Below are 55,678 nucleotides of genomic sequence, written 5' to 3'. Positions count from 1 at the left end.
CCCCGTCGCCACCGCCGCCTCGCACAACCCCGTGCTCTCCACGCTGGTGACCGCGGTGAAGAAGGCCGGCCTGGTCGACACGCTCAACAACGCGCAGAACATCACCGTGTTCGCGCCCACCGACGACGCCTTCGCCAAGATCCCGAAGGCCACCCTGGACAAGGTCCTGGGCGACAAGGCCGAGTTGACGAAGATCCTCACCTACCACGTCGTCGGCAAGCGCCTCGCGCCGAAGGACCTGACGAAGGGCTCCTACGAAACCCTGGAGAAGTCCCGGCTGACGACCGCCGGTTCGGGCGAGACGTACACGGTCGACGGCAGCGCGAAGGTCGTCTGCGGCAACGTCCGCACCGCCAACGCGACGGTCTACATCGTCGACACGGTCCTCATGCCGAAGAGCTGACACTCGGGGGCCTTTCGCCGGCGGGCGCCCGGTCCCCTCCGGCGGAGCCGGCCCGGCCCGGGCACCCCCGCGGCCGGCCGTCCCCGTACGTCGGACCGCCCGTACGCCGCCCCGCCCTGTGGGCCGGGCGCCGCGTGGGCCGGTCGGCCCCCGGTCGGGACCTGCGGCCCCTGTCGCCGCCCGGGGCCGCCGCCGCATGCTCGTGGTGGATCAGTCGTCGCACGGAGGTGGAGACCATGTCCCGCACAGTCACCGTCGGTCTCGACGGTTCGCCGGAAAGCCGGGCCGCCGCCGAATGGGCCGCGCGGGAGGCGGAGTTGCTGCGGCTGCCCGTCCGGCTCGTGCACGTGTGGGAGCCGGTGCCCGAGCCCGTCGCCCTGGCGCCCGTGGTGAGCGAGCGGGCGCACCGGCACTGGACGGAGCGGGTGCCCCGCGAGGCCGCCGCGGAACTGCGGCAGCGCCACCCGGACCTCGACATCACCACCGAGCAGTTGTCCGGCGTCCCCGCTCAGGTGCTCGCCGAGACCGCCGAGGCCGCGCAGTTGCTGGTCCTCGGCTCGCGCGCCCTGGGCGGGCTCGGCGGCTTCATGGTCGGCTCCGTCAGCCTGTCCGTCGTGGCGCACGCCCGGCAGCCGGTCGTCCTCGTCCGCTCCGGGGGCCAGGCCACCCAGGAGCACGAGGCGGGCGCCGCGGGCGCACCGTCCGCGACGGCCCCCTTCCGGCCCGTCGTACTGGGGCTGGACACCCGCCACCTGGACGACGCCCTGATCGAGTTCGCCTTCGAGGCCGCCCTGCGGCGCGGCACCTCGCTGCGCGTCGTGCACGGCTGGTACCCGCCCCCGTACTACGGCTACGCCATGCCCGCCGACGCGGAGCTGTACTCGGCGGTCGCGGAGGGCGAAGCCGCTGATCTGACCGAGGCGCTGCGCCCCTGGCGGCAGAAGTACCCGGACGTCGCGGTCGAGGAGCGGTGCGGCGCGGGCAGTCCCGCCGAACTGATCGTCGAGGCCGCCCGCGAGGCCTCCCTGGTCGTCGTGGGCCGGCGCGTGCGCCGCAACCCCTTCGGCGCCCATATCGGCCACGTCACCCACGCCGTACTGCACCACGCCACGGCCCCCGTCGCGGTCGTCGCCCACGACTGACCCCGTGCGGCCCCGGCACCCCGACTGCCGCCCCGCCGAGGGGAGTTCAGCGGCCGGGGCCGGGTGCCGGAGTCCGCGCGCCGTACCGTGCGGTGAGGCGGTCTCGCAGGTCGGCGGTCGTGCGCGTCAGGAGCGCGGACATCTCGGGCGCCGGCGGTTCCGGGGCCCGGATGCGGCGGGCGGCCGAGGGCAGCACGGCGAGGTCGGCCACCAGTCGCGCGTGCGCCCGGCCGAGGGTGTCGCGCGGCCCCGTGCGGCGGCCGTCCCGCATCACGGTGCGCAGCAGCGGCTCCGCACCGGGCGGACCCGGCTCGTCCTCAAGGGCGATGAGGTCCGCCCGGCCGGGCCGGCGGTGGACCTGCTTGCGCCCGGGGGCGGTGACCTTGGCCGAGGACAGCTTCATGACCGGACGCCCGTCGTACTCCACCAGCTTGTACGCGGAGTCGAGGTACGGGGCGTCCGCCGAGGTGCCCACGCGTGTGCCGACCGCGTAGACGTCGACGGGCGCACCGGACCGCACCAGGTCGTCCACGCCGTACTCGTCGAGACCGCCGCTGGCGACGATGTCCACCTCCGGCAGCTCCGCCTCGTCCAGCACCCGACGCGCGCGCCGGGACAGCGCCCCGAGGTCCCCGCTGTCCAGGCGTACGGCGCACCCCGGTCCGAGGCCGAGGTCCCGTAGGACGCGCGCCGCCGTCTCCACGCCCCGGACGGTGTCGTAGGTGTCCACGAGGAAGGTGACGGGACCGGGGTGGGCGCGGGCGAAGGCGCGGAAGGCGTTCTCCTCGTCGGGGAACGCCTCGATGTACGAGTGCGCCATCGTCCCGGAGGCGCGCAGCCCCCACCGCACCGCGGCGGCGACGTCGCTGGTCCCGGCGAACCCCGCGACGGCCCCCACCCGGGCGGCCTGGAGCCCCGCCGAGACCCCGTGGTCGCGGCGCAGCGAGAAGTCGATCACCGGCCGCCCCGCGGCGGCCAGCACGCACCGGGCCGCCTTCGAAGCGACGCCCGTCTGATGGCTGACCTGGTTGAGCAGGAACGTCTCCACCAGTTGCGCCTGCGCGATCGGCGCGGTGACCTCCAGTAGCGGCTCGCCCGCGAACACCACGCGCCCCTCGGGGACGGCGCGCACCTCTCCCGAGAACCGCAGGTCCCGCAGCGCGTCGAGGGCGTCCGGCGGCCGGCCGAGGGCGGTCGCGAAGTCTCGGACGTCCGCCGCGGTGACGTGGAAACCGGCGAGGAAGTCCAGCGCGGGCTCCAGCCCGGCGCTCACCAGGAAACCGCGCCCGGGCGGCAGATCCCGGACGAAGAGACTGAAGGTGGCCGGCCCCGCCATGCCCTCCCGCAGGTAGGACAGGGCCATGGTCACCTCGTACAGGTCGGTGGTGGTGACGTCCGACATCGCCCTCGCACTCTCATGCCGCGCTGCGAACGGCTCCGCCGCACGCGCCCGCGGAACGGACGGGGCCCGCTCATGGCCGGGCGGGAAAGAACCATCCACTTCTCGCGGATCCTGATCGCACGGTGCGCGGTGGTCGCCGCTGCTCCGCGTCCTCTTCGGTTCTTCCCGCCACCTCCAGCACAGCACGGGCGCCGGTGGGCCGCCAGGGCCCTTCGGCCCTGATGCCCGGCAGGGAGCCGGCGACCGCTCTCCACGACCCGGGCCGACGGCGACGGCCGGGGGCGACGGCGACGGCCGGGAGGGGCGGCAGCCGTGGGCGACGTCCCGGGCCGGGGGTGTCGGCCGCGCCGGACGGGGATACCTGCAGATCATGGAAGCAGTGACAGCGTTCTTCGAGGTGGACCGACGGCTGACCCGGCAGACGGCGTCCCGGGTCCCGCCCGGGGCCGCCAAGGTGTTGTCGGCCGTGGAGGAGTGCGCGGAGAGCTCGAAACTGTGGTGCGGCGCGGCCGCGCTCATGGCCGTGTCCGGCGGGTGGCGCGGCCGCCGGGCCGCCGTGACCGGTCTGACGGCGCTCGCCGTGGCGCAACTGGTGTCCAACGCCCTGTGCAAACGGCTCGCGGACCGGCCCCGCCCGCCCAAGGAGTGGATACCGCACGACGAGGTCGAGGACCGTCCCGACTCGTCGTCCTTCCCGTCCGGCCACACGGCGGCGGCGGTCGCCTTCACCGCCGCCGTCGCGCCCGCCGCGCCGCTGGCGGGCGCCCTGTGCGCGGTTCCGGCCGGCATGGTCGCCGTCGAACGCGTGCAGAGCGGCGCCCACTACCCCAGCGACGTGGCCGCGGGCGCCGTCATCGGCCTGGCCTGCGCCTGGCTGGTCCGCAGGGCTCCCCGGCTGCTGCGCAAGGCGTGGCTGTCGTAGGGAGCGCCGTCCTTTCGTCCGTACCGAGGCCCCGGCCGCCGTTTGAGAACGGCGGCCGGGGCTATCCGAGAGGGGAGCGGGCGACGGTGGAAGGGGCTGGCGGCTGATGACCGTGGCGACACAGCAGCGCGGTGGCGGAGGAGGCTCCAGCGGCCTCTACGACGTGCTGGAACTGATTCTCGACCGGGGGCTGGTGATCGACGCGTTCATCCGGGTCTCCCTCGTCGGCATCGAGATCCTGAAGATCGACATACGTATCGTGGTGGCGAGCGTCGACACGTATCTGCGCTTCGCCGAGGCGTGCAACCGGCTCGATCTGGAGGCGGGGCCGCGCAAGCCGGCCGGGCTGACCGAGCTTCCGGGCCGGATGAAGGAGTCGGGGGCGCACGGGGCGGCCAAGGGGGTCCTGTCCGGCGCCGCGGAGACCATCTCCGAGGCCTTCCACCAGGCCCGCGACGAAGCGCGGGAGAAGTAGGCCTCCGGCGGGCCGTCCGCGGGCCGGAGGTGTGCGAGGTCAGGCGCTGGGAGACGGGGAGGCCGTGGGCGCAGGGCCGCCGCCGGGGGCTCCGTCGCCGTCGTTCGTGGCGGCCGGGTCCACGGCCATCGTGATGTGGCCGACGACCCCGCGCGCGATGTGCCGGTGGTCGTAGGCGAGTTGGAGCAGGCCGCCCTGGGTGCCGGTGCCCGGGTAGATCGAGTCCTGGTCGAGGGTGACCCGGGTGACGGTGTTCGCCGCGTACGGGGCGATGCCCGTGGTGGCCTGTACGGCGCTCTCGGCGAAGTAGAACTGCCCGGTGTGGCAGGTGCGTCCGCCGGTGTAGCCGTCGGAGGTGCGGGAGCCGCCGGTGTGCACCTTGGTGTGGACGTGCACGGCGCGCCCGGTGTACCAGCCCGGGAAGACCGTCCGGAAGGTGACGAAGCCCTGGTGGTCGGTCATCTGGATGCCGCGCAGCCAGGTGAGGTCGTCCGTCGGGGTCTGGTGACCGCCCCCGCCCCCGCCCGGCGGCGGTCCGCTGGGTGTGCCGGACGGCGGCGGACCGGGCGGCGTACCGCCCCCGCCGCCTCCGTTGCCGGTCCGGGTGTAGCCGGAGTAGACGCCGGAGGCGTCGCAGTGCCAGATCTCGATGGCCGAGTCGCGCAGGGGCTCGCAGGTCGCGGCGTCCACCGCGCGCAGCACGAGGACCAGGGGGATGCCGGTGCGGTCCTCGACCACGTTCTTGCGGAAGAGTTCGTAGTCGATGTAGTAGGGGCCTTCGATCTGTTCGGTGGTCAGCCGCATGCAGGTGGTGGATGCCGCGGCGGCGGCCTTGACGGCGTCGAGGGCGCGGGCGCCGGTGGCGGGGTTCCGGTCGGCGGCGTGTGCGGCGGCGCCCGCCCCGGTGAGGGCCACGGCGCCGGCCGCCCCGCCGAGGGCGAGCATGCGGCGGCGGGACAGGAGCCGGGAGACGAGGGCGTTGTCGGGCTCTTCATGAGCGTCACTGGGCATGTGCACGACAGTAGGAACGCCGTCTGTGAGCCACGTGTGAATCACCCGCCCGGAACGCGCCAACCTCCGGCCGGTTGCGGTCTGGCCGGACTCCACGGGGTCGCCGTACGGCGGTGCTCCGCTCGTGTGCACGGCGGTGCTCCACCGGTCAGGTGCCGAACTCCTCCTCGGCGCGGGCCTCTTCGCCGCCGCCCCGGGCATGGCAGAGTGCCGTACATGCTGCAAGTGTGTCTCAACGGAGTGCGCCGGACCGACGAGAGCCCCTGGATTCCCGTCTCCGCCGAGGAGGCGGCGGCCGAGGCGCGCCGGGCGGTCCGCGCGGGGGCGCAGGACGTCCATCTGCACCCCAAGGACCACCGGGGACACGACAGCCTGGACGCGGCGGTGGTCCGGGACATGCTCCAGGCCGTCCGGGAAGCCGTCGGCCCCGCGGTCGCCGTCGGTGTGACGACGGGGGAGTGGACCGAGCCCGACGCCCGCCGTCGCGCCCGGCTCGTCGAGTCCTGGACGGTCCTGCCCGACCACGCCTCGGTCAACTGGCACGAGGACGGCGCCGATCTGATCGCCCGGACCCTCGCCGACCGCGGCATCGGCATCGAGGCCGGTCTCTTCTCCGGCACCGACGGCCCGCGCGCCCACCTCGCCTCCCCGTTCTCCGGCCGGGTCCTCAGGGTGCTGGCCGAGATCAGCGGCGCCCCCGCCGGCCCAGGCGGAGGAAGCCGCCCTCGGCCTGGTCCGCCGTCTGGCGGGCACGGCCGGGGCGCCCGTCCTGCTGCACGGCGAGGACGACACGGCCTGGCCCGTCCTCAGGACCGCCGCCCGGCTGGGCCTGGACACCCGGATCGGTCTGGAGGACACCCTCCGCCTCCCGGACGGCTCCCCCGCCGAGGGCAACGCCCCGCTCGTCGCGGCGGCCCGGGACATCCTCGCTCGCGGTGCGGACACGGCCGCTCCCTGACGGGCGGGGCCACGCCGCACGACGGCGCCCCTCACGGCAGCGGAGGCGACGCGTCGTCCGGCCCGCGCCCCCTCCCCGCGGTACGGGTCAGGGCGAGGACGGCCATGTCGTCCTGGTTCCGGCCCCCCGTCCAGCGCGCCACGTCACGCACCAGGGCGTCCACGAGCCGCCGGGGGTTCGGGTACACGCCGGGATCGAGACGGTCGCTCGGGTCGTAGAACGCTCCCTGCCCGTCGCGCGCCTCGGTCACCCCGTCGGTGACCAGCAGCAGCGAGGCGCCGGGGCTCAGCGGGAAGACGTCCGTGCTCGCCCCGCCGTCCGCCCCCGCTCCGGGCCACAGCCGCATCCCCAGCGGCAGCTCGTGGGTGCTCGGCTCCAGCGGCGAGACGGCCCGCCCGTCGACCAGGTACGGCGGCGGATGCCCGCGGTTGCACACCTGCGCCGTACGCCCGTCCGGGGGAATCTGGAGCAGTACGGCGGTGGTGAAGTCCTCGGACTCCCCGCCCGCGCCGCCCCGGGCGAGGACGTCGTCCAGCCGGTCCGCCAGCTCGCCGAGGGTGGGCACGTGGTCGGCCTCCACCCGGAACGCCCCGATCAGCACCGAGACCGTCGACACGGCCCCCAGCCCCTTGCCCCGCACGTCCCCGATGATCGCCCGCACCCCGAACGGGGTCGACTGTACCGCGTACAGATCGCCCCCGATCCGCGCCTCGGTCTCCGCGGCCACGTACCGGGCGGCCACCGCCACCGGCCCCGCGCGGCGCGGCGGGTCCGGGAGCACCGCCCGCTGCGCGATCTCGGCCACGTCGCGCACCTGCGCCAGCCGGCGCCCCTGGAGGGCCAGGATGCGGTTGACCCCGAGCGCCAGGAGGCCGGTGGTCAGCACATCGGCCAGGTCCACGACCAGCGCCGTCGTGGGACGCTCCAGATGCAGGTCCAGCAGGACCGAGATCACGCACGCCGCCACCGCGAAGGACAGGCTGGCGCGGAAGGACATCAGCGCGCCGGCGACCAGCGGGGCCGCGGTGAGCAGGGGCAGCCCCATGTACGGCTGGGACCCGAACAGATCGGCCACCACCCCGCCGACCAGGAGCAGCGCGGCGACCAGTCCGGGAAGGAGGCGGAAGCGCGGGCGCACGTCGCCTCGCGGCGCCCCTCCCGGGCCGACCGGTCCCCGTCGCCACCGCATCAGAAGCGGAACCGGCGGCCACGGCGCACGGTGGTACGCCGGAACCGGCGGCCACGGAACACGCAGCACCTCTGGTGCCGGCGGCCACGGCGCACGGTGCCTCCGCGGGAGGCGGGAGCGGTCGAGGCGGGACCGGTCGAGGCGGGAGGGGTCGAGGCGGGCGGGGCCGGAGCGGGGTGTGCCCGGGCCGGACCGCTCGTCGCCGCGCGCACCGCCGGCGCGCACGCCGGGACGCCGCACGGCAGCGGCGCGTGGACCCGGGCCGGCCGCCGGTACGACGGCCGCGCCGAACGCTCCGCAGTCATACCGACACCGTAGGACCTCGCCGACCTCCCGGCACGTCGTGACGGGCCGCCCGGCGAGCAGAGCCCGGGCGGGTAGAGCCCGGGCGGGCAGGGCCTACGGCTTGCGGGCGAGGCCGGCGGCGATCAGACGCTCCCAGACGGTGAGTTCCCGTTCCCCGTCGCCGATCCGCGGGCTGTCCACCACCTCGGGCCGCCACAGGGACGCGGGGACGATCCCGGGCTCCAGGATCTCCAGGCCGTCCAGCAGCGCCTCGATCTCCGCGTCGGTGCGCCACCGCCCCCGGCCGAAGGTCTGCTGGAGGACCCGCTCCGCCTCCTCCGTCTCCGGGTTGTTGCCGGACCGGAAGTGGCTGACGAAGAAGTGGCTGCCCGAGGGCACGCGCTCGCGCCAGTAGCGGACGATCGCGGCGGGGTCCTCCTCGTCGTTGACGTGGTGGAGGATCGCGCTGAAGACGACGGCGACGGGCTGCTCGAAGTCGATCAGCTCCAGGGTGTCCGGGTGGGTGAACACGCCCTCCGGGTCGCGGACGTCGACCGGGACGACCCGGGTCCGCTCGTTCTCCTCCAGCAACGCCCGCCCGTGCACCAGCACCTGGGGATCGATGTCGACGTACACCACCCGGGACTCCGGGTCGTGCCGCTGGGCGACCTGGTGGACGTTGTCGGCGGTCGGCAGACCGCTGCCCAGGTCGATGAACTGCCGTATCCCGGTGGTCGTCACGATCTCCCCGATCGCCCGGGTCAGAGCCGAGCGGTTGGCGAAGGCGATCGCCACGGAACCGGGGAGGTCGCGCTTGAACACATCGCCGATCTCCCGGTCCACGGCGTAGTTGTCCTTGCCGCCGAGCAGATAGTCGTAAACGCGGGCGATACTCGGCTTGTTGGGGTTGATGGAGGAACCGTGATCCGTCATGGGGCCCATCCTCCCCACCCCGCGGCCCGCTGACCACACCTTTGGACTTGTTGGTACGTCAGCGGTCCGTCATGTCCTGAGCTGCGGCTTCGGTGCCGGTCGGACGGGTTCCAAAGGGCCGCCGGAGCCGCTGAGTTGGGGCGGCGGTGCCGTCGAGCGGGCGGGTTCACGTGGCGGTGCCGTCGAGCGGGTTCAGACGGTGATGCCGTCGAGCAGCAGGGCGAGGCCGCCCAGGAACTCCCGGTCGGCGTCCACGGTGCGGGCGTCCCGGGCGGTGGCGGCCATCAGCGGGAACTCGGCGGCGGGCAGGGCGGCGAGGGCGGTCGTCCCGGGACCGGACAGGGGGCCCAGGTGCTCCAGCTGGATCGCCCCGATGACGTAGCCGAGCAGGGCGCGCAGGACGACGACCCGCCGCTCGCCCTCGACGCCGGCCTCGGTGAGAACCGCGAGCACGGTCTCCGACCAGCGCAGCACCCCGAGGGAGTGGTGCCGGTGGGTGACGGTGAGGGGGACGACCTCCGGATGGGCGCCCACGGTGGCGCGCAGCCGCCCCGCCAGGACCGTGACCCGCTCGCGCCAGGGCGCGCCCGGCTCCGGCGGCTCGGTGTCCACGGCGCCCAGCACGCGTTCCACGACCAGCCGTTCGAGCTCGTCGCGGTCCGCCACGTACCGGTAGAGCCCCATGGTGCTCATGCCCAGCTCCTTGGCGACGGCGCGCATCGAGAGCCCGGCGAGGCCGTCGCGGTCGATGACGGCGAGCGCGGCCGAGGCGAGCTGTTCGGGGGTGAGGGAACGCGGGCGTGGCATGACGGTTGACAGCGTACGGCATACGCCTACGCTAGTAGGCGTACGGCATACGCCTACGAAGGGATGCCCATGAGCACCTCCCGCGGTCGGCTGGAACCCGGCTCCACCGTCGAGACCCGCTCGCTCACCAGCGTCTTGGGCGAACGGGTCGCCGTGCCCGACCCCGAGCGGCTGGTCCACCTCCAGTTCCGCCGTTTCGCCGGGTGCCCGGTGTGCAATCTGCATCTGCGCTCGGTGGTACGGCGGCACGGGGAGATCGAGGCCGCCGGGGTGCGGGAGGTGGTGGTCTTCCACTCGCCCGCCGAGGAGCTGGCGCCGCACACCGCGGACCTCCCGTTCGCGGTCGTCGCCGATCCGGCCAAGCGGCTGTACGCGGAATTCGGCGTGGAGCGGTCGCCCCGCGCCCTGCTCAGCCCGCGGGTGTGGGGGCCGATCGCGTGGGCGGTCCTCAGCGGCGCGTGGCAGGTGGCGCGCGGGCGCGAGCGCCTGCCCTCCCGCAGCCCGCACGGCGGCCGGCTCGGCCTGCCCGCCGACTTCCTCGTCGCCCCCGACGGCCGCGTCCTGGCCGTCCGGTACGGCGAACACGCCTACGACCAGTGGCCGGTGGACGAACTGCTGGACCTGGCGGCGCGGTCGGCCGCCCGTACGGACGCGCAGACGGCCGCCCGTACGGCCGCCCGTACGGACGCGCGGGCGGCCGACCGGGTGGCCGCCCGGGCGGCCGACGGGGAACGCTAGCCGCCGACGGGGAACGCCACCGGCCGACGGCGAACGTGGGCCGTCGGCGAACGCCGGCCGCCGAGAGCGACCCGCCAGTGAGAACGAGCGCTCGAAGCGAACGCCGCCCCCGCCTCCGCCGCTCAGCGCTGGTTCTGGACGTCGCCCAGCGTCGAGGCGGTGACCGGGTCGCCGTGCGGGAAGTCGCCCGGCGGGATGCCCGGGTGGTGCCCGTCCGGCGGTGGGGCGGGCGCGCCGTCGGCGCCGAGCGTCAGCCGGGAGACGATGCGGTACCGGTCGCCGCGGTAGAGCGAGTGGACGTACTCCACCGGGCGCCCGCCCATGTCGGTGGTCAGCCGCTCGAACAGCAGGGCCGGGGACAGCTCCGGCACATCCAGCAGCTCCGCCTCGGCGCGGGTCACCACGGTGGGCTCGATCGCCTGGGTGGCTTCGCTCACGTGAATGCCGTGCCGGGTGCCCAAGTGCTCGTACAGATCGCCCTGTTCGAGTTCGCGGGCAGTGAGGCCGGGCACCAGGTCGGCCGGGATGTGCAGATGCTCGATGGCCATGGGGGCGGCGTCCACCAGCCGCAGCCGGGCGACGTAGACGATCTGCGCGGCGGGGGAGAGGCGCAGCCTGCGGCCCACCCGCGCGCCCGCCGGCACGGTGGTGAACTCCAGCAGCCGGCTCGCCCAGGTGCCCGCGGCCCGCGGCACGCTCAGCGAGTGGCTGCCCTGCACCAGCTCCTGGGTGATCTTCTCCGGGGCGACGAAGACCCCGCGGCCGTGTTCGCGCACGAGAACCCCGGCGGTGACCAGTTCGTCCACGGCGGCCCGCAACGTCGGCCGGGACACGCCGAGTTGCGCGCACAGCGTCCGCTCGGAGGGGATCGCGTCCCCCGGCCGGCGCTCCTCGGCCATCTCCAGCACGGCGTCGCGCACCCGCTCCCGTTTGAGGACGCCGCCCGGTCCGGCCGTGCCCGGCTCCCTGTCACCCATCCGCGTCGTCCCCTCTCGGTCCGTACAGGCCCGCACAGGTGACCAGTTGCCACCTTTGCGTGACCAACACCGTACTGGTCAGGACCAGTTCGTGTCTTCCGGTCGGGGGAGTGCGGAGCGCCACTTCCTCCTCGCGGCCGGAAATCCTTTGTGCGGTGGGGGGTTGACGGACTCATTGGTCCATGCCAGTTTCGTCCACCACCAGCAGGTCACCTGTCCACTCGCCAACTGGTCAGGTCACCGGTCGGTCCTGCCTGCTCCGCGCCCTGCCTGCTCCGCGCTCGTCTCGCTCCGCGCCCCTTCTGCTCCGCGCCCTTCCTGAGCTTCCCCGAGGTGACCCGTGAAGTTCCGCATGCTCACCGGTGCGTCCGTCCTCACCGCCGCCCTGATCCTGAGCGGCTGTTCCAGCGGCTCCGGCGACGCGGCCGACGGCGGGGGCGGCGGCTCGTCCGAGCTGACCGTCTGGCTGATGCGGGACAGCGTCTCCGCCGCCTTCCAGAAGGAGTTCACCGCCGCCTTCGCCGCCGCCCACCCCGACATCCACCTCAAGATCCAGATCCAGGAGTGGGACGGCATCGGCCAGAAGGTCACCGCCGCCCTCGCCAGCAACGACGCGCCCGACGTCATCGAGGTCGGCAACACCCAGGTGGCCCAGTACGCGCAGAGCGGCGGCCTGCTCGACCTCAGCGACAAGAAGGCCGACCTCGGCGGCGGGGCCTGGCTCAGGGGGCTGGCCGAACCCGGCGCCTGGGAGGGCAAGCAGTACGGCATCCCGTACTACGCCGCCAACCGCGTCGTGATCTACCGCAAGGACCTCTTCCAGCGGGCCGGCATCGACCCGGCCGCACTCAGGACCCGGGACCAGTGGATCGCCGCGACCCGGAAACTGAACAAGGGCGACCAGCAGGGCATCTACCTCACCGGCCAGACCTGGTACGCGCTGGCCGGGTTCGTCTGGGACGAGGGCGGCGACCTCGCCGTCGAGCAGAACGGCAAGTGGAAGGGCGCCCTCGACACGCCCGAGGCGCTGGCCGGGATGGAGTTCTACAAGGAACTCCAGGCGCTGGGCAAGGGACCGAAGGACGCCGACGAGGCCAACCCGCCCCAGGCCGAGGTGATGGCCAAGGGCAAGGTGGCGCAGATCATCGCCGTCCCCGGCGGCGCCAACGTCGTCACCGAGCAGAACCCCGCCCTCAAGGGCAAGCTCGGCTTCTTCCCCATCCCCGGCAAGACCGCCGACAAACCCGGCGCGGTCTTCACCGGCGGCTCCGACCTGGTGATCCCGGCCGCCTCCGGGCACCAGGACGCCGCCTACACCTTCGTCAAGGAACTCACCGGCGACACCTGGCAGAAGAAACTCGCCCTCGCCATGAGTTACGTGCCGAACAAGACCTCCCTCACCTCCGCGGTGGCCTCCGACCCCGGCGCCGCCGCCATGGCCGTCGGCGCGGCGCAGGGCCACGCCACGCCGAACACCCCCGGCTGGGCCGCCGTGGAGGCGGAGAACCCGATCAAGGACTACATGACGGCCGTCCTCACCGGCGGCGACCTGAAGCGGGAGGCGGCGAAGACCTCCGAGGCGATCACCCGGGCGATGAACAGCGCGTCCTGAGCCGGCGACGCCGGTCCACCGCCCCGCCCCGCAGGCCCGCAACGCCCCGGCGGGCCGCCCCGCCCCGCAGGCCGGCCCCGCCCCGGAGACCCGTCCCGCAGGCCCGCCCCCGTAGACCCGTCCCGCAGGCCCGTCCCGTAGGAATGGAGGAGCCGTGTCGGCCATCCGAGAACGCGCCGTCCCCCGCCCCGCCGGCCGCCGGCCCGGCCGCACCTCCCCGTCGTCGGCCACCGGCCGCGCCTCCGGCGACCGCGGCGGCCCCTGGCCCTACCTGCTGGTGGCGCCCGCCGTCCTCGGCATGCTCTATCTGCTGGTCTACCCGCTGGCCCGTGCCGTCCTGATCTCCTGCCAGGACTTCCGGCTGCGCCAACTCATCGCCGGGGACGCGAGGTTCGTCGGATTCGCCAACTACCGCACGCTCCTGACCGATCCACGGTTCTGGACGGTGGTGCGCCGCACGTTCGTCTTCATGGCGGTCAACGTCGTCCTCATCATGGTGATCGCCCTGCTGGTGGCGCTGATGACCCAGCGGCTCGGCCGGATCTGGCGCACCGCCGTCCTCAGCTCCCTCGTCCTGGCCTGGGCGATGCCGGTGGTCGCGGCCACCACCGTCTTCCAGTGGCTGTTCCACTCCGAGTTCGGCGTCGTCAACTGGGCGCTGACGTCCCTCGGGTTCGACTCCTTCGAGCGCTACCCGTGGTTCGCCCACGGCACCGCCGCCTTCGCGATCCTCGTGCTGCTGGTGGTGTGGCAGTCGGTGCCGTTCGCCGCCATCACCCTCTACTCCGCGCTCACCACGGTCCCCGCCGAACTCCACGAGTCCGCCCGCATCGACGGCGCCGGCGCCCTGCGCATCCTCGGCTCGGTCACCTTCCCGATGATCCGGCCGATCGTGATGCTCGTGCTGTGCCTTGAAGTGATCTGGACGTTCAAGGCGTTCACCCAGATCTGGCTGATGACCCAGGGCGGCCCCGGCGACGCCACCACCATCCTGCCGGTCTACGCCGTGCAGACCGCGCTCGCCGGCCAGCGTTACGACCTCGGCTCGGCGGCCTCGATGGTCACCGTGGTCCTGATGTCGGGCGTGCTGGTCCTCTACTTCCGCCAGATGTTCCGACAGGAGGACGAGCTGTGAGCGTCACCGCCTTGAACCGCACGGCAGGGCGACCGAGTTCGGTACGCCGGCTGCGCCGCCTCCCGCTGCACGCGGGCGCCGCCCTCACCGTGCTGGTCTGCCTGTTCCCCGTCTACTGGATGGCCGCCACCGCCTTCAAACCCTCCCGCGACATCCAGTCCGCCACCCCGCAGTTCGTGCCGCACACCTGGACCCTGGAACACTTCCGCACCGCCGTGCACACGGCCGGCTTCGCCCGCTTCTGGTGCAACAGCCTGCTGGTCACCGGCGGCGCGGTCCTGCTCTCCCTCGTCGTCGCCCTCGGCGCGGCGTTCGCCGTGGCCCGGATGCGGTGGCGGGGGCGGCGGCAGTTCGTCCTCGCCGTCTTCGTCGCCCAGATGGCGCCCTGGGAGTCGCTGATCATCCCGATCTACATCATCGCCCGCGACACCGACATGCTCGACCGGCTCCTCACCCTCACCCTGGTCTACTTCATGGTCACGCTGCCGTTCACCACCATCGTGCTGCGCGGCTTCATCGCCACCATCCCGCCGGAACTGGAGGAGGCGGCGCGGGTGGACGGCTGCACCCGGTTCGGGGCGTTCCGGCGGATCGCCCTGCCGCTGCTCGCACCCGGCCTGATGGCCACCTCGCTGTTCGGCTTCATCACCGCCTGGAACGAGTTCGCCTACGCCAACTTCCTCATCATCAAGAGCCAGGACAACCGGACCCTGCCGGTGTGGCTCTCCTCCTTCAAGAACACCTTCGGCACCGACTGGGGCGCCACCATGGCCGCCTCCACCCTCTTCGCGCTGCCCGCCCTGGCCGTCTTCCTGCTCCTCCAGCGCCACGTCACCTCGGGCCTCGCCGCCGGCGCCGTCAAGGGGTGACCGCCCGCACCACCCCCGAAGACGCCCAGCCGGACCCCGCGCCCGGGGACCCGAGAAACACCCCCGCGCCCGGGGACCCGAGAAACACCCCCACGCACCGCACCCGCCCGCGCCCCCACCCGGAAGGCCGCCGCCCGTGCCCTCACCCCGCCGTGAACAGACCCTCCTGCCCCGGCCCACCCGGTTCGCGCCCCGCTCCGGACACTTCACGCTCGACGCCGCCACCACCGTACGCGCCGCCCCCGAGGCCGAAGGCGCCGCCGACCTGCTGCGCACCCTCCTCACCCCGGCCACCGGCCTGCCCCTGGCCCCCTCGACGGCCGGCGCCGTCACCCTCGCCGTGGACCCGGGACTCCTCGGCCTCGGGCAGGAGGGCTACGGGCTCACCGTCTCGCCGCACTCCGTCCTGCTGCGCGCCGCCACCCCCACCGGACTGCTCCGCGGCGTCCAGACCCTGCGCCAGTTGCTGCCGCCCGAGGCGCTCGCCGAGCGGCCCGCCGCCGCCCGCCCCGAGCGCTGGGAACTGCCGTGCACCGAGATCACCGACGTGCCCCGCCACGACTGGCGCGGCCTGATGATCGACGTCGTCCGCCACTTCCACGACGCCGCCACCCTGCGCCGCCAGATCGACCTGCTCGCCCTGCACAAGCTCAACGTCCTGCACCTCCACCTCACCGACGACCAGGGCTGGCGGATGCCCGTCGCCGCCTACCCCCGGCTCACCACGGTCGGCGCGCACCGGGCCGAGTCGATGGTCGGCCCCGACGGCTCCACCCGCTTCGACGGCCGCCCCCACGGCGGCGCGTACACCCGCGCCGAACTCACCGGGCTCGTGGAGTACGCGGCCCGGCGCGGGGTGAGCGTCGTACCGGAGATCGGGATGCCCGGCCATGTCCGCGCCGCCCTCGCCGCCTACCCCCACCTCGGCAACCGGCCGGACCGCACCCTCGACGTGTGGACGCGCTGGGGCGTCTGCGACACCGTCCTCGGCGTCCACGACGAGGTCCTCGATTTCTGCCGCGCCGTCCTCGCCGAGGTGATGGAGGTCTTCCCGGCCCCGTACGTCCATCTCGGCGGGGACGAGTGCCCCACCACCGAGTGGGAGCGCAGCCCCGTCGCCCGCGCCCGGGCCGCCGCGGAAGGGCTGCCCGCCCCCGCCGCCCTGCACGGCTGGCTCCTCGGCAAGGCCGGCGCCTACCTCGCCGACCACGGCCGGCGCCCGGTCGGCTGGGCCGAGAACGGCAGCCGGCTGCCGCCCGGGTTCACGGTGATGAGCTGGCGCGAACCCGCCCACGCCGCCGAAGCGTTGCGCCGCGGCCACGACGTCGTCCTCACCCACCACCGCACCACGTATCTCGACTACGCGCAGGACCACGACCGGTGCGGGCCGACCGCGCAGCCCGGCCCCGTCGTCGATCTGCGCGCCGTGCACGGCGGCGACCCCGAACCGCACACCCGCGGCGCGGACGGCGCACGGGTCCTCGGCACCCAGGCGCAGATCTGGACCGAGTTCGCCCCCACCGCCGCCGACCTCGACCGCCTCGCCTACCCCCGGCTGTGCGCCCTGGCCGACCGGGCCTGGACCGGACCCACCACCTGGCCGGACTTCTCCGGCCGGCTCACCGCGCACACCCCCCGGCTGGACGCCCTCGGCGTCCGCCGCCACCCCACACCCAGCGCGCCGCGGACCGATGCGGCGCCGGCCGGTACAGCGCCCTCCGCATGACCCCCACCCGATCCCAGCACGGAGAGGACCGCACCGTGACCAGCGAGACGAGCAACGCGAACCGACCGGCGGGACACCGCCGCCGACTGCGCACCGCCGCCGCGGCGGCCGTCGTCACCGCCCTCGGCGCCACCGCCCTGGCCGCCCTCCCCGGCAGCGCCAGCGCCGCCGGCACCCTGGCGGTGCAGTACCGCACCAGCGCCACCGGCGCCACCGCCGACCAGAGCGAGCCCTGGTTCAAGGTGCGCAACACCGGCAGCGGTTCCCTGCCGCTGAGCGAGGTCAAGCTCCGCTACTACTTCAAGTCCGACTCGGCCGCGGCCACTTACCGCTTCGCCTGCTCCTGGGCGGTCAAGGGCTGCGCCAACATCACCGGCACCTTCGGCGCCCTCGCCAACCCCACGGCCACCGCCGACCGTTACCTGGAGATCGGCTTCACCTCCGGGGCGGGCTCCCTCGCCCCGGGCGCCGACACCGGGGACCTGCAGTTGCGCTTCTACCAGGCGAACTGGCAGACCCTGAGGCAGAGCGACGACTACTCCTTCAGCGCGAACCAGACCGCCTACGGCGACTGGAGCAAGGTCACCGCGACCCGCGCCGGCGCCCTGGTGTGGGGCGCCGCCCCCGACGGCAACACCCCCACCGACCCGCCGACCACCCCGCCCCCCACCTCCCCGCCGCCCGGCGGCTCCGGCACCCTCTGGGACGATTTCAGCTACAGCTCGTACACCGACCCGAAGGTCTCCGCCAACGGCTGGTCGGTCCGCTCCAACTCCGGTGGCCCCGGCGTCCCCGGCGCCACCTGGGACCCGTCCAACGTCACCTTCAGCAGCAGCGCGGGCAACACCGTGATGACGCTGGAGACCTCCACGAACGGCACGGCCTCGGGCACCGAGCAGACCGAAGTGCTCACCAAGGCCACCAAGTTCAAGAACGGCACCTACGCGGCCCGGGTGAAGTTCGACGACGCGCCCGTCTCCGGTCCCGACGGCGACCACCTGGTGCAGACGTTCTTCACCATCAACGACCTCAAGGCGCCGATGGCCGACGACTACTCGGAGTACGACTTCGAGTACCTGCCCAACGGCGGCTGGGGCGAGCCCTCGAACATCCTCTACACGACCTCCTGGGAGACCTACAACCCCGACCCGTGGCAGGCGGTCAACCAGCACACCGAGGGCCGCCAGAGCTACGACGGCTGGCACGACCTGCTGCTGACCATCGACGACAGCACCATCAAGTACTACGTCGACGGGCAGCTGTTCGGCACCCACGATGCCGCGTACCTGCCCGAGCGGCCGATGTCGGTCAACTTCAACCAGTGGCTGATCGACCTGAACGGCCAGACGTCCACCACGCCCCGCGCCTACCAGGAACAGGTCGACTACTTCCTGCACGTCAAGGACCAGGTGCTCACCCCGGCGCAGGTCAGCGCCAAGATCGCGGCGTACCGCTCGTCCGGCACCGCTTTCGAGGACACGGTGCCGTCGAGCTGAGCGCCGACGCCCGGATCACCGGGGCCGGTCGGCATCCGGCCCGGTGACCCGGGCGCGGCGGCCGGAGCGCAGGCCGCGGCCGCCACCGGGGGCCGCGGCCGTACCTCGGCGTCGTGGGCGTCGCTCGCGGTCGTGATCGTCGCCCGCGGTCGTGTCCGTGGCCCGGGGCCGTGGTCGTGGCTCGGGGGCGTGGCGGTCACTCGCGGTCGTGGCCGTCACTCCGGGTCGTGGCCGGCGCGCAGGCCGGCCACGGCGCAGACCAGCAGCGCGGCGACCAGCGCGGCCAGCGGCGCGGTCCAGGCGCCGGTGGCGGTGTGCAGGGCGGCGGCGAGGACGGGGCCGGTGGCGGCGAGCAGGAAGCCGCAGGTCTGCGCCATGGTGGACAGGGCGGCCACATGGTCGTGGTCGGTCCCCCGGTGGGCGTAGAGCACCCCGGGCAGGGCCTGTCCCGCGCCGAGCCCGACGCCGAGGACGGCGACCCACGCGAGCGCCGTGCCCGCCGGGGCGAGCAGCAGCCCGGTGAGGCCGGCGGCGCAGACCAGGGCGGCGCCCAGGATGTGCGGGCGCTGGTCGGCGCGGCGGGCGGCGAGCACGGGAGCGGCGAAGCCGCCGACCGCGACGCCGCAGATCAGCAGGGCCTGCCCGGTGCCGGCGGCGGCCCGGCCCAGACCGGCGGTCTGGACGAGGACCGACGGCAACCAGGCGAGCGTGGTGTAGAAGGCCAGGGTCTGGACGCCGAAGAAGGCGGTCAGGCTCCAGGCGAGCGCGGTGCGCGCCACATGCGGACGCCCGGACCGCCCGGACCGCCCGGCGCCGGGCGCCGCGACGGGCCGCCGGTGCCGGTGGCGCACCTGCGGGGCCGTCCCGGCGGCGAGCACGGCGGGGATCACGGCCAGTCCGACGGCCGGCCGCCAGCTTCCCGCGGCCTGCGCCACGGGGACGACCAGGGCGGCGACCAGCGCCGATCCGGCGCCCATCGCCAGCGCGTAGACGCCCATCATCGTGCCGGTCCGCTCGCGCGGGAACCGTCCCCGCACCAGGACCGGGATCAGCACGTTGACGACGGCGGTGGCCGCGCTGACCACGACCGTCCCCGCGAACAGGCCGGGCAGCCCGGCCATGCGCAGCACCGCCCCCGCCACCAGGACCAGGCTCGCCCACCACAGCCCGCGCTCCTCGCCGAGCCGCCGCCGCACCACGGCCGCGAGCGGAGCGAAGGCGCCCATGCACAGCGGCGGCAGCAGCCCGAGCAGGGAGACCGTGGCGGGGCTGAAGCCCGCGACCGGCGCGAGCGGCCCGATCTGCCCGAAGGCGACCCGCGTGTTCAGGCTCAGCAGCACGAACCCCACGACGAGCAGCGCGCCCCCGACGGCGGTGTGCGGCGCGGCGCCGGTGCGGGGGACGGCGGCGGGAGCGGTGGGCGGCGGGGACGCGGGCATGGCGGACCTCCGGTGCGGGCGCGGTGGGTAGGCTTGGCCCCACCGTGCACGCTCAAGTCCACTTGAGCGCAAGACCGAGCCCGACGGAGGACCGATGGCCGAGCGGCTGTACTCGATCAGCGAGGTCGCCCGCGCCTTCGGGGTCTCGGTGCCGACGCTGCGCTACTACGAGGAGTGCGGGCTGATCCGGCCCACCGCGCGGCGCGGCCGGGTGCGCCAGTACGACCGCGCGGCCCTGGAACGGCTCGCCTACGCGCAGCTGTGGCACGACGACGGCATGATGACGCTCGCCGACACCGCCGCCGTGCTGACCAGCGAGGACGCCGCCGAGCGCCATGGCCTGATCGAGGCCGAGCACGCCGCGATGCGGGAGCGCATCGACCGGCTCACCCGGGCCGCCGACGTGCTGCGGCACATGCTGGACTGCCCGTCGGACCACCCGCTGAGCTGCCCCGTCACCGGGGCTCACGTCCGGGCCCGCGTCGACGCCGCCCTCAGCGGCGAGGGCCCCGCGCCGGCCCTGCCGAGCGCCCCGGCGGAACCGTCCCTGCCGGACGCCTGAGCGCGCCCTGCGCCTCACCAAGGGATGGTCGCCCTGCGCCTCCCCAGGGGACGGTCCCTGCGCCTCACCGGGGGACGGGCAACCTGTGCCTACCAGGGGACGGTCGCCCCGTGGCGGTCCAGGAAGCGCAGGTCGCCGGACCCGCCCTTGTGCGCCGCCTCCAGGACGTCGGCGACGGCCGGGATGCTCTCCTCGGGGACCAGGGGTGCGTCGGGTCCGCCGAGCCTGGTCCGGTTGTGGCCGGGGTCGATGAGCAGCTTGGTGTGCCCGTCGCCGGCATGGCGGGTGGCGTAACTGCGCATCAGCTGGTTCAGCGCGGCCTTGCTCGCCTTGTACAGCTCGTAGCCGCCCTCGGTGTTGAGCGAGATGCTGCCCTGCTCGGAGGACATGACCGCGACGGTTCCGCCGGGCGCGACGAGGTCGTGGAGGGCTTCGAGGACGCGCAGCGGACTGAGCGCGTTGGTGATCATCACCTCGGTGAACATGGCCGTCGGGACCTCGTGGATCGGCAGGTCGCCCCGGTCGATGGCGGCGTTCACGAAAATCAGATCGAGCTGACGGCCCTTCAGTCGCTCACGCAGAGCGACGAGTTGTGCGAAGCTGGTCATCTCCAGGGTTTCGACGGTCAGATGTCCGTTCGAGGCGTCGGCGCGCGCCTGCAGCTCGCCGCCCGGCCGGCGCGTGGTGGCGACGACCTGCCAGCCGCGCCCGGCGAGTTCGCCGGCGAGGACGAGCCCTAACCCGCGGGAGGCCCCGATGAGGAGGGCGTGACGGCCGGAGAGGGGGGTCGGGTGGTCGGGCATGACGGACATGTTCACTCCTCGGTGGTCGAGACCTCAGACTAGACGCGGCGTTGCGTCTAGACAACAGGTGGAGCAGACCGCCCGGTAGGGTGTGCCGCATGTCCGCAGCCAGCCCCCAGCCCCGCAGGCCGCGCTCCGGCAACAGGCGCGACGAGGCCGCGCGTCTCGCCGTGCTGCACGCGGCGGACGACCTGCTCGCCGAGCACGGCTTCGGCGCGCTGACCGTCGAGGCGATCGCCCGCCGGGCCGGTGTCGCCAAGCAGACGATCTACCGCTGGTGGCCCTCGAAGGTCGAGATCCTGCTCGACACGCTCATCGAGGACAGCGGCAAACGCCTGCCCGTGCCGACGGGGCAGCCCACCGCCGAGACCATCCGCGGCTACCTCCGCGACTTCGCGCGCTTCCTCACGGACGACCCCGCCGGGAAGGTGCTGCTCGCCCTGCTCGCCGAGGCGCAGCACGATCCCGGCACGGCCGAGCGCTTCCACGAGCGCTATCTCGGTCCGCGCCGCGCCCAGGAACGCGACATGCTCAGGCGAGCGATCACCGCCGGCGAGATCGCACTCGATCTCGACCCCGACACCACGCTCGACGCGATCACCGGCCCGCTCGTCTACCGCGCCCTGACCGGTGCGCCCGTCTCACCCGCCCTGGTGGACGCCCTCGCGGACAACCTGCTGGACGCGCCGAGGAGTTGACCGCCGCTCGCGCTCCCCGGGATCGGCGTCGCACGCCCGGGCGGGACGTCGGCGTCCGCCGCCCGAGCGGCGGCCGGATGCGGAGGGCCGGTTGCGGAGGGCCGGAGGTGGAAGGCCGGGTGCGGAGGGCCGGTTGCGGAGGGCCGGAGGTGGAAGGCCGGGTGCGGAGGGCCGGTTGCGGAAGGCCGGAGGTGGAAGACCGGGTGCGGAAGGCGTAGGTGGAAGGCCGGGTGCGGAAAACCGGGTGCGGGTGAGCCGCCCGGCTTGGGAGCATGCCGGGATGGTTCACCGTCTCGACCCCCTGGTCATCCGGCACACCCACCGCGTCCCCGTACCCGACGGACCGGCAGGGGAAGGCGCCGTCGCGGCACGGCAGTTCGACGCCGCGCTGATGTCCGTGGGCTTCAAGCTCTCGGGGGAGCTGCTGGAGCATCTGTCGGGACTGGCCCGGGACACGGTCGTCGGCATCGCCGCACGCACCCTGCGCACCGTCCGTGAGCTGGTCGGCGACCACGTCCGGCACAACGTCTACTTCATCGACTTCCCGGCCGGCGTGCCGGACACCTTCGACTTCTGGATGCGGTGCGTCACCGAGGCGCTGGCCGACGACACCACGCGCGCGAACACACTCCGGCAGCTGAGCACCGGCGTGGTGGACCTGCTCACCCTCCCGGCCTACGGCGCCTACCAGCACACGTACGCGCGGATGCTCGCCCACCACGACGAACTGATCGCCGCGGCGGGCGACCGGCTGACGGTCCTGCACCGGGGCGGCTCCTCCGAGGACGAACTGACCTCGCTCTACCTGGCGTTGGCGGGCAGCCCCACGCCCCTGGGCGAGGAGGGGCTGGCCGATCTGCGGGAGCTGGCCGGGCACTGCGCCGACGGGCCGCAGCCCGCGGAGATCCCGGTGCGCGAGAACCGGGCCGTGCTCAACCTGGCCCGTGTCATGGCCGGTTCGGGACCGTTGCTGGACACCGTCACCGATGTGCTGCGACTGGCCTGCGCGTTCGCGGGCGGCGATGTGACGCTGCGGGCGCCGACGCGACTGCGGGCGCTGCCTCGCCCGGTGCGCCGTACGCTGCTCGCGGGCCTGGACGCGGTCGTCGCCGCGGCGCCCGCCAAGCTCGCCGACGTCCACGCGCACCGCGAGATGTGGAAGCGGCTCGGCGAGCGGCTGCACCCGCACGAGTACCCGCGGTGGCCGCACGCGGCCGACGTGTTCGCCGTCGCCCGCGGCGAGAAGGCCGCCCGCTCCCTGGACGGCCGGGTGGAGGAACTGCTCGCCGCGGGCGACCTCACCGGCGCGGTCGCCCTGCTGAAGTCCGCGCCCGGCAAGCTGTTCCGCTCCCTGGACCGGCTGCTGCGCGCCGCCCGCACACAGGAGGAGCGCGAGGCGGTCGTGGCCGCCGCCGAGCAGACCGTGCCCGACGTGTCCGGCCGGGTCGTGCTCTCGGTGCGCGAACACCTGCACAACCGGGCGCGGGAGACCGGGGAACGACGGGTGTTCGTCAACCGGCTCGGCCGCGCGTGGGTCACCGACGACACCCGCCCGCCGGTTCCCGCACCCGCACGCGACCGGCTGATCGGCGCCCTGGACGCGGAGCTGCGCCGCCGGCTGCCCGCCACGGACCACCTGCTGATCGACCCGGACGTCCTGGACGTGGCGCTGCCGCTCAGCGGAAAGGCGACCGCGGCCGGGCTCGGCGTGCTGCCGCGCGGCTCGGTGTCCCCGGTCGACGGCGAACTGCTGCGGTTCTTCGTCCACTGGAAGCAGACCGAACGCACCACCGACTACGACCTGTCGGCGCTGCTGCTGGACGCCGACTACGCCACCGACTCCTGGCTGTCCTACACCAACCTCCGCGAGGTGGAGGGCGAGCACTCCGGTGACATCACGGACGCGCCCGACGGGGCCTCGGAGTTCATCGACCTGCGGCTGGGCGCCGTACGCAGCGCCTGCATCGTCCCGCAGGTCGACATCTACGCCGGGGAGGGCTTCGAGGAGACCGAGGAGTCGTTCTTCGGGTTCATGCTGCGCGAGGCCGGGCAGCGGGGACGGCCGTTCGAGCCGCGCACCGTGCGCATGAAGTCGGAGCTGCGCGGCCCCGGCCGGGTGGCGCTCCCGCTGGCGTTCCTGCGCGGGTCCGACGGCCGCTGGCGCGCCAAGTGGCTGCACCTGTACCTGAAGGGCGCCCCGGCGGCCAACCGGGTCGAGGACAACCGGGTGACGGTCGCCACGCTGCTGCGCGGCATCGTGGAGCGCGAGCAGCTCACCGTCCGCCATCTGACCGAGCTGATGACCGGCGGCGCGACGATCGTCACCGTGTGGGACGGCCGGACGCTCCCGGCGGGCCCCGTCACCTACATCGGCCTGGAGCGGCCCGACGGGCTGCACCCGGCCTCGCGGATCATCACCCCCGAAAATCTGCGCGACCTGATCCCCGCCTGAGTGCTAGCGTGACCGTGGCGAGGCCATGAAGGGGCTTCCTTCTCCATCTTTCTCTGATTCCAGCCCCTTCGCTCTCCTCGCCGACGACTCGAGGCCTCCGGCCGCCCCGCCGCACGCGGGACGGCCGGAGGTTTTTCGTGTCGTACGCGGGGTCCGTGTCGTACGCGGGGTCCGTGCCGTGCGCGGGGCTCGTACCGCCGGACCTGTGGCGTACGCCGGGGGCGGTCCGGGGGTGCGCCGATCGGGTGGCAGTGCCGGAGCGGGCGGCGCCTACCGGGTATGCCGATAGGGGTGCCGCTGTCGGTGGGGCAGACGGCCGCGAAGGAACGAGAGCCTATGCGCGTCATCCCCGGAACCGGCCGGCGTCGCAGCCCCGTCCCGCCGTTGCGGGGCCGGGTCGCGGTCGTGACCGGCGCCGCGCGCGGCGTCGGCGAGGCCCTCGCCCGGCGGCTGTCCGAGGCCGGGATGCTCGTCGCGCTGGTCGGGCGCGAGGAGGAGACCCTGTGCCGCGCGGCCGAGTCCCTGCCCGGCCCGACCGTCTGCGTCGAGGCCGACGTCACCGACCCCGCCGCACTCGCACACGCCGCCCGCCGCATCGCCGCCGAGCTGGGACAGGCGAGCGTGGTCGTCGCCAACGCCGGCATCGCCGCCGCCGGCCCCTTCGCGCACACCCCGGCGGACCTGTGGCAGCGGGTCGTCGACGTCAACCTCACCGGCTCCGCCAACACCGCCCGCGCCTTCCTGCCCCAACTCGCCCGCACTCGGGGCTACTTCCTCCAGATCGCCTCGACCGCCGCGTTCGGCTCCGCCCCGATGATGAGCGCCTACTGCGCCTCCAAGGCCGGCGTCGAGTCCTTCGCCCAGGCCCTGCGGGGCGAGGTCGAACCCGACGGGATCGCCGTCGGCATCGCCTATCTGCACTGGACCGACACCGACATGGTCACCGGCATCGACGACCACCCCGTCCTGCGGGCCCTCAGGCACAACCAGCCCCGCTTCACCCGCGCCGTGCACAGCACCGCGCAGGTCGCCGACTGGCTGACCGCCGGGATCACCCACCGGGCCCACCAGATCTACGCACCCCCCTGGCTGCGCTGGTGCCAGCCCCTGCGCCCCGCCTTCCCGCCCCTCGTCACCCGTCTCGCCCGGCGGGAACTGCGCCGCCAGTCCTCGACGCGTCTGGTCGCCGACACCGGAGTCCTCGGCGCCGGCGGCCGCGCCGACCTCGACGCCCACCGGTCCGAGCAGCGCCCCTCTCCGCCCCGGCGCCCATAGCCGTACGAGACTCGTACGAGAGCCGTACGAGACCCGTGCGAACCGGCCGGCGCGGGCCGACGGGAGCGCGAGAGCCGACGGGCTGTCCTGTCTCCGCGCGGTGCTGCAGAAAATCGATGTCCCCCCGCCGGCCGCCTCGTTAGGGTCTCGGACCGATGATGCACGAGAACGAGATTCCGACCGACGCCGCGCTGGTGCGGCAGCTCATCACGCACCAATTCCCGCAGTGGGCGGACCTGCCCATCAGCTCGGTGGACTCCGCGGGCACCGAGAACGCGATCTACCGGCTGGGCGACGAACTCGCCGTCCGGTTGCCCCGGATGGAGGGCGCCGTCGGGCAAGTGGAGTTCGAGCAGGACTGGTTGCCACGGCTGGCCCCTGCCCTGCCCACTGCCGTGCCGGAACCGATCGCGGTGGGGCGACCGGGACACGGGTACCCCTTCCCGTGGGCGATCAGCCGCTGGATCGACGGCTCGCATCCCGCCACCAATCCGGACGATGCTTCCGACGGCCACCAACTCGCCAGGGATCTCGGTGAGTTCGTCACAGCGCTACGCAAGGCCGAGACCGCTGGAGCCCGCCCGGGCTACCGGAGCGTGCCGCTGCGCACCCGTGACGCCTCCGTACGGAAGTGGACCGCCGAGGCGGCGGACGACATCGACGCCCCCGCTCTCCTGTCCGCCTGGGAACAGGCCCTCGACCAGCCGGAGTGGGACGGACCGCCGAGGTGGACACACGGCGATCTCATCCCCGGCAACATCCTCGTCGACGACGGACGGCTCCGTGCGGTGATCGACTTCGGCACCGCGGGCGTGGGCGACCCCGCCTGCGATGCCATGGCCGCCTGGACGCTGCTCAGTGCGCGGACGCGGGAAACCTACCGCGTGGCAGGAGAATTCGACGACGCTGCCTGGGCACGCGGTCGAGGCTGGGCACTCACCTTCGTCAGCGGGATCGATTACTACCGCCACACCAACCCCGCCATGGCCGAGCTGGGGCGCCGCGCCGTCTCCGAGGTGCTCGCAGAACCGGCCGGCTGAACCGGTCGCTCCCGCCCCGGTGCGCGGGCTCACAGGCCGGAGCCGCCGGTGGCGTCGATCACCTTGCCGGTGACCCAGCGTGCGTCGTCCGAGGCGAGGAAGGCCACGATGTCGGCCACGTCCTCCGGCCGGCCGACGCGGCCCAGCGCGGCCAGGGAGGCGGCGTGGGCCTCGGCCTCCGGGTTGCCGCGCAGCCACCCCGCGTTGACGTCCGTGTCGATGATCCCGGGCGCGACCGAGTTGGCCGTGATGCCGCGGGCGCCCAGTTCCTTGGCGAGGTTGAGGGTGAAGTTGTCCAGGGCGCTCTTGGTGGCGCCGTAGGCGATGGCCTCGGGCATGGCGAAGTGGGCCGCGCCGCTGGAGATGTTGATGATCCGGCCGGCGTCGCGCAGCCGCTTCAGCCCCTCCCGCACGACGAAGAAGGGTGCGCGGACGTTCACGGCGAAGACCTCGTCGAACCCGTCCTCGGTCAGTGACGCCAGGTCCGCGCTGCGTCCTATGCCGGCGTTGTTGACGATGACGTCGACGGCCCGCTCGGGCGCGTGCCGTGGGATCTGGGCGTCGAAGGCCGACCACAGGGCGGCGGCGTCGCCATGACGGCCATCCGCAACCGGAGTGCTGAACGGGTTCGTGGCGGCGGTTGAGGCCGGGGCGCCGGGGCATGCGGGTCTCAGGACAGCGGACGGCCTGCCGGCCCGGCGAGGGCGGACGGCAGGGGAGAGGCGGGCGGGGATGAGCGAGCGGACCACGGCGGCGCCGGAGCGGCGGCACCGGCCGGTGGACGGCGACGGCGGCGCGGCCAGGACGCCGCCGCTGCGGCCCGGCGGCTACGACCCGGCCGCCTACGCCGCACACGTGGTGCGCGGCGCGGAAGCGGCCGGGGTGTCGCCCCTGCTCGTGATGACCGTGCTCCACAACGAGGCGTACAAACCCCACCACCCGCTGCTGGAACGCCTGTGGCAGTGGTGGAAGCCCGGGGCGTCCTTCGGGGTCGCCAACATGCACCGGGCGACGTTCGAGCGGGTGCGGCGCGCCCACGGTCTGACGCGGCCGTGGCAGGACCTGCGCGACGACCCGGCCTTCGCCGTCCACGCGGCGGCCCTGCACCTGAGCGACCTCGACCGGAGCCTGCCGCGGCGGCACGTGCGCCGCTACACCCGCGACGAACTCCTCGCCCTCGGCTACAACACCGGCGAGCGCAACATGCGGGCCTTCGCCCGCGGCGTCCCGCCGGGCCCCATGGCACGGTCGTACCTGCGCCGGTTCCGATCCTTCCGGAGCCGGGCCGCCGAGGCCCTGGCGCACGGCGGCGCACCGCACGGCGGCGCACCGCGCGACGCCGGACCGCGCGACGCCGGGGTCGGCTGAGCAGTCGCACTCGGCGGCGACGGAGGCGGAGGCGCGGGCGGGCCTGCGAGGGGTGTGGCGCCAGGTGTGATCAGGCGCGGCCCGGGCCGGGCGCGCCGTCCGTCGTCAGCGGGTGTGCGCGGGCGATGAGGAGGGCGACGTCGTCGTGCCCGGCCGGGTGCCGCAGCCGCTGGAGGAGCTGGTCGCAGGTCTCCTCCGCGGAGGCGTACGGCTCCGACAGCAGCCGCAGCAGTTCCTCCAGACGCTTGTCGATGGGGTCATGGCGGGTCTCGACCAGCCCGTCGGTGTACAGGACCAGCTGGTCACCCGGGCGCAGCGGAAGCGTGACGGCCTGGAACGGGGCGCCGCCGACCCCCAGCGGGATGCCGCTCGGCAGATCGAGGAGTTCGGGCGCCTGCCCGGCCCGGGCGAGCACCGGCGGCAGATGACCGGCGGAGGCCACCCGCAGCTGGGCGTGGTGGGGGTCGTAGACCGCGTACACGCAGGTGGCGATGTACGGGTCGAGACCCAGCGTGATCTTGTCCAGGTGGGTGAGGATGCGGGCCGGGCCGAGATCGAGGTCGGCGAGGGTGGAGGTGGCGGTGCGCAGCCGGCCCATCGTGGTCGCCGCCGGGATGCCGCTGCCCATGACGTCGCCCACCGCCAGGGCGGTCCGGTCCCCGTCCAGCGGGATCACGTCGTACCAGTCGCCGCCGACCTCGCTGAAGGCCTGGGCGGGCCGGTAGCGGGCGGCGACCTCCAGGCCAGGATGGCGGGGCGACGGATGCGGCAGCAGACTGCGCTGGAGGGTCTCGGCGGCGCTGCGGATGTGCTGGTGCAGGACGGCGTTGTCGATGCTCAGCGCGGCGCACGAGGCCAGCTCGCAGGCGAGGGTGAGGTCGTCCTCGTCGAAGGGCTGCGGGTTGCGGGCGCGGGCCAGGCCCATCACGCCGATGATGTGCCCGCGGGCGATGAGGGGCACCGCCATGTCGGTGTGCACCCCGGCCTCGGCGAGCAGCCGCGCCGCCTCGGAGTCGGCGGCGATGCGCTCGACGTCCCCCCTGTCCAGGCGGGTGATCAGCACCGGCCGCCGGGTGCGTACGCAGTGGGCCGCCGGATGGTCGGCGTGGTACGCGGTGAGGCGGCCCGGCGGGACGAGCGCCTGTTCGGCGTCGGTGGCGTAGGCGGTCTTCACCGCCAGGGCGCGGAACAGCGCCGGTTCCTCGCCCACGTCCGTGCGGCCGGTCTGCAGGACCGAGTCCAGCAGGTCCACCGCGACCATGTCGGCCAGGTCGGGCACGACGACGTCGGCCAGTTCCCGCGCGGTGCGCTCCACGTCCAGGGTGGTTCCGATGCCGGCCGAGCCGGTGGCCATCAGCCGCAGACGGCGCTGCGCCCGGTCGGCCTCCTTGGCCGCCCGGTACCGGTCGGTGACGTCCACCACCACGTTGGCGATGCCCAGCACATGGCCGTGATGGTCCTCCAGCCGGTAGAACGACACCGCCCACGCGTGCTCGTGCTCGGGGTCCGCGGCGGTACGGCCCACCACCTCCTGGTCCACGATCGGCGCGCCGGAGGCCAGGACCTGCCGCATGGCCCGCTCCAGATCCTTGAACGACGGGCCCGGCAGGATGTCGCCGAAGCGCCGGCCGATGTGGTCGGCCTCGGCGACGCCGTGCATCGCGGCCAGGGCCGGGTTGACGGCGAGGTAGCGCAGACCGGTGTCCAGCACGGACAGCCCCATCGGCGCCTGCGCGACCAGCCGGGTGGACAGGGCCACCTGCCGCTCCACCTCCTGGACCGTGGACCGGTCGGTGGCCAGGCCCAGGGCGTAGTGGTCGCCGAGGTTGTCGGTCAGCCGCATGTTGCGGAACTCCACCAGCCGGGTGCCGCCGTCCTTGTGCCGGACGGGGAACGCCCCGGCCCAGCAGCGGCCGGTCGCCATGACCTCGGAGAACAGCCTGATCGCGGCCTCCCGGTGCTCGGGGTGCAGGAGCAGCGGCGCGGCGTACCGGCCGACGGCCTCGGCGCGGGTGTAGCCGAACAGTTCCTCGGCCTGCGGGCTCCACATGTCGATGCGGCCGTCGGCCTCCACCAGCACCGCGGCGACGCCCAGCAGATCCAGCAGCCCGCTCGGGTCCGCCGCGCCGTCCTCCGGACGGTCCGGCCACTCGAAGCGCCGCTCTTCTCGGCTCATCGCACTCGTTCCTTCCGCCCGCCGACCTCACCGGCGCGAGTGCCCTGATCGATTGCCACACCACCTGGCTCACACCGGTGACGGTCACCATCGCACAGCGCGGCCGCCGAGTCCGCAAACGGCGCGGGCGGGGGAGGCGCCGGAAAGCACCGTGTCGGAGAGGGGCCCTTTTCGGTGCTGCATCAGCTGCATTATTGAACGTGCAACGTGCAAGAAGTCGGTGCCCTGGTGTCACACGCCGTGACAGGCCCCGGTCCCGAACCCCGCCATGGACACGGTGACGGCGGATGCGCCGCCGTCCTGCGAGACGCTGTCGTAGCGGACCTGCCCCGGGGACAGCCCGTCCCGGCCGGCCGGGGTGAAGGAGACGCCGCCCGACGACCACGCATCGTCCTCGGCCCGGCCGGAGAGCCGACAGGCGGTCCGGAGCCGAGCGTCACCGACCGCACCGCCGGTCCCGCGAACCGGCCCTCGAGACAGGGACGTTGGGCCCCCTCGGCAGTGCCCTTCGGCATCCGGCGCCGGGCGGTGCGGGGCGGGAGAGTGAGGGTGTCGAGGAAACGATCCTGGACATGCCAGAAGGGACCATGGCCATGGCCGTGCACGAGCACTCCCAGCGCAGCCCGATCCTCCGCTTCTCGTTCCGCGCCGACGGGACCGGCCCCGCGACCACCGCCGCCGCCTCGGAACTGGACGCGCACACCGTCTCGGCCCGTGTCTTGGCGGTCCTGCGGATTCTGACCGGGTTCGTCTTCCTGTGGGCGTTCCTGGACAAGGTGTTCGGTCTCGGGTATGCGACGGCGTCGGGGAAGGGCTGGATCGACGGCGGGTCGCCGACGAAGGGGTTCCTCAGCTCGGTGGCGGCGGGGCCGCTTCAGTCGACGTTCCACGCGTGGGCCGGCGCCGCGTGGGCGGACTGGCTGTTCATGCTCGGTCTGGCCGGGATCGGTGCGGCGGTGACGGCGGGTGTGGCGCTGCGGCCGGCTGCGGTGGCGGGGACGGCGATGATGGCGTTGATGTGGCTGGCGGAGTGGCCGCCGGCCAAGCATCTCGCGGACGGTTCGCCGAGCATGTCGTCCAACCCGTTCGCCGACTACCACGTGATCTACGCGGTGGCGCTGGTCGCGGTGGCGGCGGTCGGCGCGGGCGCCACCTGGGGCCTGGGCCGCTGGTGGGCACGCCTGCCCGTCGTCCGCGACCACACCTGGCTGCGCTGACCGACCCCGCCGGCCCCGGCCGGGACGGACCTCCGGGACCGTCCCGGCCCACCCGTGTTCCACGGGCGGGGAGTCCGCCCGGTCCCCGGTCAGGGAGTACGGCGCAGCCCGCGCACCACCCGCGCCAGATTCACGCCGTAGCCGACCCCGAACGCGTGCGGTGTGAGGAGGGCGTCGTTGTCCGGATCCCAGAACTCGCGGAGGATCTTCCCCGGAGTGGGCGGCCGGAAGTCGTACGGGAGCCCCAGGACGGTTCCCGTCCAGGTGCGGTCCCCGGACGGCTTGCGCAACTCCTTCACCAGCGCGGCGGTGACGACACCGGCGCCGACGAACCCCACGGTCTTCTGCAGTCGCCTGTTCATGACGGGACCGTACGCGCCGACGGGGCCCGAGTCCAAGACGGCGACGGCACGCCCCCGCCCGCGGCGAACGGGCAGCCGACCGACGGCACGTCGCCCGCCCGGAAGCCGAAGTCCCCTTAGTGCGTCAACGGACCGGACCGGTACGGCCCCCGCCGCGCTCCCGTACGTGGACGTGCCCGGCGAGGGGGTGGTCGGGCGGCGCGGCGGGCAGGAGCGTGGTCAGGGCGTACCGGCACTTCTCCGCGACGCGGCACGACGCCGTGTTGTCCACCTGATGCACGAGTTCGAGGCGCGTCAGTTCTCCGGAGGGGAAGGCGGTGAAGGCCCAGTCGGTGAGGGCCCCCAGGGCCCGGGGCGCCACTCCCCGGCCGCGCGCGTGCGCCGCCGTCCAGTAGCCGACCTCGGCGGAGCCGGCGCCCGGCGCGACGTACCTGAGGACCACGTGCCCCGCCAACCTGCCCGCACCGCCCGCGCCTTGGGACTCGATCACGGCGAACGCGTAACGGTCTCCCGCCTCCCAGCCGCGCTGCTGGTCCCGCACCCACCGGGCCGCGCCCGCCTCGTCGTCCACGGCCGCACTCGTCCATCGGCGCAGCGCGTCGTCCCGGTACAGCTCGACCAGCCCGGCGGCGTCCGCCGGCCGCCAGGGACGCAGGACGAGAGCGGGCGCGGACGCCGTGGCCCCCGCCTCCAGCCGTACAGCGATCTTCTCCATCGCCCGACCATACGCGCCAGCCCGACGGTGGTTGGACGCCGACGGCCCTACCCGCACCCGCAACCGGCCGCCTGCCGACGGCAGTTCACCGTGGATCTCGTCGCCGGGCATCCCTTGATCGGCGCGCTCCGGCTTCGTAGGCTCGCCCGATGGGACACGACGATCTGCCGACGCTCGAACTCGCCTTTCCCGGTCCGGAACGCGACCGCGGTGTCGCGGCGATCCAGAACGGCCAGAAGACCGCGCTCACCGGGCTGTTGGAGATCTACGAGCACGCCGGGGAGGCCGTGCCGACGGCCGGACAGCGGTTCGCGGTGCTCGATTCCGAGGGGAGCCCGGCCGTCACGATCGAACTCGTCGACGTACGGGTCGTCCCCATGAAGGACATCGACGACGACTTCGCCCGCGCCGAGGGACGCGGCTACCGCGACGCCGCGGCGTGGCAGGCGGCCCACGAGGAGTTCTTCCGGAGCGCGGGCGTGAGCGAGTTCCTGGGGCGCACGCCGGACGTCGGCGACGACACCCTCGTCGTCGCCCAGCGCTTCCGGGCGGTCGGGACCGACGCCCCCTGACCCTGCTCAACTCGCCTTCCCTCAAGGGGAGCAGGGCGGGGGCGTCACCGGAAATGGGTTGCTCCGGTCGTCACGTCACGGCTATGACTTCGTGACGTGACGACGAGCCCGAGCGAACCCGTGTCCCCCTGGACCCACGTCGAGGACTTCCTGCGCGACCGCGGCGCCGACCGCATGCCCCACCCCGGCGGCACCCTGCTGGCCCATCTCTCCCGCGTGGCACGGCAGTTGGCCGAGTGGGGCGCCGACCCCGACGTCCAGGCGGCCGGACTGTGCCACGCCGCCTACGGCACCGACGGGTTCGACGAGTCCCTGCTCGCGACGACCGAACGCGCCACGCTGGCCGCCCTCATCGGCGAGCGCGCCGAGGCACTGGTCCACCTCTACGGGAGCTGCGACCGGGACGCCGTGTACCCGCTGCTCGGCGGGGACCGGCCGGTGGTCTTCCGCGACCGCCTCACCGCCGGCGAGCACACCCCCTCCGACGCCGAGCTGCGCGCCTTCGTGGAGATCACCGCCGCCAACGAACTGGACGTCCTCGCGCACAACGAGGACCTGGCCGCGCGCCACGGCGCCGCCCTGTACGGCCTCTTCGCCCGCTCCCGCGACCTGCTCTCCGCCGACGCGTGGGCCGCCTGCACCCGGCAGCTCGGACCGTACGCCGGGGCGGAGGCCGCGCCGGGGCTGCGGGTCACGGGCATCGACCATCTGGTGCTGACCGTCGCGGACATCGAGCGGACCGTCGACTTCTACCGGCGCGTCCTCGGCATGGAACCGGTGACGTTCGGCGACGGCCGCCGCGCCCTGGCGTTCGGCCCCAGCAAGATCAACCTGCACGCCGCCGGCCGCGAACTCCTCCCGCACGCAGCCCGCCCCACCCCCGGCAGCGCCGACCTGTGCCTGGTCACCGACACCCCGCAGACACAGGTCCTGGCCCACCTCGCGGCCTGCGGCATCACCCCGGAGGAGGGCCCGGTGCCGCGCACCGGCGCCCGGGGCCCCTTCCTGAGCACCTATCTGCGCGACCCCGACGGCAACCTCGTGGAGATCAGCACCTACCCCGACACCGACGGCTGACCGGCGCGGTACGGCGGCCCGCGCCGCCGGTGCGCGCCGCCCGGCCGGCCGGCGGCGCTGAGCCCCGTACCGCAGCTCAGCGCCGGGCCAGCGCCAGCACGCTCAGGCCGAACATCAGGACGCCCAGCGGGACATGGACCGACGGCACGTGCGCGATGCCCAGCACGACCTGGACCGAGGCGAGGACGAGGAACCCCGACGCGTGCCACACGGGCCGGGACGGGCCGCCGCCCGGCTTCCACGCCAGCACCGCCGCGAGCACGTACAGCATCGACGCCCCGTACATCACCCGGGCCCCGACACTGTGCAGCGTCTCCCCGTACGACGCGGTCAGCAGCAGCCCCGCGGAGACCGCCTGGAAGAAGATGGTCAGGGTCTGCAGGGCGATCGCGATCCGCAGGAACGACAAGCGGCGTCGCGTGTTCGCGAGCCGGGTGTCCGCCGTCACCTGAGTGGCCATGTCACAGTCCCCTTTTCCGCCCTCGGGCAGTGTCGATAAGGTCTCACCGGTCCGACGAAACGGGCCCGCGAAAGGTAAGGCGGGGGGGCGGCCGTACACATGGGGACTGTCGGGACCGGCGTGGACGGGGTCGACGGCGAGCGACGCCAACTGATCAACGTCGCCTACCGGTTGCTCGGTTCGGTGACCGAGGCCGAGGACGCCGTGCAGGACGCCTACGCGCGCTGGTACGGGCTGTCGCACGCCCGGCGCGAGGAGATCGTGTCCCCCGGCGCCTGGCTGACCACGGTCACCGGCCGCATCTGCCTGGACCTGCTCGGCTCGGCGCGCGCCCGCCGGGAACGCTACGTCGGAGCCTGGCTGCCCGAGCCGCTGCCCGACCGCACCGAGTGGAACCACGCGGGCGCGGCCGCTCCCGGCGACCCCGCCGACCAGATCGTCCTGGACGAGTCGGTGTCCATGGCCTTCCTCGTCGTCCTGGACTCGATGACGCCCGCCGAGCGCGTGGCGTTCGTCCTGCACGACGTCTTCCGCTACCCGTTCGCCGAGATCGCCGGCGTCCTCGACCGGACGCCCGCCGCCTGCAAGCAGCTCGCCTCCTCGGCCCGGCGGCGGGTGACCGCCGCACCCGGCCCCGCCCCGGCGCCGGAGGCAGGCCGGGCCGACGTGGTGAGGCACGTCAAGGAGGCGTGGCAGACCCGGGACATCGCGGCCCTCGTCGGCCTCCTCGACCCGGCCGCCGTGATGACCGCCGACGGCGGCGGCCTGGTCGGCACCGTCCTGCGCCCGGTCGAGGGCGGCCCCCGCATCGCCCAGTACATGGCCGCCATCGCCGACCGGGCGCCGGGACTCGAACTCCTGGAGCGCACGGTCAACGGCACGCCGGGCCTGGTCGCCCTGCGGGACGGCGCCGTCGCCACCGTGGCCGCCTTCGACGTCCGCGACGACGTCGTCACCCGGATCTGGGTGATCCGCAACCCGGAGAAGCTGCGCCCGTGGGCGCCGGAGAACCCGGAGAACTGAGGGACGCGGCGGCCGGCCTGTGCCGAGGGCCGGTTCACCACCTTCCGCCGGGCGCGCCGGGGCGTGCCCCCGGTCACCGCTGGCCGTCGGGCCTCAGGCCGCCGGCGACTGCGCCGGCAGCACGTGGTCGCCGATCTTGTCGGTGCTCAGGCAGAGGGAGCAGACCACGGCGTCGTGGGTCCGGCAGGCCGTCAGGTCGGGGCGCTCGTACGGCTGGAGACACACGTGGCAGTCGAGGACGACCGCGCTCGGATTGCCGTCGGCGTCGAGCAGCGGCTCCGCGATGCCGTCGTCGGCGCGCCGCAGGTAGTACCTGCCCTTGGTGACGACCGCCATCAGCGGCGTGAGCACGAAGGCGAGGACGGCGGCGGCGACGGGGGAGTACGGCTGGAGCGTGTCGCCGAAGGCGTGGAAGTACGTGGCGATCGACAGACCCGAGGCGGCCACGAAGGAGACGACGCCGACCGGGTTGACGGCGTACAGCATGCCGCGCCGGAACTCCGGCTGGAGCGGGGAGAGTTTGAGCAGGTACTTGTTGACGCCGATGTCGGTGGCGACGGTGACGACCCAGGCGATCGCGCAGTTCGAGTAGAAGCCGAGGATGTCGTTGAGGAAGCTGAACATGTCGGCTTCCATCAGGGCCAGCGCGAAGCCCAGGTTGACCAGCACGAAGACCATACGGCCGGGGTAGTGCCCGGTGACGCGGGTGAAGGAGTTCGTCCAGGCCAGCGAACCGGAGTAGGCGTTCGTCACGTTGATCTTGATCTGGCTGATCACCACCAGCACCACGGCGAGCGGGACGACCAGCCAGGACGGCATCATCGCGTCGAACGCGCCGCGGAACTGCTGGATCGGCTCGGTCGCGGCGGCCGGGCCGACCTCCGCCAGGATGTAGACGGCGAGGAAGACGCCGATGGCCTGCTTCAGCGCGCCGAGCACCACCCAGCCGGGCCCCGCCATCAGCACGGCGGTCCACCAGGTGCGCCTGTTCGCGTCGGTCCTCGGCGGCATGAAGCGCAGATAGTCGATCTGCTCCCCGATCTGCGCGATCAGCGACAGGCACACACCCGCGCCGAGCAGCACCGAGGCCGCGCTGATCCCGTCGCCGTCCGTGCCCGCGTAGGCGAGGAAGCGGTCCACGCTGCCGGGGTCCTCGGCGATCAGGTACACCAGCGGGGCGATCATCAGCACGAGCCAGACGGGCGTGGTCCACACCTGGAGCCGGCTGAGCGCCTTCATGCCGTAGACCACCAGCGGGATCACCATGAAGGTGGAGACCAAGTAGCCGATCCACAGCGGCAGATGCAGGCCGAGTTTCAGGCCCTGCGCCATGATCGAGCCCTCCAGGGCGAAGAAGATGAAGGTGAAGCTGGCGAAGATGACGCTGGTCAGCACCGAACCGTAGTACCCGAAGCCGGAGCCGCGGGTGATCAGGTCCAGATCCAGGTTGTAGCGGGCGCCGTAGTACGCCAGCGGGATGCCGGTGACGAAGATGACCACGGCGGCCACCGCGATCGCCACCAGGGCGTTGCCGGTGCCGTGGGTCAGGCCGATGCCCGCGCCGATGGAGAAGTCGGCCATGTAGGCGATGCCGCCGAGGGCGGTGGTGGCCACGACCATGGGGGTCCAGCGGCGGTAACTGCGGGGCGCGAAACGGAGTGTGTAGTCCTCCAGCGTCTCCTTGACCGCCTGGTCGGCGGCGGTCCTCGCGGTGCCTGGCGTCGACAGTCGTGGCTTCGTGTCCATGGGCGGTCACGGTAGAAACCGCCTGTTTCCCCGGACGGCCCGCTGTCGTGACCGGCTCGTTTCCGGACCCTCACCTCGGCGGTCCGGAAGCACGAGCCGGTGCGTCCGCGCCACCGCCGCCCGCGCGCTCCGTCGGTGGGGGCGGAGCGATGGACGAGCCCTACCGCGGGGCGTCCAGACCGAGTTCGTGGTTCCTGATCGCCTCCCGGACGGCGCCGACGAAGCCGTTCCAGAAGTGGTCGGCGTAGGGGCTGTCGGCGCTCGGCACGCCGAACGTCGTCCTGCGCCCGGCCGCGCCGGAGAAGTCGCCGAACATCGCCTTGCGCAGCGCCGTGGACAGCTCCAGCTGCGCGCCGCCGCCGGTCCGGGTGCGGTTGACGATGTTGGCCGGGTCGTCGCCGTTGATGGGATCGTCGGCGCCCGCGAGCACCACGGTGACGTTCCACTCGGGCCTGGCCGCAGGGGAGGTCAGACCGTACTTGGTGAAGGCCGCCAGCAGATTGCGCCGGAGCCGTGCGTCCCCGCCGCCGATGTTGATCTTCTTCACGGCGGTGTCGTCGAACCCGTGCAGGGAGACGGCGTACAGGTTGGCGGTGCACACGGCGAGGGCGGCCGGGTCGTCGCAGTGGGTGGAAGTGACGTGCTGCGCCGCCGAGTTGGCCAGCGCTTCGAACATCCAGTAGTCGCGCTGCGGTTGGTCCGGCAGCGCCGCGCTCGCCGGATCGGTGCTGGTGTCGAAGGGCATGTAACCGGCGACGGCCAGGCACAGTTCGCTGGTGCCCGCCTCGATCCCGCCGCCGTGCGGCGCGATCACGGCCGTGCTGCCGACGGGGGTGCTGGTGCCGCGCGCGTTGTCCGTGAGCTGCGCCGGGGCGCCGATCCGGAACCGGCGCACCCAGTCGACGCCCTCCCGGTCCGCGGTGCGGGTGTACAACTCGGTGTTGGACGCGTACTGGTCGGCCGCCGCGGCCGGGGTCGCGCCGCCGCCCATCACGGCGTTGAGGGTGGGCACGCCGGCGGCGACGGCGGCGACGGAGGCGAGGACGGTACGTCTGCTGGTGGTGTTCACGGAGGCGATCCTGCAGCACGCCCCTTCCGACCCCCTCGTCGGGCCGCCTTTGTGCCGCTTGTGGGTGCGCTGCGGGGCCCAGTCCGGGAAGTCGCCCCGGTCGGAGCGCCGCACGAGTGTGGGGGCCTTTCCGCGCGGGTCACGACGCGTCTCCCCTCGTCGTGGCGGGTGCCGGGGCGGAGACGTCCGGGACGAGGCGGAGGCGGCCGGCGCCGGGTACGTGGGCCACGGCGTCGCCGGGCGACTGGAAGTGGAGCGCGAGTCGCGCGCCGGCCCGGTAGGCGTCCAGCCCCGCACGGCAGTACGCCACCATGCCGTCGGGAAGCGCGTCCAGGGGCGCCCATTCCATCGCGTCGCAGCGGTCCGGCTCCGCGATACGGGGCTCGCCGGTCCACCGCAGGACCTCGAAGAAGAAGCCCGTGCGGGAGGAGCCGCCGGGGGCGCGGTGGTGCACGGTGACGGCGGCGCGGACGTCGGCCGGGTCGACGACGACGCCGGTCTCCTCACCGGCCTCGCGGACCAGAGCGGTGACGACGTCCTCGTGCGGGCCGTCCAGGTGCCCGGAGGGCAGATGCCACAGCCCGGTCGCGTACACCGGACCGGCCCGGCGCGACAGCAGGACCAGCGGCCCGGCGCCGCTCTCCCGGCGCAGGATCAGGTGCACGTCCAGCGGCTCGGTGTGCCGCCCGCCGCTCACCGCGCGCCCCCGGGACGCCGGACGTGCGTCGCCCGCGTGTCCTTCGGCGGTGTGCTCGCCGTACGGTCCGCGGCTGCCGTTTCCCGCGCCCATTTCCGCGCTGCCTTCCGTGTGCCCCGGTCGGGCTCGTGGTGTGGTCCGGCTGTCGCCAACGTCGGCCCCCTCGTGACGTCGCTTGCGTGTCACCGGGTCCAACGACGCCGTCCGCACTTCGAACACATGTCTTTCGGCCGGTTCTGCGCCCCTGGTACAGAGCGGTTCTCCGCTGGTGTGCTGTGCACCGGCCCTTGTCGTACGGGGAGTTCCCGCCGTGGCGCGGTGGCCGAAACGCCGAGCACGTCGAGCGCGCCGATCACGCCGAGCACGTCGAGCGCGCCGACCAGGCCGACCCGGCCAACGCGGCCGACGGAGCCCGGTTGTTACCGCCGAGTTCGCCGCACCGGTCCCTTCGGTCCCTACGGGACGTCCCGGAGAGAACTGCCGTCCGCCCGGCGGGGCGGCTTCGGCTTGAGGGCGGGTGCGGGCGAGGGCAGTATGGATCACGCCATGGCCGTGCGGGTCGTGGCACACGCCTGGCCGTGCGGGCCGCGAAACACGTCACGGCCGCGCGGCAGGGACGGAGGAGCCGTGGCCGGCAGGATTCCCGACGCGCTGAGCGACCCGCTGCGCAACCGCGGCACCGCCTTCACCCTCGCCGAACGCGACCGGCTCGGTCTGACCGGCCGGCTCCCGGCGGCGGTGGAGACCCTCGACCAGCAGGCGGCCCGCGCCCACGCCCAGCTGGACCGGCAGCCGACAGACCTGGCCAAGTACATCTACCTGGACGCGCTGCACGACCGCAACGAGACGCTGTACTTCAAACTGCTCGTCGATCACCTGCCCGAACTGCTGCCCGTCGTCTACGACCCGACGGTCGGCGAGGCCATCCAGCAGTGGAGCCGCGACTACCGCCGCTCCCGGGCGGTCTACCTCTCCATCGACCGGCCGCAGGACGTGCGGGCCTCCTTCGCCTCGCTCGGCCTCGGCCCGGACGACGTCGATCTCGTCGTCGTGTCCGACGCGCAGCAGATCCTCGGGATCGGCGACTGGGGCGTCAACGGCACGGACATCTCCGTCGGCAAGCTCGCCGTCTACACGGCCGCCGCCGGCATCCACCCCGAGCGGGTGATCGCCGTCAACCTGGACGTCGGCACCGACAATCAGCTGCTGCTCAACGACCCGATGTACCTCGGCAACCGGCACGCCCGGGTGACCGGGACGGCCTACGACGACTTCGTCGCCCTGTACCTGTCGACCGTCGCCGAGCTGTTCCCGCACGCGTTGCTGCACTTCGAGGACTTCGGCCCCTCGAACGCCCGGCGCATCCTGGTCGGCGCCGCGCGGGAGTACCGGATCTTCAACGACGACCTCCAGGGGACCGGCGCCATCACGCTGGCCGCGGTCCTGTCCGCGCTGAAGGTCACCGGAGAGTCCTTCGCCGACCAGCGCCTCGTCGTCTTCGGGGCCGGTACGGCCGGCACCGGCATCGCCGACCAGCTCGCCGCCGCCATGGTCCGCGCCGGCCTCACCGCCGAGCAGGCGAGATCCCGGGTGTGGCTGGTCGACCGGGACGGCCTGGTCACGGACGACATGACGGACCTGCCCGAGCACCAGCGCCCCTACGCCCGCCCGGCCGGGGAGACGGACGACGACGGGCGGAACGGCGCCGACGGGCGGAACGGCGACGACGGGCGGAACGGCGACGACGGCCCGGCCGGTCTGCTCGCCGTCGTACGGCGGGTGAAGCCGACGATCCTGGTCGGCACCTCCACCGTGCACGGCGCGTTCACCCAGGAGGTCGTCGAGGCGTTGTGCGCCGGGGTGGAGCGGCCGGTCCTGCTGCCCCTGTCCAACCCGGACTCGCGCATGGAGGTGCGGCCGGACCAGGCGATCCCCTGGTCCGGGGGCAAGGCCCTGATGGCGGTCGGCGTCCCCGTCGACCCGGTCGTCCACGACGGCACGAAGTACACCATCGGCCAGGCCAACAACGCGCTGCTCTACCCGGGACTCGGCCTCGGCTGCGTCGTGGCCCGCGCCGAACGCGTCACCGACGGGATGCTGCTGGCCGCGGCGAACGCGGTCGCCGAGCAGACCGACGTCTCCGAGCCGGGTGCCGCGCTGCTGCCGCCGGTGCGCCATCTGCGGGCCTCCTCGGCCGCCGTCGCCGTGGCGGTCGCCCGGGCGGCCGCCGAGGACGGCGTCGCCACCCGCGTGCCGGACAACCTCGTACAGGCCGTGCAGGACGCGATGTGGCAGCCGGCGTACGACGGTCCGGCGGGCGGCGAGGGGTGACACGCGTGGTACGGCGCGGGCGGCGCACGACGGGCGGTTCGGCGCGTGCGGCGTACGACGGTGGGGGTGACCCGCCGGCCGGCTGCCGAGGCCGGCGTCCTCAGCCGTCGACGTCCTCGAAGAGGGCCAGCATCCGGCTCAGCACCCGCACACACGTGTCCACGTCCGACGGCGTGAGGTCGTCCGCGGCCTCGGCGAGCAGCTCGTGCTCCCGGGCGACGACGGCCTGGATCGCCGCGCGGCCGGCGTCGGTCAGCCGGATCAGCGAGGACCGCGCGTGCGCGGGGTTCGGCACGGCCTCCACCAGCCCGTCCGCCGCGGCGTCGTTGACCATCCGCTGGACGAACTGACGGCTGATCGACTGCGCCCGGCCCATCTGCGGGACCGTCATCGGCCCGTGCTCGCGCAGCAGGTCCAGCACCGCGCGCACCCCCACCGACAGGCCCTGCCGCGGTGCGTCCCGTTCGATCTGCCGCTGGACCCGCCGGTACAGCGGTCCCACCAGGGCGAAGACCTCCATCAGCCGCGGCCCCGCCTCGGCCGGGGACAGCGGGCGTGCACGCTCTTCATCACTCACACGCCGATGATATATGACAACTGAGTTGTCATTCCCAGTGCACTCATGACAACCTGGTTGTCATGAGTGAAGTCACCGACCTCCGCTTCTTCGAGTCCTCCGACGGCGCGCTCGCCTACCGCGACACCGGCGGCGCCGGCCTGCCCGTCGTGCTGCTGCACGCCGGCTTCGTCGACCACACCATGTGGGACGAGCAGATCCCGGTTCTCGCGGAGGAGTTCCGCGTCATCGCGCCCGACGCCCGCGGCCACGGGCGGTCCGCGAACGCGAGCCGCCCGTTCCGCCAGGACGACGACCTCGCCGAGCTGCTGCGCCACCTGGGCGTCGGCCCCGCCGCCCTCGTCGGCGTCTCCATGGGCGCGATGATCGCCATCGCGACCGCGCTGGAGCACCCGGAACTGGTCCGGGCCCTGGTCGTCTCCGGCGGCGGCGTGGACGAACGCGAGTTCACCGATCCGTGGGCCGTACAGGCGCAGAGGGCCGCGTTCCAGGCGCTGGCCGCCGGTGACATCGAGGCGTGGCACGAGGTGAGCGACCTCTGGGTGCACGGCCGCGAACGCCCGCGGGAGGCCGTACGCCCCGAGGTGTACGCCCGCCTGCGCGCGATGCGGCAGCGGACCATCGGCAAGCACGCGCCCGGTGAGCCCGACCACCACGTCCGCGTGCGGGACCTCGCCGCCCGGGCGGCCCGGATCACCGTCCCCGTACTCGCGCTGAACGGCGCGCAGGACGCACCCGAACTGCGCGCCATGGCCGACAGCATCGCCGACGCGGCGCCGCGCGGACGCACGGCCGTGATCGAGGACGCCGCGCACTTCCCCAACCTCGACCACCCCGAGGAGTACACCCGGACCGTCGCCGCGTTCCTCCACGAAGTGGACCGTCCCTGACGGCATTCGGGCGCCGTGGCCGTACCGGACCACGCGGGGCCGTGCGGTCCGCGGCCGCTACCAGCTCACCGGCAGCTCCAGCGGGAAGCGCCTGATCGTCTCGGTGTCCCAGCGCACCTCCTCGGGCGGGACCGCGAGCCGCAGCCCGGGGAAGCGCTCCAGGAGGCGGCCGACGGCCACTTCGAGTTCTGCCATGGCCAGGGGCACCGCGATACACCGGTGGCCTCCCCAACCGAACGTCATATGCGGGCTGTTGGGGCGGTCGAAGGCGAGGGCGTGCGGGTCCGGATAGTGCTCGGGGTCGCGGTTGGCCGTCAGGTACGACACATGGACGAAGTCGCCCGCGCGGATCAGCGCACCGCCCAGTTCCAGGTCCTCCAGCGCCACCCGGGGGATGCCGATCCCCTTGCGGAAGGGGATGTGGCGCAGCAATTCGTGCAGGACGCCGGTCAGGCTCTCCGGGTGGCGTCCGAGCCGGTCCCTCAACTCGGGGCGGGTCAGCAGCAGATAGGTGATGTCGCTGATCTGGCAGGTGGCCGTGTCCTGGCCGCTGAGCGCCAGCATCAGCGCCATGACCGCCAGTTCCCTGTCGTCGAGACACTCCTCGCCGTCGCGCGCCGCGGCCATCGCGCTGATGAGATCCGTGCCGGGTGCGTGGCGGCGCTCCTCGACCAGCCCGGCGAAGTAGGCCCGCAGGTCGGCCTTGGCGGTGGCGGCGGCCTGCCTGTTGTCGGCGCCCACGGTGAGCAGTTGGTGGACGGCCGCCTGGATGCGGGGCCACTGCTCCCGTTCGACGCCGAGGAGGTCCAGGATGGTGTGCTGGGGAAGCGGGTCGGACAGATGCCGCACCAGATCCGCGGGCGGCCCCTCCTTCTCCATCCCGTCCAGCAGCCGGTCCGCGAGCCGGACGATCCGGGGCCGCATGCCGTCCACCCGGCTCTGGGTGAAGGCCTGCGCGGCGAGGCGGCGGACGCGGGTGCTGTGCGGCGGGTCCATCACGTTGAGCGACTCGGTGGAGACGATGGGCTCGGGCGTCATCCGCGGATAGTCGCGGCCGATGATGCCGGCCCGGCTCAGCCGATGGTCGGTGGTCACCTGCTTGACGGCGTCGAAACCGGTGACCAGCCAGGCGTCGGCGTCCCCGTAGGGGAGCCGGATGCGGGTGGGGCCGCCGCGGGCCATGAGGTCGGCCAGGGCGGGATCGAACTCCAGCGCCTCGCTGTAGTCGAACGCGCAGACGACGCTGTCCTCGTCAGCGGTCATGGGCCCACTCCTCCCGGCGTCGGCGGGCGGCCCGGTGGACGAGGGTGCCGAGGCCGTGGTGGCCGGCCGGCGACGCCGGGACGTGAGCGGCGGGGAAGGGGGGTACCTGCGATCGCGTGTCAGCCATTGTCATATGCCTCCTGGCACGAGGGAAGCACGCCACGTCACCCGCACCGGCGATGCACGCCGCCACAGTGAGCCAGGTGGCCTACGCCCGGCCCGACCGGACCGGATCGACCCAACCGGCCCGACCCGGACCGACCCGGCCCAACCGGACCGGCCCGGACCGACCCGGTCGGCTCCGACCGTCCGCGTCGGAAGCCTCGGCGAGGCAGCCGGGCGGATACGGCGGATAGGGGGGACGGCGGATACGGGGGATACGGCGGATACGCCGGACGCCCACGCGGGAACCGGCCACCGGCAACGCCCACGCCCCGTCCCCGCCCCCGTCCCCCGATGCCGTCCGTCCCGGACGCCTGGCAGAATGCCCGGATGGGCGACTGGGCGGACTTCTTCGTGGCACCCGACGACCTGTCAGCCGCCGAGGTGAAGGGCTTCAGCCCGCGCAGGGTGTTCCCGACCGTTCCCGTCGGCGACTACGATCCCGCGGACGCCGCGGCCGAATGGGAAGGTCTCCTCACCGGAGACGACCCGCGCGAACTGATGCGGCGCGGTGGGCCGAGGGTGCTGACCGAGATCACGAACGACGGCCACTACGTCTTCGTCGTCTCGGAGCGCCTGCGGAGCCTGCTCGCGACCACGGAACCGCGGCGGCTCGCGGAGACGGCGGCCGAGTGGTCGCGCCTGCGGCGGGCCGACGGCGAAGCCATCGGGGAGGCCGATGCGGTCGCCCATCTCGCCGACCTCGCCGCCCTGGCCCGCACGGCCGTCGACCAGAAAGCCGGCCTCTACTGCTCCGTACGGTAGGAGCCCGACGACCACACCACCGGCCCCGCCGCCGCGGACATATCCGGTTGCGGAGGACGGCCGCGGAGCGGCAAGGTGCGCACCGACCCGCTTCGACGCAGCGGCAGGAGGCACTGGCATGGTGGTCGTTCCGACTCGTCGGGTCGCGCTTCTCGGCGGGGGCTTCTCCACGGACGAGGACGGGCTGCTGGACGACTGGCTGCTGGGCCGGGCGAGGAGCCCTCGCCCCAGGGTGTGCTTCGTCCCCACCGCCAGCGGCGACGCGCCCGCGTACATCGATCAGTTCCTGACCGCCTTCCGGTCGCGCGACTGCGAACCGTCCGTACTGCGCTTGTTCCGGCGGGAGTTGGACGACGAGGCGCTGCGGACGTATCTGCTCGGTCAGGACGTCGTCTACGTCGGCGGCGGCAACACCGCCAATCTGTTGGCCGTCTGGCGGGTGCACGGAGTCGACCGGCTGCTGCGCGAGGCGTGTGACCGCGGGACGCTGCTGTGTGGAATCAGCGCCGGCGCCAACTGCTGGCTGGAGGGCTCGCACACCGATTCCTTCGGGCCGTTGACGTTCCTGCGGGACGGACTGGGCATCCTGCCGGGCTCGGTGTGTCCGCACTACGACAGCGAACCGGGCCGCCGCGACTCCTACCGGGAGGCCGTGGCCACCGGCCGGCTGTCCGCCGGGTGGGCGGTCGAGGACGGGGTGGGGGCGCTCTTCGCGGACGGCCGGCTCGAAGAGGCGGTCTCCCGGACTCCGAAGGCCCGCCTCCGCCGGGTGTGGGCGGAGGCGGGCCAGGGGGCGCGGGAGCGGGCGCTGCCGTGCAGGTTGCTCGGCGGGGGTGAGGCGGGCGCGGCCGCTACTGGTAGGCGACGGTGAGCGGGGTGTGGGTGGAGTGGTGGGGGAGGGTGATCGTCAGGGTGTGGGTGGTGGCGTTCCAGCGGTAGGCATGGGACGGGAGGCGCAGGCCGGCGGCCGTGACGCGGGTCGGGGGCTCGGCGCCGACGACGGAGACGGTCCAGCGGCGGTCCTTGACCTGGCCGGGGAAGGAGCCCTTCGCGGGGCCGATCGTCAGGGTGTGACGGCCGCCGGACTCCGCGTACCGGATGGTCGTGGTGGCGCTGCGGGCCTTGCCGGGGGCGGCTTCGCCGTCGTCCTCGTAGAGGCTCGTCGTCCCCGGGGCGCCGGCGGCGACGGTCAGGGTGACGTCGGTCAGCGGGGCCTTGTCGTCGGCGGTCACGTCGTGGGTGCGGGTCGGCAGGATGCCGCCGGCCCTGAGGAACACCGGCATGGTGTCCAGGCTCGTGGTGATGTCCTGGGTGGTGCCGCCCTGGTAGGTCTTGCCGGTGAAGTAGTCGGTCCATCGGCCGGGCGGGAACCACACCGAGGTGGTCGCGGTCGTCCCCGGCGTCGTCACCGGGGCGACCAGCACGTCGGAGCCGTAGAAGTACTCGCCGCCCGCGGCGGTGTAGGCCTCGGGTTCGTCCGGATACTCCAGGTAGGTGGGACGGACGATCGGCACGCCGGTGCGGTTCGCCTCCTCGGCCAGCGAGTAGGTGTACGGCACCAGGTTCTCGCGGAGGTTGAGGAACGCGTCGGCGGACTTCCGCGCCTGGTCGCCGTACTGCCAGGGCAGCCGGTCGCTGTGGTTGCTGTGCAGGCGGTCGATCGGCTGGAACGCGCCGAACTGCACCCAGCGGGCGTACAGGTCGTCGGGCAGCTTGTGCGTGGTGCGGGTCTGCCCGCCGTCGGTGTAGGTCTCCGAACCGGTCAGTCCCGTCGTGTCGTTGTGGCCGCCGATGTCATGGGTGACCGCGGCCATCCCGGTCGCGGCGGACTCGCCCGGGGTGTAGCCGACCTCCAGCTTCAGGGTGCCCCAGGTGGAGGAGGTGTCGCCGGTGAAGTGCACGGTGGTGCGCTTGTCCGCCCACGGTCCGGTCGGCAGCGCCTGCTGACCGCTGTAACCGCCCGCCTGCAGGGAGCCGTAGGCGCGGGAGAGGACGAAGCCGCGGCCGAGGGTCTCGCCGGTGAGGCCGGCGTACTGCTGGTTGATCCAGGCGTCCGGCGTCACACCCGGCAGGGACGACTGCGAGGAGTCGCAGCACCAGTCGAGCCACCAGAAGTCGTTGCCCTGCTCGTCCATGGTCCGGTGCAGATCCAGATAGGCCTTGAGCTGGTCGGGGTCGCCGAAGTCGAAGGTGTAGCAGTTGTTCTCGACCGAGGCGCCCGAGGCGCAACCGCCCTTCGTCAGCTTGCCCTTGGCCGTGGCCTGCGCCCGCGCGAACTGCGGATCGGAGGCGAGGATGCTCGGGTGCACGTTGAGCGTGTTGTGCAGGCCCTGCGTCGCCGACCAGTCGAAGAACCCCTTCGGATCGGGGAACTTTCCGGCGTCGATCTCCCAACCGCTCCAGTTGTTCACGGCTTTGTAGTCCGTGTCGGTCACCAGCACGTCCAGCGGGACGCCTTCGGACCGGAAGGCGGGCAGGATGGTGTCCTCGTAGTCGGCCGCGGTGCGGTCGATGTACTCCGAGTACCAGACGCCGTACGCCCATCGGGGCAGCAGTGCTGGCGGACCCGTGAGCGTGGCGAGATCGGTGAGGCCCTGCTTGTAGTCGTGCCCGTAGCCGAAGACGTAACCGTCCTGGTAGGGCTGGCCGTTGTGCGCGGGCCGCGGTGTCACCTTCCGCGTCGCCGTGTCGTAGAGCGCCGACGGGGTGTCGTCCAGCAGGTACCAGCCGTCCTTGTTCAGCAGGCCGGGCGTGGTCGCCGGGGCGTCGCCCTGGCCCGTCACGCCGTCCAGACCGCGGCGGTAGCCGCCGAGCGCGATGTGCGGCTGCGGGGCGGCGGCGCCGGCGGCGGTCACGGAGACGGTGTCCAGGTTGACGTGGCAGCTGTCCGGGGCGGGGCAGCCGAGCGTGACATCGTTCTCGCCCGCCTTCAGGGCCACCGGCACCGAGGCGGTCTGCCAGTCGTCCCAGTCCTTCGTCGCGGGCAGCGTCAGCGTGCCGGTGGCCGCGCCCGCCGTCACCGAGGCGGTACGGGTCTGGTGGCGTCCGTCGCCGCCGGTGCCGTTGGCGTAGCGCACCCGCAGGGTGTACGTGCCGTCGGCGGGCACCTCGACCAGGTGCGTGGTCAGGCTCGATCCCTGGTTCAGCTCGGCGACGAACCCGGCGCCCGCGTAACCCCGGTGGTCGGTGGCGCTGGTCGCGGTGCCGGCGGCCCGCCCGGCCTCCGCCTCGCAACTCACGCCGAGCGCACAGTCGGTGATCGCCGTGGTGGACACCGCCGGGTACGGGTCGCCGGGGCGCACCAGCGCGACGCTGTCGACGTTGACGTTCCCGGTGTCGGAGGCGGTGCGGGTGAGCGCGATCGTGTGGTGGCCCGCTCCGAGCGCGACGTTCGCGGTGGCGAGCTTCCAGGTGTTCCAGTCGGCCGTGGCCGGCAGCGTCACCGTCTGCCGTGCGCCCCCGTCGACCGTGAGGGTCAGCGTCCGGGCCTCGTTCCTGCCGTCGCCGCCGAGGGAGTTGGCGTAGCGGAGAGCGAATTGGTACGTCCCGGCGCTGTCGACAACGATGTCAGCGGTCGCCGAGCTGCCGCTGGTCGCGAATCCCGCGGCGAAGCCGGCACCGGTGTGGCCGGTGTGGTCGGAGGCCACGGACAGACCGTCGAGCCGCAGGCTCTCCGCCTCGCACAGCCGGCCGAGCGCACAGGACAGCCGCTGCCAGGGCGTGGCGGTGACCGGGGCGCCGCCCGCCGTCAACCGCACCGAGAGATTGCGGGCGTCGAACGGTCCTGAGCCCACCCGGTAGCGCAGGGTCAGCGCGCTCGTCCTGATGGTCAGCCAGCCGTCGGTCGTCTCGGTGGTGTAGGCGGCCGGGGCGAAGTCGTCGCGGCCGACCGCGTTGAAGGTGGCCGCGTCGACGAACGCGCCGTCGCCCGCGTACTCGGTGCGGATCAGCGTCGGCGACAGGACTTCGAAACGGGCGTCGCCCGACTTCACGACGGGAGCGCGCCGGGCGTGCGCACCGTGCCCCGACGCGGACGCGGATGTGAATGCGGATGCGATGGCGGACGCGGATGTCGATGTCTGTGTCTGTGTCGCCGCCGACGCGGTTCCCGCACCGGACAGCGTGACCGCGGCGGCCGTCCCCAGGGCGGCGGCGGACGCCCGCCACCGCGCGTGTCCCGGCCGTCGCCTCGTGTGAAGGGGTCTCATTGGACAGCTCCGTTTCTCAGGCCGGCAGGCGGCCGGGAACCGCTTCTCCCGCCCGCTTTTCAGCGTTGTAAAACGTGCAGAGGCATCACAGCACGCCGCCTCCGTCATGTACATGAGGGCGGCGCGGAAAATTGCGGAACACCCCGCCGGGCAGGGCGGCAGGGGCGTGGCCGGCCTCCTCGCCGAGGCGCTGTCAGTGGTCGCTCCTAAGGTGATCCAATGACGTCGACCACTTCCGCGGCCGAGCCGCTGCCGACCGTAGAGGACTCCTGGGCCCGCATCGACGCCTGGCTCGCGGAGCACGCGCCGCTGAGCCGGGCCCTGCTGCGGCCGCCCGCGTCGCCGGGCGCGATAGCGGCCGCCGAGCAGCGGCTCGGACTGACCTTCCACCCCGACCTCGTCGCCTCGCTCCGCTGCCACGACGGCACCGAACTGAGCGAGGGCGCACCGGTGTTCGCGCTCAACGGCCCGTTCGCCGGGATCACCGGCATCGTGGACAACACGCTGTTCCTGCGGGACGTCGGCGAGGACGTCGAGGACGCGTACGACGACGAGGACGACCACGAACTCAACGCGTACTGGCGCCACGAGTGGCTGCTGATCACCCATGGCGTCGCCTGGGACGCCCAGGACGGCCTGTTCCTCACCTGCCGCGCGGGCGACGACTACGGCCGCGTGGGCGACTACTTCAACGAGGACGCCCCCTCGTTCAGCGAGTGGCCCTCGCTGCGGGCGGCGCTGTCGGCGTTCGCCGACGCCCTGGAACGGCGGCTGCCGATCGGCGGCCGGATCCCTCTCGCCGTCGACGGCGCGCTGATCTGGGAGGAGCCCACGCGCGCCGTCAAGGCACGGCCCACCTCCCTGCTCGACCTCGCCGCGCGCACACCCGAACCCGGACCGCCGCCCGCGCCCCGGCCGGAGCCGTCGGGGAACGGGACGTACGCCACCATCGGCTTCGTACGGTCCCGGGCACCGCAACCGCACCAGCCGGACGTCGTCTTCGCCGAGGGCGTGCACCCGGACGAACTCCTGCTGCGCGTCGGCGTGGTGGGGAGGGAAACCGTCCGTGCGCGCACCCACGCCGAAGCCGCGCGGTCGGCGGCGAGTCCTTGGGCGGCCGCCCGGCCCCTGGTGCGCGCGGGCCGCTGCGGCGGCTGGGGTTTCGTGACGCAGAGCGCCGGGACCGAGCAGCTGACCCGCCCGGAGGTCCTGCGCAGGCTGGCCCGCGACACCCGGGTCGTGGCCCTGACCAAGCGAGGCCCTGAGGCGCGCGTCACCGTGTACGAGAACGGCGCTCCATACGCCGACGGCGCCCACGACCGGCTGGTGTCCTCACCCCGGGAGGACTACGTACGGCTCCCGGACGGCGACTGGGCGCAGACGGTCGGCGTCGATCCCTGGCCGGGCTCCACGGCCGCGTACACCGACCTCCTCGCCGGGCTGCGCGACGCCTGCGGCATCGACTTCGACCCGGACCGCGTGCGCGACGAGCCGCTGAGCAGCGGCCTGGTCCTGCCGGTCCTGGAGGACATCCCCGAGTGGTCGCGCCGTCCCGTCTCGGAGATACGCCATCTCGACCTGGACGCGCTGGTCGAACGCACCCCGGAGCCCCGGCTGCGTACGGCCCTGGCCGCGCAACTGCGCAGACTCGCCGCGGAGACGGGTCTGGACACCCACCCCGAGGCGACGCTCGTCCTCGCGGCCGTCGACCGCGGCGAGACACCGGAGCTTGTCGAGGACGGCCCCCTGGACCTGCGCATGCGCGCCCTCGTCGCCGAGGCCACGGCGGCCCGGCCGGCCCTGGAACCGTCCTGGCGGCGGGGCCGGGACGCGCCCGAACTCCCCGTCACCCGCGAGGACTTCGAGGCCTGGCAACTGCGCGCCGACGCCGCCGACACGCTCCGCCGGTTCCTTCAGCTGCCGTTGCCGATCGCCGCCGCGTCCATCCTGCACCGCAGGCTCAGCGAGGAGTGGCGCGACGAACTGGACCGGGATCTGGAGGCGCGAGGGGCGGCGCGGGGCAACTGATCGGCGCGGGGCCGACGCGAGGACGCTGATCGGCCCGGAGTGTGCCTCGGGCGCGGTCACGCGGGGTGTCCCCGCCCGCGGCCGAGGCGCCGGGCTCGTCGTCCCGCGCGCTCGCGGGAGACAATGGGACCACCGTGCCAGGTGAGGTGGTGGTGACGATGCCCGCATGGCATCTGCGCGACTATCACGAAGACGATCTCGACCAGGCCATCCAGATCTGGGACCAGAGCCGCCGCGCCGACGAGGACCGCGTGTTCCCCGTCTCCGAGGTGATGGCCGCGGCCAAGGCGGGCCAGACGGCGGTGGTCGCGCTGGTCGGCGACGAGTTGGTGGGCATGGCCGTCGCGCAGGCGTCCGGCCGGCGGGGCTGGATCCTCCTGGTGGCGCTCGCCGCCCGCTGGCGCGAGCGCGGGATCGGCAGCGCCCTCGTCGCGGAGCTGGAGCGGCGGCTGCGGGCGCTCGGGGTCCGCCACATCAGCGCGCTGCTCCCGGCGCACGCCGCCGGTACGAAGGCGCTGGAGAACTCCGGCTACCGGTCCCGCGACGACCTCACCTACTACGAGAAACTCGAACCGCTGGGCACCGCCAACGCCGACGTCCTCGCCGCGCTCGGCGGCCGGCTCCTGCCCGAGGGCCTCTGGGACGCCCTGGCCGGGATGGAGCAGGAGAAGCAGGTCATCGAACGCCGTGTGGTGCTCCCGCTGACCGAGCCGGCGCTCGCCGACCGCTACGGCGTCGTGCCGCCCAAGGCGGTCATCCTGTTCGGGCCGCCGGGCACGGGCAAGACCAGCTTCGCCAAGGCGGTGGCCTCGCGGCTCGGCTGGCCGTTCGTGGAGCTGTTCCCCTCCCGGCTCGCGGCCGACACCAGCGAGGGCCTCGCCGCCGCCCTGCGGGAGGCGTTCGCCGACCTGGCGGTGCTCGACTCGGTCGTGCTCTTCATCGACGAGGTCGAGGAGATCGCCGGGGCGCGGTCCGGGAAGGCGGTCGATCCCGGGCACGGGGTGACCAACGAACTGCTCAAGCTCATCCCGGTCTTCCGCGAGCACGACGCGTGCCTGCTGGCCTGCGCCACCAACTCCGTACGCTCCCTGGACGCGGCCTTCCTGCGCCCGGGCCGGTTCGACTACGTCATCCCCATCGGCCCGCCCGACCCCACCGCCCGCGCGGCGATCTGGACCCGCTACCTCAGGGCCGGCACCGGCTCGGTGGACCTCGCCCGACTGGTCGGCGCCAGCGAGCTGTTCACCCCGGCCGACATCGAGTTCGCGGCCCGCAAGGGCGCCCAGGCGGCCTTCGAACGCGAGGTCGCCGAGCGGCGCGGCGGACCGGCCACCACCGAGGACTTCATGACGGCCATCGCCGACACCCGGCCCACGCTCACGGCCCGGGCGATCGAGGAGTTCGAGGAGGACATCGACACATACAGCCGGCTCTGAGCGCGGACGGGCCCTACTCCTCCGGGCGCGGCTCCTGCGGCTCGTCCGGCTGCTCGCGGGAGGGCTGAGCGGGCGAGGGCCGGGCGGGAGAGGACCGGGTGGGAGGAGGCTGAGCGGGAGACCCGCAGTCTGGGTTGCGGCACGGGCCGGGTCGTCGCACGGGCACCCATACGCCCAGGGTCTTGTGCCGCCGGACGACCGTGCCCAGCGTCTGCCCGCAGACCGGGCAGACGTGTCTGTCCTCGTCCATACCTCCAGACTAGGACCGGGGCCGCACTCCCGCAGGCCGCAGACGGCAGGCCGGACCTGTCCTCTCCCCGGCCCCCGACCGTCCGGTCACGTGGCGGGTGGGACGGGGCGGGCGGAGAATCGGGGGAGGAGCGCACGGCCCGCCCGGCGACGTGCGGCGGAGTGGAAGGAGTGCTCCGATGCTGCTGGCCCACCCCGCGGTGCTGCGGGATCTCATCGAGCAGTACGAGGCTCTGGCGGCCCTGCACGCGGCCGACGCGGAGAGCGATCGGGTACGCCAGCGGATGCAGGACGTGGCCTACACCCTGTGCGTGTCGACCGGCACCCAGGACGTGGACGCGGCCCTGATCGCCGCCCGCCACCACCTGCCCGGGGCACGCCCGGAGGACGACTCGTTCACGAGCTGACCCGACCGGTCGCCCGGGCCGGACGGTAACGGGGTCGGCGGAGTCGGAGGCGGTGCCGGGTGCGGGGCTCGACGCTGCGGGCGGGGGTGCCTAGGATCAGGGCACGGCATCGCGTGTCGGTCACCGGCCGGGTGAGGCATGGAGGTGCCCGTGAGATTGCCTTGCGGAGGCATTCCACAGATGTCAGTCGAGTTGAATCACACCATCGTCCATGCCCGGGACAAGCGGGAGTCGGCCGAGTTCCTGGCCCACGTCCTGGGGCTCGAGGTCGGGACCGAATGGGGCCCGTTCCTTCCGGTGGCGACCGCCAACAGGGTCACCCTGGACTTCGCCGCCGTCCCGGCGGAGTCGATCGTCATGCAGCACTACGCCTTCCTCGTCTCCGACGAGGAGTTCGACGCGGCCTTCGCGCGCATCCGGGAGGCCGGGATCGCGTACTACGCCGATCCGCACCTGAAGCAGCCCGGCGAGATCAACCACCACCACGGCGGGCGCGGCGTGTACTTCATGGATCCGGCCGGACACGGCATGGAGATCATCACGCGGCCCTACGGGAGCCACGAGCAGGCGCCGACCGCCTCGTCGTGAGGCGGTGGCAGGCCAGGGCGTGGCCCTGGCCTGCCGCTACGGCGTCCGTCAGCCGAAGGTGAGGGCCGAGGGGCAGGCCACCGAGGTGGTCTTGCCGACCGGGTTGCCGATGCCGACGATGGCGTTGGCGGCGACACCCAGGTCCTGGACGTCGACGAGGCCCTGCTGGGCGTCGAACTGACCGGTGCAGGTCTGGCTCTGGTGGCTGTCGATCAGCGCGCCGCCGCCGCTGCCGCCGCCGTCGCGCTCCTGGCTCTGCCGGGTGTCAGCCTTCCGCCCGCCGTCACCGCCGTGGGCCTGGGCCGCACCGGCACCGATGAAGCCGACGCTGCCGAGGAGGGCCACGACGACAGCGGCCTTCTGGAACTTGCGCATTATCTCTCCCTGTCGGGTCATTGCAGCCCATTTCAGGCTGGAAACTGACAGGGAGAAAGTTAGACATCGTTCACAGCTTTTAACCAGGTAAACACTCGTACGCTCTAATTTGTCTGATAGATCTATTTATATCTCGCTGGATCTCTCACTGGATCTCTCGCTGAATCTGTAGCGGGTCGAGGACTGGCAGCGGTCGGCACGGAGGCGACGACCTGGTCCGGCGCCCGCACCACGACGACATGGAGATCGGGCGCCAGGGTGAGCGCCCGCCGCCCCTGCCCCCATCCTCCGTCGAGCACGATGGTCCCGGTCTCCGCGACATCCACGGCGCAGCCCGTCACCACCGTGTCCGTGGAGTCGAGTTGCCGCGCGCTCATCGGCGGCCGGGACGGCCGGACGGTCGAGCACCCAACTCGCCGCCGTGATCGCGGCCTTCGCCGGCCGATGTCCCTTGCCTCCCTGGATCGCCACGCGTTGGCGCAGGTGGACGAGAACTTCGGGGATGTCGATGGCGACGGGGCAGACGTCGTAGCAGGCGCCGCGGAGGATCTTCTCGATGCCGGCGACGGAGATGAGGGTGTCGGGGAGGGTGAGGCACATGCGTCCGTTGCCCTCGGACTCGACGACGACGAGGGCGCCAGTCTCGGCGACCATGAAGTCGGCCCCGGAGATGGCGACTTCGGCACGCAGGAATTTCTCGCGGAGGTGGAGGCGGGCGGCTTCGGCGAGTTCGGCGGGTCGTGGAAGGTGTGAGACGACCGGACGCCCACGTGTGGGGGCGGCGGGCGCGGCACGGTAGAAAGGAGACATGCCGGAGCATGAGATCCCCGCGGGGACGATGGAGGACGTCGATGCGGTGACCCGGGCGGTGCTGACCGCCTCCCGGCTGCTGGTGGCGGTCTCCGCCCGCTCCCTCGCCGAGGTCGAGGACCGGGTGACCCTGCCGCAGTTCCGGATGCTGGTCGTCCTGTCCACCCGGGGCGCCACCAAGCTGGTCGCGCTCGCCGACCTGCTGCAGGTCGCGCCGTCCACGGCCATGCGCATGGTGGACCGGCTGATCGCGGCCGGGCTCGCCGACCGCCAGCCCAATCCGGGCAACCGCCGGGAGACCCTGCTGCGGCTGACGGAGGAGGGGCGGCGCACGGTCGAGGCGGTCACGGGCCGCCGCCGCGCGGAGATCGCCGCGATCGTGGAACGGCTCAGCTCGACGCAGCGGCTGGCCCTCATCGAGGCCCTGGCCGCGTTCAACAGGGCGGGCGGGGAGCCGCCCGCACCGGACGGGGCGGAGGTGTTCCCGCTCGGCTGGGACGACTCCCCGGCCATGCCCGACGCCTGACCGGCCGACGCCCGACGCCTGACGCCTGACGCCTGACCGCCCGACGCCTGACCGCCCGGCCCGGCTCCGCCGGGAGAGGCGACCGCGCGGGCGGTGTCCGACCCGCGCGGACCCCCGGGACCCTCAGGGCCGGAACGCTGCCGCGCGCGACGACGCCGACGACGCGCTGCCGCGCCGCGATCAGGCGCTCGTGTGCACCGCGCGCAGGGCGCTCTGGTGGCTGAGCCAGCCG

The 55,678-nt window shown here is 73.5% G+C and carries 50 protein-coding genes and 3 pseudogenes (2 of these 53 running past the window's edge); 30 read left to right on the top strand and 23 right to left on the bottom strand.

Annotated features, from left to right (window positions below; genetic code table 11):
• Window positions 1-403 carry the 3' portion of a fasciclin domain-containing protein gene (locus K7787_RS06975; RefSeq protein ID WP_223000828.1) on the top strand. It extends 254 nt beyond the left edge of the window, so only the last 403 of its 657 coding nucleotides appear in the window; the start codon falls outside the window, past its left edge; the stop codon is at window positions 401-403.
• Between the two features lie 236 nt (window positions 404-639).
• A complete protein-coding gene (locus K7787_RS06970) occupies window positions 640-1,545 on the top strand; it encodes a universal stress protein (RefSeq protein ID WP_223000827.1) in 906 nt (301 codons plus the stop codon).
• Window positions 1,546-1,591: 46 nt separating this feature from the next.
• On the opposite strand, the gene K7787_RS06965 is transcribed toward K7787_RS06970, so the two are convergent.
• Window positions 1,592-2,947, bottom strand: a complete 1,356-nt coding sequence (locus K7787_RS06965; RefSeq protein ID WP_223000826.1) for a nicotinate phosphoribosyltransferase — start codon at window positions 2,945-2,947, stop codon at window positions 1,592-1,594.
• A gap of 370 nt (window positions 2,948-3,317) precedes the next feature.
• On the opposite strand from K7787_RS06965, the gene K7787_RS06960 reads away from it, so the two are divergent.
• Window positions 3,318-3,869 carry a phosphatase PAP2 family protein gene (locus K7787_RS06960; protein WP_164391055.1) on the top strand — a complete coding sequence of 184 codons (552 nt, stop codon included), beginning with the start codon at window positions 3,318-3,320 and terminating at the stop codon, window positions 3,867-3,869.
• 106 nt (window positions 3,870-3,975) lie between these two features.
• Window positions 3,976-4,344: a gas vesicle structural protein GvpA gene (locus K7787_RS06955; protein ID WP_043262214.1), complete on the top strand. Its 369-nt coding sequence runs from the start codon at window positions 3,976-3,978 to the stop codon at window positions 4,342-4,344.
• Between the two features lie 39 nt (window positions 4,345-4,383).
• On the opposite strand, the gene K7787_RS06950 is transcribed toward K7787_RS06955, so the two are convergent.
• Window positions 4,384-5,355: an intradiol ring-cleavage dioxygenase gene (locus K7787_RS06950; RefSeq protein ID WP_247720615.1), complete on the bottom strand. Its 972-nt coding sequence runs from the start codon at window positions 5,353-5,355 to the stop codon at window positions 4,384-4,386.
• A gap of 216 nt (window positions 5,356-5,571) precedes the next feature.
• On the opposite strand from K7787_RS06950, the pseudogene K7787_RS06945 reads away from it, so the two are divergent.
• Window positions 5,572-6,313 (top strand): annotated as a pseudogene (locus tag K7787_RS06945) (3-keto-5-aminohexanoate cleavage protein).
• A 31-nt stretch (window positions 6,314-6,344) separates the two neighbouring features.
• Here K7787_RS06945 and K7787_RS06940 read toward each other — a convergent pair.
• The 3 genes from K7787_RS06940 to K7787_RS06930 all read right to left on the bottom strand — a co-directional run bounded on the left by K7787_RS06940 (window position 6,345) and on the right by K7787_RS06930 (window position 9,527).
• Window positions 6,345-7,451: a PP2C family protein-serine/threonine phosphatase gene (locus K7787_RS06940; RefSeq protein ID WP_223000825.1), complete on the bottom strand. Its 1,107-nt coding sequence runs from the start codon at window positions 7,449-7,451 to the stop codon at window positions 6,345-6,347.
• A 450-nt stretch (window positions 7,452-7,901) separates the two neighbouring features.
• Window positions 7,902-8,720: an SAM-dependent methyltransferase gene (locus tag K7787_RS06935; RefSeq protein WP_223000824.1), complete on the bottom strand. Its 819-nt coding sequence runs from the start codon at window positions 8,718-8,720 to the stop codon at window positions 7,902-7,904.
• A 192-nt stretch (window positions 8,721-8,912) separates the two neighbouring features.
• Window positions 8,913-9,527, bottom strand: coding sequence for a TetR/AcrR family transcriptional regulator (locus K7787_RS06930; protein WP_223000823.1), 615 nt, complete (start codon window positions 9,525-9,527; stop codon window positions 8,913-8,915).
• Between the two features lie 69 nt (window positions 9,528-9,596).
• Here K7787_RS06930 and K7787_RS06925 point away from each other — a divergent pair, with 69 nt between their 5' ends.
• A complete protein-coding gene (locus tag K7787_RS06925; protein WP_372456614.1) occupies window positions 9,597-10,265 on the top strand; it encodes a peroxiredoxin-like family protein in 669 nt (222 codons plus the stop codon).
• A 122-nt stretch (window positions 10,266-10,387) separates the two neighbouring features.
• On the opposite strand, the gene K7787_RS06920 is transcribed toward K7787_RS06925, so the two are convergent.
• Window positions 10,388-11,242, bottom strand: coding sequence for a GntR family transcriptional regulator (locus K7787_RS06920; protein WP_009192695.1), 855 nt, complete (start codon window positions 11,240-11,242; stop codon window positions 10,388-10,390).
• A gap of 340 nt (window positions 11,243-11,582) precedes the next feature.
• Here K7787_RS06920 and K7787_RS06915 point away from each other — a divergent pair, with 340 nt between their 5' ends.
• From K7787_RS06915 to K7787_RS06895, 5 genes are all read left to right on the top strand, one after another.
• Window positions 11,583-12,854: an extracellular solute-binding protein gene (locus tag K7787_RS06915; protein WP_223000821.1), complete on the top strand. Its 1,272-nt coding sequence runs from the start codon at window positions 11,583-11,585 to the stop codon at window positions 12,852-12,854.
• Window positions 12,855-13,008: 154 nt separating this feature from the next.
• Entirely contained in the window at window positions 13,009-13,989 is a 981-nt protein-coding gene (locus K7787_RS06910; protein ID WP_223000820.1) for a carbohydrate ABC transporter permease, read from the top strand.
• Window positions 13,986-14,858 carry a carbohydrate ABC transporter permease gene (locus K7787_RS06905; RefSeq protein WP_223000819.1) on the top strand — a complete coding sequence of 291 codons (873 nt, stop codon included), beginning with the start codon at window positions 13,986-13,988 and terminating at the stop codon, window positions 14,856-14,858. Before K7787_RS06910 ends, K7787_RS06905 begins: the two co-directional genes overlap by 4 nt.
• 136 nt (window positions 14,859-14,994) lie before the next feature.
• Window positions 14,995-16,584, top strand: coding sequence for a beta-N-acetylhexosaminidase (locus K7787_RS06900; protein ID WP_223000818.1), 1,590 nt, complete (start codon window positions 14,995-14,997; stop codon window positions 16,582-16,584).
• Complete coding sequence (locus K7787_RS06895; protein ID WP_247720614.1) at window positions 16,581-18,080, top strand: cellulose binding domain-containing protein; 1,500 nt, start codon at window positions 16,581-16,583, stop codon at window positions 18,078-18,080. Before K7787_RS06900 ends, K7787_RS06895 begins: the two co-directional genes overlap by 4 nt.
• A gap of 215 nt (window positions 18,081-18,295) precedes the next feature.
• Here the strand turns inward: K7787_RS06895 and K7787_RS06890 are convergent, their stop codons facing one another.
• Entirely contained in the window at window positions 18,296-19,519 is a 1,224-nt protein-coding gene (locus tag K7787_RS06890; RefSeq protein WP_223000816.1) for an MFS transporter, read from the bottom strand.
• Window positions 19,520-19,613: 94 nt separating this feature from the next.
• Here K7787_RS06890 and K7787_RS06885 point away from each other — a divergent pair, with 94 nt between their 5' ends.
• The gene (locus K7787_RS06885; RefSeq protein WP_169437274.1) at window positions 19,614-20,081 is read left to right on the top strand and encodes a MerR family transcriptional regulator; all 468 of its coding nucleotides are present in this window, start codon (window positions 19,614-19,616) and stop codon (window positions 20,079-20,081) included.
• A gap of 89 nt (window positions 20,082-20,170) precedes the next feature.
• Here K7787_RS06885 and K7787_RS06880 read toward each other — a convergent pair whose 3' ends face one another.
• Window positions 20,171-20,893 carry an SDR family NAD(P)-dependent oxidoreductase gene (locus K7787_RS06880; RefSeq protein ID WP_223000815.1) on the bottom strand — a complete coding sequence of 241 codons (723 nt, stop codon included), beginning with the start codon at window positions 20,891-20,893 and terminating at the stop codon, window positions 20,171-20,173.
• An 89-nt stretch (window positions 20,894-20,982) separates the two neighbouring features.
• Here K7787_RS06880 and K7787_RS06875 point away from each other — a divergent pair, with 89 nt between their 5' ends.
• From K7787_RS06875 to K7787_RS06860, 4 genes are all read left to right on the top strand, one after another.
• Window positions 20,983-21,582, top strand: coding sequence for a TetR/AcrR family transcriptional regulator (locus K7787_RS06875; RefSeq protein ID WP_223000814.1), 600 nt, complete (start codon window positions 20,983-20,985; stop codon window positions 21,580-21,582).
• A gap of 280 nt (window positions 21,583-21,862) precedes the next feature.
• Complete coding sequence (locus K7787_RS06870; protein WP_223000813.1) at window positions 21,863-24,034, top strand: TerD family protein; 2,172 nt, start codon at window positions 21,863-21,865, stop codon at window positions 24,032-24,034.
• A gap of 336 nt (window positions 24,035-24,370) precedes the next feature.
• A complete protein-coding gene (locus K7787_RS06865) occupies window positions 24,371-25,309 on the top strand; it encodes an SDR family oxidoreductase (RefSeq protein ID WP_164388095.1) in 939 nt (312 codons plus the stop codon).
• Window positions 25,310-25,464: 155 nt separating this feature from the next.
• Entirely contained in the window at window positions 25,465-26,349 is an 885-nt protein-coding gene (locus K7787_RS06860) for an aminoglycoside phosphotransferase family protein (RefSeq protein ID WP_223000812.1), read from the top strand.
• Window positions 26,350-26,378: 29 nt separating this feature from the next.
• Here the strand turns inward: K7787_RS06860 and K7787_RS06855 are convergent, their stop codons facing one another.
• Window positions 26,379-27,152, bottom strand: coding sequence for an SDR family oxidoreductase (locus K7787_RS06855; protein WP_223000861.1), 774 nt, complete (start codon window positions 27,150-27,152; stop codon window positions 26,379-26,381).
• Here K7787_RS06855 and K7787_RS06850 point away from each other — a divergent pair.
• Window positions 27,082-27,717: a lytic transglycosylase domain-containing protein gene (locus K7787_RS06850; RefSeq protein WP_223000811.1), complete on the top strand. Its 636-nt coding sequence runs from the start codon at window positions 27,082-27,084 to the stop codon at window positions 27,715-27,717. The genes K7787_RS06855 and K7787_RS06850 overlap by 71 nt on opposite strands.
• A 70-nt stretch (window positions 27,718-27,787) precedes the next feature.
• On the opposite strand, the gene K7787_RS06845 is transcribed toward K7787_RS06850, so the two are convergent.
• Complete coding sequence (locus K7787_RS06845) at window positions 27,788-29,893, bottom strand: SpoIIE family protein phosphatase (RefSeq protein ID WP_223000810.1); 2,106 nt, start codon at window positions 29,891-29,893, stop codon at window positions 27,788-27,790.
• A 572-nt stretch (window positions 29,894-30,465) separates the two neighbouring features.
• On the opposite strand from K7787_RS06845, the gene K7787_RS06840 reads away from it, so the two are divergent.
• A complete protein-coding gene (locus tag K7787_RS06840; RefSeq protein WP_247720613.1) occupies window positions 30,466-31,110 on the top strand; it encodes a hypothetical protein in 645 nt (214 codons plus the stop codon).
• Between the two features lie 89 nt (window positions 31,111-31,199).
• Here K7787_RS06840 and K7787_RS06835 read toward each other — a convergent pair whose 3' ends face one another.
• Together K7787_RS06835 and K7787_RS06830 are read right to left on the bottom strand one after the other, a co-directional pair.
• Complete coding sequence (locus K7787_RS06835; RefSeq protein ID WP_019984171.1) at window positions 31,200-31,472, bottom strand: DUF5808 domain-containing protein; 273 nt, start codon at window positions 31,470-31,472, stop codon at window positions 31,200-31,202.
• A 124-nt stretch (window positions 31,473-31,596) separates the two neighbouring features.
• Complete coding sequence (locus K7787_RS06830) at window positions 31,597-32,187, bottom strand: GNAT family N-acetyltransferase (RefSeq protein ID WP_223000809.1); 591 nt, start codon at window positions 32,185-32,187, stop codon at window positions 31,597-31,599.
• A 149-nt stretch (window positions 32,188-32,336) separates the two neighbouring features.
• On the opposite strand from K7787_RS06830, the gene K7787_RS06825 reads away from it, so the two are divergent.
• Complete coding sequence (locus K7787_RS06825) at window positions 32,337-32,759, top strand: ASCH domain-containing protein (protein ID WP_223000808.1); 423 nt, start codon at window positions 32,337-32,339, stop codon at window positions 32,757-32,759.
• A 96-nt stretch (window positions 32,760-32,855) separates the two neighbouring features.
• Complete coding sequence (locus K7787_RS31630; RefSeq protein ID WP_308036299.1) at window positions 32,856-33,836, top strand: VOC family protein; 981 nt, start codon at window positions 32,856-32,858, stop codon at window positions 33,834-33,836.
• Window positions 33,837-33,912: 76 nt separating this feature from the next.
• Here the strand turns inward: K7787_RS31630 and K7787_RS06815 are convergent, their stop codons facing one another.
• Window positions 33,913-34,296: a hypothetical protein gene (locus K7787_RS06815; RefSeq protein WP_223000807.1), complete on the bottom strand. Its 384-nt coding sequence runs from the start codon at window positions 34,294-34,296 to the stop codon at window positions 33,913-33,915.
• A 99-nt stretch (window positions 34,297-34,395) separates the two neighbouring features.
• Here K7787_RS06815 and sigJ point away from each other — a divergent pair, with 99 nt between their 5' ends.
• Window positions 34,396-35,319, top strand: a complete 924-nt coding sequence (gene sigJ / locus K7787_RS06810) for an RNA polymerase sigma factor SigJ (protein WP_223000806.1) — start codon at window positions 34,396-34,398, stop codon at window positions 35,317-35,319.
• A 93-nt stretch (window positions 35,320-35,412) separates the two neighbouring features.
• Here the strand turns inward: sigJ and K7787_RS06805 are convergent, their stop codons facing one another.
• The 3 genes from K7787_RS06805 to K7787_RS06795 form a co-directional block, all read right to left on the bottom strand.
• Entirely contained in the window at window positions 35,413-37,065 is a 1,653-nt protein-coding gene (locus tag K7787_RS06805) for an allantoin permease (RefSeq protein WP_223000805.1), read from the bottom strand.
• A 160-nt stretch (window positions 37,066-37,225) separates the two neighbouring features.
• The gene (locus K7787_RS06800) at window positions 37,226-38,134 is read right to left on the bottom strand and encodes a poly-gamma-glutamate hydrolase family protein (RefSeq protein WP_223000804.1); all 909 of its coding nucleotides are present in this window, start codon (window positions 38,132-38,134) and stop codon (window positions 37,226-37,228) included.
• A gap of 139 nt (window positions 38,135-38,273) precedes the next feature.
• Window positions 38,274-38,924, bottom strand: a complete 651-nt coding sequence (locus tag K7787_RS06795; RefSeq protein WP_247720612.1) for an NUDIX hydrolase — start codon at window positions 38,922-38,924, stop codon at window positions 38,274-38,276.
• Window positions 38,925-39,458: 534 nt separating this feature from the next.
• Between K7787_RS06795 and K7787_RS06790 the strand changes: the two genes are divergently transcribed.
• On the top strand, window positions 39,459-41,162 hold the full coding sequence (locus K7787_RS06790) for an NAD-dependent malic enzyme (protein ID WP_223000802.1): 1,704 nt from the start codon (window positions 39,459-39,461) through the stop codon (window positions 41,160-41,162).
• A 100-nt stretch (window positions 41,163-41,262) separates the two neighbouring features.
• Here the strand turns inward: K7787_RS06790 and K7787_RS06785 are convergent, their stop codons facing one another.
• On the bottom strand, window positions 41,263-41,682 hold the full coding sequence (locus K7787_RS06785) for a MarR family winged helix-turn-helix transcriptional regulator (protein ID WP_019984181.1): 420 nt from the start codon (window positions 41,680-41,682) through the stop codon (window positions 41,263-41,265).
• A gap of 119 nt (window positions 41,683-41,801) precedes the next feature.
• Here K7787_RS06785 and K7787_RS06780 point away from each other — a divergent pair, with 119 nt between their 5' ends.
• A complete protein-coding gene (locus K7787_RS06780) occupies window positions 41,802-42,629 on the top strand; it encodes an alpha/beta fold hydrolase (protein ID WP_223000801.1) in 828 nt (275 codons plus the stop codon).
• Between the two features lie 57 nt (window positions 42,630-42,686).
• Here the strand turns inward: K7787_RS06780 and K7787_RS06775 are convergent, their stop codons facing one another.
• On the bottom strand, window positions 42,687-43,892 hold the full coding sequence (locus tag K7787_RS06775; protein WP_164393246.1) for a cytochrome P450: 1,206 nt from the start codon (window positions 43,890-43,892) through the stop codon (window positions 42,687-42,689).
• Window positions 43,893-44,384: 492 nt separating this feature from the next.
• On the opposite strand from K7787_RS06775, the gene K7787_RS06770 reads away from it, so the two are divergent.
• Both K7787_RS06770 and K7787_RS06765 read left to right on the top strand, forming a co-directional pair.
• Complete coding sequence (locus K7787_RS06770) at window positions 44,385-44,819, top strand: hypothetical protein (protein WP_223000800.1); 435 nt, start codon at window positions 44,385-44,387, stop codon at window positions 44,817-44,819.
• 118 nt (window positions 44,820-44,937) lie between these two features.
• Window positions 44,938-45,690, top strand: a complete 753-nt coding sequence (locus tag K7787_RS06765) for a Type 1 glutamine amidotransferase-like domain-containing protein (protein ID WP_223000799.1) — start codon at window positions 44,938-44,940, stop codon at window positions 45,688-45,690.
• Here the strand turns inward: K7787_RS06765 and K7787_RS06760 are convergent.
• A complete protein-coding gene (locus K7787_RS06760; RefSeq protein ID WP_308036298.1) occupies window positions 45,671-48,811 on the bottom strand; it encodes a TIM-barrel domain-containing protein in 3,141 nt (1,046 codons plus the stop codon). The genes K7787_RS06765 and K7787_RS06760 overlap by 20 nt on opposite strands.
• Window positions 48,812-49,246: 435 nt before the next feature.
• Here K7787_RS06760 and K7787_RS06755 point away from each other — a divergent pair, with 435 nt between their 5' ends.
• From K7787_RS06755 to K7787_RS06740, 4 genes are all read left to right on the top strand, one after another.
• Window positions 49,247-51,055 (top strand): SMI1/KNR4 family protein, encoded by a 1,809-nt coding sequence (locus tag K7787_RS06755; protein WP_223000798.1) that lies wholly within the window; start codon window positions 49,247-49,249, stop codon window positions 51,053-51,055.
• Between the two features lie 158 nt (window positions 51,056-51,213).
• On the top strand, window positions 51,214-52,491 hold the full coding sequence (locus K7787_RS06750) for an ATP-binding protein (RefSeq protein WP_164390959.1): 1,278 nt from the start codon (window positions 51,214-51,216) through the stop codon (window positions 52,489-52,491).
• Between the two features lie 428 nt (window positions 52,492-52,919).
• Entirely contained in the window at window positions 52,920-53,147 is a 228-nt protein-coding gene (locus K7787_RS06745; protein WP_009192726.1) for a DUF5133 domain-containing protein, read from the top strand.
• 180 nt (window positions 53,148-53,327) lie between these two features.
• A complete protein-coding gene (locus K7787_RS06740; RefSeq protein ID WP_223000797.1) occupies window positions 53,328-53,735 on the top strand; it encodes a VOC family protein in 408 nt (135 codons plus the stop codon).
• 48 nt (window positions 53,736-53,783) lie between these two features.
• Here K7787_RS06740 and K7787_RS06735 read toward each other — a convergent pair whose 3' ends face one another.
• The 3 genes and pseudogenes from K7787_RS06735 to K7787_RS06725 form a co-directional block, all read right to left on the bottom strand.
• Window positions 53,784-54,110: a hypothetical protein gene (locus K7787_RS06735; RefSeq protein WP_043262224.1), complete on the bottom strand. Its 327-nt coding sequence runs from the start codon at window positions 54,108-54,110 to the stop codon at window positions 53,784-53,786.
• Between the two features lie 188 nt (window positions 54,111-54,298).
• Window positions 54,299-54,481 (bottom strand): annotated as a pseudogene (locus tag K7787_RS06730) (LUD domain-containing protein); the annotation flags it as partial.
• Window positions 54,468-54,878: pseudogene (locus K7787_RS06725) on the bottom strand (LUD domain-containing protein); the annotation flags it as partial. The pseudogenes K7787_RS06725 and K7787_RS06730, both read right to left, overlap by 14 nt.
• Window positions 54,879-54,918: 40 nt before the next feature.
• On the opposite strand from K7787_RS06725, the gene K7787_RS06720 reads away from it, so the two are divergent.
• A complete protein-coding gene (locus tag K7787_RS06720; protein WP_019984194.1) occupies window positions 54,919-55,446 on the top strand; it encodes a MarR family winged helix-turn-helix transcriptional regulator in 528 nt (175 codons plus the stop codon).
• A gap of 180 nt (window positions 55,447-55,626) precedes the next feature.
• Here the strand turns inward: K7787_RS06720 and K7787_RS06715 are convergent, their stop codons facing one another.
• A protein-coding gene (locus K7787_RS06715) for a chloride channel protein (RefSeq protein ID WP_197073943.1) crosses the window boundary here: on the bottom strand, window positions 55,627-55,678 show its 3' portion. The gene runs 1,628 nt beyond the window's last position; 52 of the gene's 1,680 nt are visible here — the last part of the coding sequence; its start codon lies beyond the right edge, outside the window; its stop codon occupies window positions 55,627-55,629.

The sequence above is a fragment of the Streptomyces sennicomposti genome (genome assembly GCF_019890635.1).
Lineage (GTDB): Bacteria > Actinomycetota > Actinomycetes > Streptomycetales > Streptomycetaceae > Streptomyces > Streptomyces sennicomposti.
This window is presented reverse-complemented; position numbering and strand designations above follow the sequence as displayed.

Excerpts from the sequence above, each read along its gene's own strand:
- sigJ (WP_223000806.1), top strand. The coding sequence starts at position 34,396 with ATGGGGACTGTCGGGACCGGCGTGGACGGGGTCGACGGCGAGCGACGC.
- K7787_RS06950 (WP_247720615.1), bottom strand. The coding sequence starts at position 5,355 with ATGCCCAGTGACGCTCATGAAGAGCCCGACAACGCCCTCGTCTCCCGG.
- K7787_RS06970 (WP_223000827.1), top strand. The coding sequence starts at position 640 with ATGTCCCGCACAGTCACCGTCGGTCTCGACGGTTCGCCGGAAAGCCGG.
- K7787_RS06960 (WP_164391055.1), top strand. The coding sequence starts at position 3,318 with ATGGAAGCAGTGACAGCGTTCTTCGAGGTGGACCGACGGCTGACCCGG.
- K7787_RS06720 (WP_019984194.1), top strand. The coding sequence starts at position 54,919 with ATGCCGGAGCATGAGATCCCCGCGGGGACGATGGAGGACGTCGATGCG.
- K7787_RS06965 (WP_223000826.1), bottom strand. The coding sequence starts at position 2,947 with ATGTCGGACGTCACCACCACCGACCTGTACGAGGTGACCATGGCCCTG.
- K7787_RS06875 (WP_223000814.1), top strand. The coding sequence starts at position 20,983 with ATGTCCGCAGCCAGCCCCCAGCCCCGCAGGCCGCGCTCCGGCAACAGG.
- K7787_RS06955 (WP_043262214.1), top strand. The coding sequence starts at position 3,976 with ATGACCGTGGCGACACAGCAGCGCGGTGGCGGAGGAGGCTCCAGCGGC.
- K7787_RS06930 (WP_223000823.1), bottom strand. The coding sequence starts at position 9,527 with ATGCCACGCCCGCGTTCCCTCACCCCCGAACAGCTCGCCTCGGCCGCG.
- K7787_RS06825 (WP_223000808.1), top strand. The coding sequence starts at position 32,337 with ATGGGACACGACGATCTGCCGACGCTCGAACTCGCCTTTCCCGGTCCG.
- K7787_RS06925 (WP_372456614.1), top strand. The coding sequence starts at position 9,597 with ATGAGCACCTCCCGCGGTCGGCTGGAACCCGGCTCCACCGTCGAGACC.
- K7787_RS06735 (WP_043262224.1), bottom strand. The coding sequence starts at position 54,110 with ATGCGCAAGTTCCAGAAGGCCGCTGTCGTCGTGGCCCTCCTCGGCAGC.
- K7787_RS06780 (WP_223000801.1), top strand. The coding sequence starts at position 41,802 with ATGAGTGAAGTCACCGACCTCCGCTTCTTCGAGTCCTCCGACGGCGCG.
- K7787_RS06830 (WP_223000809.1), bottom strand. The coding sequence starts at position 32,187 with ATGGAGAAGATCGCTGTACGGCTGGAGGCGGGGGCCACGGCGTCCGCG.
- K7787_RS06835 (WP_019984171.1), bottom strand. The coding sequence starts at position 31,472 with ATGAACAGGCGACTGCAGAAGACCGTGGGGTTCGTCGGCGCCGGTGTC.
- K7787_RS06770 (WP_223000800.1), top strand. The coding sequence starts at position 44,385 with ATGGGCGACTGGGCGGACTTCTTCGTGGCACCCGACGACCTGTCAGCC.
- K7787_RS06890 (WP_223000816.1), bottom strand. The coding sequence starts at position 19,519 with ATGCCCGCGTCCCCGCCGCCCACCGCTCCCGCCGCCGTCCCCCGCACC.
- K7787_RS06920 (WP_009192695.1), bottom strand. The coding sequence starts at position 11,242 with ATGGGTGACAGGGAGCCGGGCACGGCCGGACCGGGCGGCGTCCTCAAA.
- K7787_RS06765 (WP_223000799.1), top strand. The coding sequence starts at position 44,938 with ATGGTGGTCGTTCCGACTCGTCGGGTCGCGCTTCTCGGCGGGGGCTTC.
- K7787_RS06785 (WP_019984181.1), bottom strand. The coding sequence starts at position 41,682 with ATGGAGGTCTTCGCCCTGGTGGGACCGCTGTACCGGCGGGTCCAGCGG.
- K7787_RS06935 (WP_223000824.1), bottom strand. The coding sequence starts at position 8,720 with ATGACGGATCACGGTTCCTCCATCAACCCCAACAAGCCGAGTATCGCC.
- K7787_RS06895 (WP_247720614.1), top strand. The coding sequence starts at position 16,581 with ATGACCCCCACCCGATCCCAGCACGGAGAGGACCGCACCGTGACCAGC.
- K7787_RS06815 (WP_223000807.1), bottom strand. The coding sequence starts at position 34,296 with ATGGCCACTCAGGTGACGGCGGACACCCGGCTCGCGAACACGCGACGC.
- K7787_RS06850 (WP_223000811.1), top strand. The coding sequence starts at position 27,082 with ATGAGCGAGCGGACCACGGCGGCGCCGGAGCGGCGGCACCGGCCGGTG.
- K7787_RS06805 (WP_223000805.1), bottom strand. The coding sequence starts at position 37,065 with ATGGACACGAAGCCACGACTGTCGACGCCAGGCACCGCGAGGACCGCC.
- K7787_RS06795 (WP_247720612.1), bottom strand. The coding sequence starts at position 38,924 with ATGGGCGCGGGAAACGGCAGCCGCGGACCGTACGGCGAGCACACCGCC.
- K7787_RS06860 (WP_223000812.1), top strand. The coding sequence starts at position 25,465 with ATGATGCACGAGAACGAGATTCCGACCGACGCCGCGCTGGTGCGGCAG.
- K7787_RS06885 (WP_169437274.1), top strand. The coding sequence starts at position 19,614 with ATGGCCGAGCGGCTGTACTCGATCAGCGAGGTCGCCCGCGCCTTCGGG.
- K7787_RS06750 (WP_164390959.1), top strand. The coding sequence starts at position 51,214 with ATGCCCGCATGGCATCTGCGCGACTATCACGAAGACGATCTCGACCAG.
- K7787_RS06865 (WP_164388095.1), top strand. The coding sequence starts at position 24,371 with ATGCGCGTCATCCCCGGAACCGGCCGGCGTCGCAGCCCCGTCCCGCCG.
- K7787_RS06880 (WP_223000815.1), bottom strand. The coding sequence starts at position 20,893 with ATGTCCGTCATGCCCGACCACCCGACCCCCCTCTCCGGCCGTCACGCC.
- K7787_RS06755 (WP_223000798.1), top strand. The coding sequence starts at position 49,247 with ATGACGTCGACCACTTCCGCGGCCGAGCCGCTGCCGACCGTAGAGGAC.
- K7787_RS06775 (WP_164393246.1), bottom strand. The coding sequence starts at position 43,892 with ATGACCGCTGACGAGGACAGCGTCGTCTGCGCGTTCGACTACAGCGAG.
- K7787_RS06740 (WP_223000797.1), top strand. The coding sequence starts at position 53,328 with ATGTCAGTCGAGTTGAATCACACCATCGTCCATGCCCGGGACAAGCGG.
- K7787_RS06845 (WP_223000810.1), bottom strand. The coding sequence starts at position 29,893 with ATGAGCCGAGAAGAGCGGCGCTTCGAGTGGCCGGACCGTCCGGAGGAC.
- K7787_RS06745 (WP_009192726.1), top strand. The coding sequence starts at position 52,920 with ATGCTGCTGGCCCACCCCGCGGTGCTGCGGGATCTCATCGAGCAGTAC.
- K7787_RS06840 (WP_247720613.1), top strand. The coding sequence starts at position 30,466 with ATGCCAGAAGGGACCATGGCCATGGCCGTGCACGAGCACTCCCAGCGC.
- K7787_RS06870 (WP_223000813.1), top strand. The coding sequence starts at position 21,863 with ATGGTTCACCGTCTCGACCCCCTGGTCATCCGGCACACCCACCGCGTC.